Source organism: Luteimonas sp. A534 (assembly GCF_054072805.1).
This window is the reverse complement of sequence record NZ_JBSVRR010000003.1, coordinates 110,936-166,440: the sequence shown is the minus strand read 5'-3', so window position 1 is coordinate 166,440 and position 55,505 is coordinate 110,936. Positions and strand designations below refer to the sequence as shown.

Sequence of the window (55,505 nt, the reverse complement as noted above, 5' to 3'; positions counted from 1 at the left end):
GACTATGACTTCGACCACTCGGTGCTCTGACGATGCTGACACGCGGACGTCCCTCGGCCCTGATGCTCCGCTGGCTCGCCCTGGGTGCGGCCGCAGGCGCCACGCTGACCCTGGTGCTGGACGTGTTCGGGCTCGAAGGCCCTTGGCAGCATGCGGCGCTGGTGATGGTGCTGCTGGTGCTGTTTGCGGTCGTCGCCATCCACGTCAGCGTGCGCAAGCGCGACCAGGAAATGGACGAGGCCGACGAGCGCGCACGCCGCGACGAAGCGGTGATGGAGCAGCTGCAGGCGCAGATCGACCACCACACCCAGCTCGAATCCCAGCTGCGCCAGGCCAAGCTGGCGGCGGAATCGGCGGTGATGGCCAAGGGCGAGTTCCTGGCCACCATGAGCCACGAGATCCGGACCCCGCTCAACGGCATCGTGCCGATGCTCGACCTGCTGATGCACGCACAGCTGCAGGCCGACCACGCCGAGCTGGTGCGCACCGCCTATACCTCGTCGCAGCAGATGCTGCGCATCGTCGACGACATCCTCGATTACTCCAAGCTCGAAGCCGACAAGCTCGAACTCGAGACCACCGGCTTCAACCTGCGCGAACTGCTTGATGGCGTGATGCAGCTGTTGGACCGCCCGGCCCAGGGCAAGGGCCTGCGCATGAGCCTCAACATCGACCCGGCCGTGCGCCTGGCCGTGCGCGGCGACCCGGTGCGCCTGCGCCAGGTGCTGGGCAACCTGGTGTCGAACGCGGTGAAGTTCACCGAGCGCGGCTCGGTGTCGATGACGGTGCGCCGCATCGGCGAGACCGCCGCCCAGCACCAGCTGCGCTTCGAAGTGCGCGACAGCGGCATCGGCATCGCACAGGGCTCGCAGACGCGCCTGTTCCAGGCCTTCAGCCAGGCCGATGCCTCCACCACGCGCCTGTACGGCGGCACCGGCCTGGGCCTGGCGATCTCCAAGCGCATCGTCGACCTGATGGGCGGCCGCATCGGCGTCGAGTCCGAGCCCGGCCACGGCGCGATGTTCTGGTTCGAGATCCCCCTGCTGAAAGCCGCGGGCGACATGCCCAGCGCAGCCGAGGACAGCACCGCCCGCGGCCGCCTGCTGCTGCTCAGCGCGGATCCGCGCCTGCGCCTGCGCCTGTCGATGCTGCTGCCCAACTGGGGCCTGCGCGTGAGCTCGGTCGAGACCACGCAGGAAGCACTGGACCGCCTGCGCGCCGCGGCCAACCAGGGCGCGCCCTGGGCCTACTCCCTCGTGCTGGCGGACCTTGCCGGCATGCGCAGCACCGCGGTGGCCCTGCACCGCAACCTCGGCCGCCAGGCCGTGTACGGCGACCTCAAGCTGGTCTGCCTGTACGGGGACGACCCGGTCCCCGAAGAACTGCAACGCAGCGTCACGCTACTCAGCCGGCAGGCCCCCGATGCCGATCTCCGCGCCGCCCTGCTGGGCGGGAATGTCGCACAGACACCGGACTCCGCCAGGGAACCCATCGCGATGGCCACCGCCACGACACCACCGCTATCCACCGCACCCGTGCGCGCCGCGCGCGTGCTGCTGGTCGAAGACAACCCCGTGAACCTGATGGTGGGCCAGCGCCTGCTGTCGGTGCTCGGCATCACCTGCGACACCGCCAGCAACGGCGAGGCCGCCATCCTGCGCATGGAAGCCTCGCGCTACGACATCGTGCTGATGGACTGCCAGATGCCGGTCATGGACGGCTACACCGCCACCCGCCGCTGGCGCGAGATGGAAGCCGCCGCCGGCGACGGCCGCCACGTGCCGATCATCGCCATGACCGCGAACGCGATGGCCGGTGACCGCCAGAAGTGCCTGGATGCCGGGATGGACGACTACCTCGCCAAGCCCGTGACCCGCAGCGAGCTCGAGCGGACGCTGGCGCGCTGGTGGAATGCCGAGACGGCCGCGCTGGCCGCGCAGCGCGAGTCGTACGAAGTGGACCCGGACACCGGCGACATGATCGACCATGGCGATGGCGCGGAGGCCTTCGTGGAGGTCGTGGACGAGATCCCGCCCGTGCTTGAACCCGATGCGCCCGACGTGCCGCCGCTGCCGGAGCTGTACGCGGTCGCGCCGCCGATGGCGTTCCAGGCGACCGTGCAGCCGACCGTGGCAAGCCCGGCACCGGTGCCGGTCCCGTCGACGCCGCCGATGGCCGTCGCCCCGCCCGCGCCCGCGGCCTCACCGAGCACCGCATCCGTGCCACCGGTGCTGCCGCCGGTGCTCGACCACGAGATCCTCGAAGAACTGCGCACCATGCTTGGCGGCGACCTCGACCACCTGATCGACGTCTTCCTGGCCGACACGCCGCGCCTGATCGGCACCATGGAACAGGCTGCCACCGGTCCAGATTACGAGGCCCTGCGCGACGCCGCGCACTCGCTCAAGTCCTCGAGTGCCAACCTGGGTGCGATGTCGCTTTCGGCCGCGGCCAAGCGCGTTGAGCTCGGCGCCCGCGAGCGCCTGCTCGAGCGCCCCGCCGTGGCGGTGGCGCTGGTGGCCAACGAATTCACCCGGGCGCGCGCGGCACTGAAGGCGGCGAGCCCGGCGCAGGCCTGAGCAGCGTCAGCTGCCCATCTTCGACTGCAGGTAGTTCTGCTCGCCCACGCGGTTGATGAGGTCGAGCTGGGTTTCGATCCAGTCCACGTGCTCTTCCTCGGAATCGAGGATGTCCTTGAACAGGCGGCCGCTGGTGTAGTCCTTGATGCTGTCGCAGTACTCGATGGCTTCGCGCAGCACCGGCAGGCCGTCGAGCTCCAGCGACAGGTCGCACTCCAGGATCTCGCGCGGCGACTCGCCCACGCGCAGCTTGCCCAGCGCCTGGAAGTTCGGCAGCCCCTCGAGGAACAGGATGCGGTCCGCCAACTGGTCGGCGTGCTTCATCTCGTCGATCGATTCCTCGTACTCGTGCTTGGCGAGGTCTTCGAGGCCCCAGTTCTTCAGCATCTTGGCGTGCAGGAAGTACTGGTTGATCGCGGTGAGTTCGTTGAACAGCGCCTGGTTGAGGTACTTGATGACCTGGGGATCGCCCTTCATGGCATGTCTCCGGCTTGCGTGGGGAAGATGCCGGGACTGTAGCGCCATCACGCGGGGCGTGGCGGAACGCGAATCGTGATCATCCCCAGCCGCATCCGGCCGGGGCGGGGCCTCAGGCCGCGTTGGCGAGCGGCAGGACCTGCAGGACCTTGCGGGCCGCGGTTTCTTCTTCCAGGAGCCCGACCGCCGTGCCGACGCAGCTTCCGCAGCTGGCGCCGCAGCCCGTGCGCATGGTGAGCTCGGTCATGCTGCCGCAGCCGGCGGCAGCCGCCTGGCGGATTTCATGATCGGTAACCCCGTTGCAGACACAGACGTACACGGCAGGCTCGCAGGAATGGGACGCCGCGATTGTCATCGAGAATGAGAATGATTGTCAATCCTGCGCGATCGGACGCCGCCCCTGCGCCGGCCCCTGACCCGCCAGCCGCGACGAACGGCCCCGGGAACGCTGCGCCTCGAGACTGATCGTCGGCACGGCCCTGGCCCCCGCCACCTCCCGCGCGAACGGCGCCAGATGCTGCAGGGCACGGGTGTAGACGCCACGCTTGAAGTTCACCACGTGCTCCAGCGGGTACCAGAAGTCCACCCAGCGCCAGTGGTCGAACTCGGGCTTGTCGGTCAGGTCCAGGCGCAGGTCGGCGTCGGCGCCAGTGAAACGCAGCAGGAACCAGACCTGCTTCTGGCCGATGCAGACCAGGCGGTCGTTGCGGCGGATGGCCCGCGGTGGCAGCCGGTAGCGCAGCCAGCCGGGCGTGACCCCGAGCACGTCGACGTGGCCGGCCAGCAGCCCGGTTTCCTCCTCGAGCTCCCGGTACATGGCCTCGGCCGGCGTCTCGTCGGAGTTCATCCCGCCCTGCGGGAACTGCCAGCCGTCGCGGCGCACGCGGCGCGCCCAGAACACCCGGCCGTCCGGGTGCATCAACACAATGCCCACGTTGGGGCGATAGCCGTCCGGATCGATCACGATGCGGACTCCTGAGGTCTTACGACGCCTCCGGCGTCACTGCGACCGACTCTGCCACGGGCCGCGGGGGGCGACAAGCCGCGGCCGCCCAATTTGACGCCGGACCCGACCCAGTGGACAATTACGGGCTCGCCGCGAGCAGCGCGCGAGCCATGGCTATGTAGCTCAGACGGTTAGAGCGCGAGACTCATAATCCCGAGGTCGGTGGTTCGATTCCACCCATAGCCACCATTCCGAAGCCCCGCTACCGCGGGGCTTTTTGCTGGGTCAGGGCATTCCAGCGGGGCACCGTCAGTCCGCCGCGCGGGTCTGGAAGCTGCCTTCGACAGTGATCGCTGCCGCACCGCCGCGCTCCTGCGCCGAGAACATGTACCGACCCGCCAGCGCGTCGCCCGATGCAGCAGTGATCACCAGCTCGCCGTCGTCGATGGCGTAGTCGGCCGGGCCAGGGTGGACTTCGATATTGCCGTCGAAATCACCGTCTTCTCCAAGCGTGTAAGTGCCAGGCCCGGGAGACGCGGTGTCGCCACGCGCCAGCGAGATGATGACCGCACCGGCATCGCCCCCGGGCTGCCCGGAAAAGCTGAGGTGGTAACGGCCATACCTGGTTCCGGCAATGGCGCCCTCGCCCGCGACCGTCATCTCCAGGTCGCCGGACACCGCGGCCTGGAACGAAGCTCCAGCGGATTTTTCAGATGCCTGGACTCCGGTCGTGGCCGGGCTGCCGGAGGTACCGGGCGCGGCGGTGTCACCGGGCGCCCCGCCGCATGCGGCGACCAGGCAGCAAAGCCCCGTCAGGGCCAGCATGCGTCGGGCGCGACCGACTGCAGTCGGCCACCTGGGGTGAAAACGCTGATTCATTCCTGTCTCCTCGGTCTGGTCTGGGTACCGGCGGGCTGTGCGCATCGACGTCAAGGGCTGCTCGCCGGTGTCACGTTGATCGTCTTTCGTGCGAGCACGATACTTCCCTGATTCTGGACATAGCGCACCTCATATATCCCTGCTTCCGCAGGCATCTGCAGCTGCAACGGATTTCCGCGTCCGGTGTACGTGTATCGCTCGTACTTGTTGCCCGCCGCATCGGGCTTGGCCACCGAGATGTAGTCGCTCTCATAATCAGGGCCGGTCCAGGACACGGTGAGCGTCGAGCCGGCCCCGGCGCTTGCTGGAGCGTCCACGCTCGCGGTGACGGCCGTGATGGTGATGGCCTCCCGCGCCAGTGCCGTCTGGGTTTTGTGGCTGATGTAACGGACTTCGTAATCCCCGGCATCCTTGGGAAGCAGCAGCTGCAGCGGGTTTCCCTTCGTCGTGTAGGTGTAGTTCTCGTACCTGTTGTCCGCCGCATCGGGCTTGGCCACCGAGATGTAGTCGGAGGGCTCGTCCGGACCGGACCAGACCACCCGCGCATTCGAGCCGGCCGCCCCGGTCTCGGGCGTTTTCACGCTGGCGTCCAGTTCCACGACGATTGGCAGCGTCACCCTGGTGCCGGTGACCTCACCCTCCGCGCTCGCACCGTCGGAGATGCGCTGCACGCTCACGTCATGCACGCCACGCGGCAGATCCACTTTGATGGACCCGGCATCGGCTGATTCGTGGAGCATCTCGCCGGTCGCACCATGGCGCACCGTCCACGTCAGGCCTTGCTCGATGGCGGGTCCCTTGACCTGATCGGTCGCAACCAGGGTGACCTCCACGGTGGCGACAACTTTCGGTTCGGGCGCTGGCTTCGGCTCAGCAGCAGGCGCTGGCGCGGCCTGCACGGCGCTGATCTGGTCAAGCGCGTCGCGCAGTTCGTCGGCATCGTCGGCGACGAAGAAGCGACCGCCCGTGGCTTCGGCAATGCAGCTGAGTTCACCCTTCGCTCCCGCCTCTTCCGCACCGAGCCCGAAGCCCACCGTATGCACGGTCAGGCCGATGCCCAGCTTCGCCAGGTTCGCGGCGGCCTGGCACGGGTCCAGGTGGCAGGTTTCCTGGCCGTCGGACACGAGGATGACCGTCGCTTCGTTTTCGGTGAACTTCAGCGCTTCCGCCGCATGCTCCACGGCCCTGGTCATCGGCGTCATGCCCACCGGGTTGACGCGCGCAATGGCCTGGCCGATCGCGCTGCGATCGGTCCCCACTGGAACCAGCGTCTGGATGTCGCTGCAGTCGCCCTTCCGGTTATGTCCATAAGCCACCAGACCGAGCCGGCGCTCGGGCGGCAGGTCCTTCAGCAGTCCCTGCACGACATCACGGGCGATGCTGATCTTGGCGACGCCGTCGATCTGCCCCCACATCGAGCCGGAGCCATCGAACACCAGGATGGTGTCGTGGGCCTTGGCCTGCTGGGCCTGGGCACCGACGGCCGGGCTGGCAAGGCCGACGGCAAGCGCCAGCGTGAGATGTCGAAACATGATGTGTCCCCTGCCTTTCGTTGTTTGATTGGATCGTTGCCGCTCGTTGCTGGCCCGGCCCGCTTCACCAGCCTCCGTATGCCGGTGCGAACCTGTGCATCACATCGTCCAGGTCCCGCTCCGCGATCTGCCGGCGACGCTGGGCGCGCGAGAGTTCGCCTTCGGCGCGCTGCATGTCATCGCGGAGCCGGCGAAGTTCGCTGCGCAGGGCGTCGCGGTCCTTTTCCGCGATGTCCTGCTTGCCGATGCGGTCGCGGGTCTTGTCGATGTCCTTGCGAAGCGTGCGGATCCGGTGCTCGGTGGAGCTGACATCGGACCGGGCCTGGTTCACCAGCTGCCTGGCGTCGTGCACGTAACGCCCATCCGTGTAGCCGGCGAGGAAGCCACGCTCCAGCTCGTAGGGACAGACGCCTGCGTAGTTGTGGCCGTTGCTGCCCACGGTGAAGCCCCTGTGCGGGGTGCAATAGACATCCAGGCCGCGCTCTCGCGCGTCCATGTAGGCCCTCGCATCCACGCCCACGCCATGCGCGACGCAGGCCCGCTCGTGATCCCCCAGGCGCGACGGTGGATACCCCGCGGCGCCGTCTTCGTAGCCCACCCGTGCCCAGTTGCCGGCCAGGCATTCACTCTGGGTCATCGTGGCGCAGCCCGAATGCAGCATTGAAAACAGAACGACAACGACAAGCCCGACCACGCGCATGAACCACTCCTTGTGCCGGACGCCGCCTCCCGGGAGGCGCCCTGCAACATTCCGTGAACCCTGTACACGACCCATGGGGCGGGAAGCGGACAAGCCTCAGCAAACCGACGCACACGGCGTGAACACCAGCACCACGCTCGGGTCCCCGCCAGGCCCGCGCGAGAAATCCACCGCAAAGCGGTACGGCCACCCGGCGACCATCCCCGTGCCCGTCAGCGCGATTTCGGTGTTGGGAGCGAGCCGCCCCGGCGCGACGCGGTAGCCGGCGGCTTCCAGCACGTGGCGGTACGCGATCGCTTGGGAGGCCGCATCGCCATCATGGATCCAGGTGCTGGAAAGCACGCGTCGCGGTGGGCCTTCCGCTTGCGTGGTGCTGTGTTCGATCCACCCCGGCATGACCGGAAACGGGAAGTCCTGCCGTATTGCATGCACTCCGACCTGCACGCGCGTGGGCTCATCCGCCCGGGAAGCAGTGTATGGCGCACCGTTTCCGTAGCCGACGATCACGGTCACCGCGTACAGCAGTGCCGACAGCCTCCAGTCCATTTCCAGCCCCCCGGCGCGGAGCCTGGCCGCGGCGATTCGCGGGATGCGGCTCCATCTGTATCTGTGGACTACGCCACCTTGACCCCGGCAGAGGACATTCCCGGGATTTACGCACCCCCGGCAGGCTATGGTTGTGCATGATCACGAGCGCCAGGAACGGTATGGACACCCCCGACGTCACGGAAGAAATCTGCGTCAGCGCAGCCGAGCTCGCGCCCTTGCTGTACCCGGACCTGCGGCGCGCGGCGCGCGGCATCCGCGCACGGATGTCCCGCGGCGGCACGCTGCAGACCACTGAACTGATCCATGAGACCTACCTGAAAGTGGTGCGCGGCGGTCCGTGGGCCAGCCGTCGCCACTTCCTGGCCGCCGCCGCCGTGGCGATGCGGCACGTGCTGGTGGACCAGGCGCGCGCCCGGTCGCGACTGCGCCGCGGCGAGGGCGTCGCCCCGCTCTCGCTGGACGAGGCGGTGCATGCCGTGGAGGCACAGTCATCCCTGTCGTCATCCCCTGACGAAGACGACCTCAACATGGCCATCGGCGAGGCGCTGGAGACCCTGGCACAGATCGAGCCCCGGCTGGCGCGCGTGGTGGAGTGCCGCTACTTCGCCGGCTACACCGAGGTCGAAACCGCCGACATCCTCAACGTCACCTCACGCACCGTGCGACGCGACTGGATCAAGGCGCGCGCATGGCTGCAGACGCAGCTTGTCGACTATTCCGACGCGCTGGGCTGATCGCTCCAGCCCTGCTGCAGCGCCTCCAGCTGCTGAAGTGCGTTCGCGCCCGCCGGTCCAAGCGCCACCAGCCCGGATCGCGCCTGCACCAATGCCGCCTGTGCCGCTGCGACCGCACCGCCTGCGTGGTGTGCGCGCGCCCTCGAGATGTCGAGCATCGCCGAAAGGACATGCGGCGTGCCGTATGTCTCCAGTATGCCGGGGCCGACCTCGTCGATGAGCTCCCATGCCCCCTGTGGATGCCCGCTGCCCGACAGGGCGTCGGCCAGTCCCAGGCTGGCGGCCACGGCGATGGCTCCGGTCTCGCCACCGGCATGGATGCGGCCCATGTCGATCGCATCGCGCAGCAGCGGGACGGCCTCTTCGTGCCGTCCGAGCTGGCTCAGCGTCTTGCCCATGTTGTTCATCAGCGCCGCCATCGCGGCCGACGGGCCATACAGCTCGCGGCGCAGCGCCAGCGCGTCCTCCATGATCCCGATCGCAACCTCTGGCCGGCTGAGGCGGGCTTCCACGGAGGCCCAGTTGTTGAGCGTGTTGAGCGCGTCTGCGCTGCGGTCCTGTCCCAGTTCCTGCCAGAGGCCGTGCGCCTGTTGGAACCGGCTTGCCGCATCCTCCAGGCGTCCGGCCTGGAAATAGGCGATGCCCAGGTTGTTCACCAGCACTACGGTTTCGCGGTGCGTCGGACCGGAAAGCTCGATGCGCTGCGGCAGCGCGTCCTCCAGCGTGCGAACCGCGAGGTCGATGTCGCCCCGGGTGCGTTCGAGCTGCGACTGCAGTAGCCGGCTGTCGAGCAGCTCGGACCGGTAGCGGCGCGGATCACCGGCCCAGAATGCCTGCGCCTGCTGCAGCAGGCCGGCGGCATCGTCGGGGCGGGTCTCGCGGAAGCTGATCTGGGCGAGGTCGTGCCTGGCCATGGCCTGGACGTCGTCATCCACGGCGCCATCGGCCACCAGGCGCTCCAGCAGTGGCCGTGCACCGGTGTAGTCGTTGATCTGGAAAAACAGCTCCGACAGCGCCAGCGAGATGTCCGCGTAGGCCGCCCGATCGCTGCCGAACTCGTCGGCGACCTGGGCGGCGGCGCGGGTCAGCACGTCGCGCGCGGTCACGTCGCCATCGGCCTGCAGCTCGCCGGCGCTGCGGAACATCAGCGTCATGTACTGGCGCACGGCGTTGTTCCGCACGATTTCCCGCCGCGCATGGTCGCGCTCGATCGCCGCCTCGCGCCCCTGCAGCACCACGCCGGTCACGCCCGCGACCACGCTGGCCACGGCGATCGCCGCCGCCGCGAAGCCGACGCGATGGCGGCGCAGCGCACGCAGGCACACGTAGGCGATGGTGGGCTTGCGCGCCTTCACCGGGCGCTGGTCCAGGTGCGCGCGGATGTCTTCGGCAAGCTCGTCGGTGGTGCGGTAGCGCTGCCCGGGGTTCGGCTGCAGCGCCTTGCGGATGATGTTGTCGATGTCACCGCGCAGCGCCCGCGCGGACGCGCCGCTGAGCCGGTTGCTGGCGCGCGGCGGTTCCTGCAGCGCCAGTCGTTCCAGTGCGCGCATGAGCGGCATGCCGCCCAGCTGCCAGGGGCGCTCCCCGGTGACCAGCTCGAACAGGATCACGCCAAGCGCGTAGACATCGGTGGCGGTGGAGATCGCCCCGCCGTTCAGCTGCTCGGGCGCGCAGTAATCCGGCGACGCGCGGATCACCCGGGTGGCATCCTGCGGCAGGCCGTCATCCGCCGACAGGTGCTTGGCGATGCCGAAATCGAGCAGCTTGAGCTGGCCGTCCGCGGTCACCAGGATGTTTCCCGGCTTGAGGTCGCGGTGCACCACCAGGTGGCGGTGCGCGTGGCCCACCGCATCGCAGGCCTGCAGCACCAGCTGCAGGCGCTCGTGCAGCGGGAGGTCGCGGGCGTACTCGTTGAGCGGCAGGCCGTCGACGTACTCCATCACCGCGTAGGGCGTGCCCTGGTACTCGCTGCCGTCGAGCAGGTGGGCGATGGCCGGATGCTCCAGCCGCGCCAGGATCCGGCGCTCGGCGGCGAACCGCGCGCGGTCTTCGTCCGACTGCATCCGCAGCATCAGCTTGAGCGCGGCGCGCTGCTCGAAATCGGCGCCGGTGCGAGTGACCAGGTACACCTCGCCCATGCCGCCGCGGCCCAGCAGCGCGTCCACCCGCCAGTGGCCGACGAGGGCGCCAGGCGCAAGCATCGGAGTCGATCCCGGGCCGGGCCCCGGACCGGCGGTGGCGGCGTCATCGGCGGCAAGCAGCGCCAGCACTTCCTCGCGGACCAGTGCATCGGGCTCAAGCGCGGCCAGCAACGCCTCGCGACCTTCCGATGGCGTCTCCGCCACCCTGTCGAACAGCTCCCACACACGCTTCCAGCGCGTTGCATCATCCATCGACCGCTCCCCGGCCGGGCGGGCATGGCACGCGCCCCATGACCGCGGCTGCCCCCCGTTCAGGCAAGTATAGCCAAGGCCCCGGCTACCGCCCGCCCGGAGCGACGGGCAGGATTCCGCCCGCCCGCGTGACGCGTACGGATCGTGTCCGTGCACGGCCGGTCGACATCACCGGCGCTCGTCGGAAACCACCTGTCCATCCACCAGCGTGATCGTGCGGTCGCAGGTCTCCGACAGCCGCGGATCATGCGTCACCACCAGCACCGCACAACCGTATTCCGAGTTGAAGCGCCGCAGCAGCTCGAAGACTTCGGCGGCAGTCTTCGTGTCCAGGTTCCCGGTCGGCTCATCGGCCAGCAGCAGCGACGGTCGCGTCACCAGGGCGCGGGCGATCGCCACGCGCTGCTGTTGGCCGCCCGACAGCTGGTCGGGATGGCGGTCGGCGAACTTCTCGAGCCCCACGTCCGCCAGCAGTCCGCGCGCGGTGTCGACGGTCTCGCGGTCCGGTCGCCCGCGCGCGACCATCGTGGGCATCAGCACGTTCTCGAGCGCGGTGAACGCGCCGATCAGGTGGTGGAACTGGAACACGAACCCGATGTGCTCGCCCCGCAGTGCGGTGCGTCCCTCGTCGTCCATGTCACGCGTGGGCTTGCCGCGCAGGTAGAGCTCGCCATCGGTGGGCGAGTCGAGCAGGCCGATCAGGTTCAGCAGCGTGCTCTTGCCCGAGCCGGACGGGCCCACGAGCGCCGCGAAGTCCGCACTGTCCAGGTGGAGGTCGATGCCGTGCAGCACCTCCACTTCGTTCGGCTGACCGATGTTGTAGGACTTGCGCAGCCCTTCAAGCCGCAGCACCTCGCCAGCGTCAGCCATAGCGGATGGCCTCCACCGGATCCAGTCGCGAGGCGCGCGATGCCGGCACCAGGGCCGCGCCCACGCCGGCCAGGGTGGCCAGCGCCATCGCCGCCGGCACCAGCGCCACCGGCATCGGGATGAAGAACAGGCCGGGACCGAAGTTGTTGAAGGCCGCGATCAATCCCCAACCCGCCAGCCCGCCCACCGCCGAGCCCACCAGGCCCAGCACCGCGCCCTGCACCAGGAAGACCTGCAGCATCTGCCGCCGCCGCGTGCCCATCGCGCGCAGGATGCCGATCTCGCGCGTGCGCTGCGCCACGCTCACCGCGAGCACGCTGGCGATGCCGAACGCGACCGACACCGCGACGAAGAAACTGATCATCCGCGTGGACATGCTCTGCGAGGTCAGCGCGTTCATCAGCTGCGCATTGGTCTCCATCCAGCTCTGGGCCTGCAGGCCGGTCAGGCCGCGCACGCGCGCGGCGATGCGGTCGGCGCCGAAGAGGTCCTCGACGGTGAGGTCGATGACGGTGACGCCCCCGGGCAGCGCGAGCAGTGACTGCGCCTGCTTCAGGTCGAGGTAGACATAGCGCGCGTCGAGCTCGCGCACGCCGAGCTCGAAGATGCCGGCGATATTGACGATGGCTTCGCGGCCGTCGCCGGCATCGAGCCTGAGCTTGCCGCCAAGGCGCAGGCCGAGGTCTTCGGCCAGCTGCCTGCCCACCACCGCATCGCCGGAACCGACTTCAAGCCGCCCCTCGACCATGCTGTCGCCGAGGGGAATCACCCGCAGGTAGCGCGGCAGGTCCACGCCGACCAGCGCGACCGACTCGACGGCCTCGCCGCGGCGTCCGAAGGCAGGCCCGGAGACCACGGGCGATACCGCCGTGATACCGGCAAGCCCGTCGAGCACGTCACGCACCTGGAGCCAGTTGTCGATCGGCCGCAGCGCCTGCGCGCGGCGGTCCTCTAGCACCAGCTGCAGCGTGCCGGGCGCTGCGGGCGCGATGCGGTTCATCTCGCGCGGCGCCTCCACCCTGACGTGCGCCTGGGTCCCGAGCGTGCGGTCGATCAGGTTGTCCTGCAGCCCGGCGATCAGCGCGGTCACGAACACGATCACCGCCACGCCCACCGCGATGCCGAACAGGATCAGCAGGGTCTGCGCCCGGCCGTGGCGCAGGAAGCGCATCGCGATGGTGGATTCGATCCACATCGATCAGTCGAACTTGACCGGCAGCTCGCCGCGCGTGTCGCCGCCGACGTCCGGCGGCGCCTGGCCTTCGATGCGGACGCGTCCGCCATCATCGGGCAGGTCGCCGGATTGGAGCGCACCCGCGGCCAGCACGCGATCGCCGGCATCCAGGCCTTCAAGCACTTCGCTCATCGCCAGGCCACGCAGGCCCAGCCGGACCGGCGTGCGTTCCACCCGGCTGTTGCGCACACGCAGGACGGTGGCACGGTCGGAACCTTCGCTTGCCTCGAGCAGCGCGTCGTTGGGCACGGCCAGCGCGTTGTCGCGGCTGCCGGTGAGGATGGTGGCGGTCACGGTCATGTCCTGGCGCACGAAGTCCGTGCCCGGGTCGATGCGCAGGCGGACGTCGACGGTTCCGCGCGCGGGATCGATGCCCGGTGCGACGTGGTACACGGTCGCGGAAAAAGGACGGTCCGGGAACGCGTCGGCGATGCAGGTGACGGACTGGCCAAGCGCAAGACGGGCGAGGTTCTTCTCGTCCAGCGGCAGCAGGACCTCGCCGGGGGCGTCGCGCGCGATCTCCAGCAGCACGTCGCCGGGATTGACCGTGTCGCCCGGCTCGACGTTGCGCACGAGGACGGTGCCGGCCACCGTGGACCGGATCACCGCGCGCGCGAGGTCGGCCTCGGCGGCGACCACGCGCTCGCGCGCCTGGGCCTCGCGGGCGCCGCCGTTGAGCGCTGCCGCGGCCACGCGTGCCTGGTCAGTGGCGGCACGCGCCGCGACCACGGCCTGCGCGGCCTGCTCCACGCTTTCCCTGGCCACGAGCTGGCGCTCGCCAAGCTCCCGGCGGCGGACCAGTTCACGCTCCGCCTGCGCCAGTTCGGCATTCGCCTCGCGCAGGCGCGCCTCGGCATCGGGGCGCTCGGCCTCGCGCAGCGCGGCGAGCGCGGCAAGCGCTTCGTCGCGACGGGCCTCCAGGTCGCGCGCGCGCAGCGTGACGAGCACATCGCCCGGGGCCACCCGGTCGCCCTCCATCACGCGCCGCTCGAGCACCAGCCCCGCGATCTCGGCGCCGACCTGCACGCGCGACAGCGCGGCCACGCGGCCGGTGGCGACGACGTTCTGCACCATCGGTCCAGCGACCACGTCGTACCCGGGCAGGACGGGGCCGCGCCATCTGCCCACGCCCCAGGCAAGGACCAGCACCGCGACGACGGCCGCGGCTGCAAGCATCCATTTGCGCCGCCCTGACATTCCGGCCATGGCTTCACCTGACGGGAAAACCGCATGTTGACCTGCTGGAGTGATGGCGGCAATGACGGCCCGGCGCGCTCCCAACCACCCCGATGTCAGCTGCGCGCGATGCCAGCGCGTGCAGCCTCGCGCCTGCATGGCGGCCCATCGCTCTCTTCCGCGATTTCAGGCCTGCGCATGGAGACACCCACCGCGCCCAATCGCAAAAAAGGATTCCAATGAAGACCATTACCTCCAGGCGCCGAGCGCCAGGCAAGCCACTCCTCAGCTCGGGCCTGGCCCTTGCCTTGACGCTGCCTTGCCTCGCCAGCGCTGCACCAATCTGGCAGCCCATTCCCGTCCCCGTGCCGTCACCGATCGACAACCGGACGCTGCTGATCGAGATTCTCCAGGAACTCCAGGACGTGCAGGACCGGCTGCAGCCGGAACGCGTGACTCTCTCATCCGGCGTTTTCTCGCTTCCTGCGAATGCGCGCTCGGTGGACTGGGTGCTGATCAACAATGACGCCGCGCCGCAGACGGTCACTGTCACGGTTTACAGATGGCGCATCGGCATGGGCAAAGTGGAAGTTGCACCCGGCCCCATCACTGTGACCATTGCGCCAGGCCATGCGACGCACAATGCCAACAGCGTCGGAACCACTTTCAGCTGGGGCGGAAGCTTCGAAGTGGTCGTGAGTGGCGGCAGTCAGAAAGTGCTGCCAACGGCAATGGTCTGGGAAGACCTGGGGAATACCGTGATTCCCGGTACCCACATCGGTCCAGGAGATTGGGTGCGGATCGATTGAGTTCATCGACTGGCTCAAGCCGGTGCCGTGCAACTGCGCGGCACCGGTGCAAGCCCCTAGATCTTGTCGTGCTTGCTCCCACCCAGGCAGCGCGGGGAGTCCGGCGCCGCACCCTGGTCGGCCCATTCACCCGGCGTGTAGGTATGCAGCGCCAGCGCGTGGATCTCGGCCATCAGCCCGCCCACTGCGGCATACACGGCCTGGTGGCGGCGCACGGGGGACTTGCCGTCGAACGTGTCGCTCACAACCACCGCCTTGTAATGCGTCTCTAGCCCACGGCTGTGCATGTGGCTTTCGTCCAGCACGTCCAGGTGCGTGGGCGACAGGGCGCCGAGGGCGGCGCGGATGCGGTCTGCTTTCGTGCTCATGCGGCCATTATCGCGGAAAGCGCCTGACTGGCCGCGATCCACTCCTCGTTCGTGGGTTCCACGCCCACCAGTACCCGGCTGTCCTGCGCGGAAATCACCGGTGAATGCGCATCGTTCGCCGTCGCGTCCAGGCGCAGGCCCAGGAACTCCAGGTCTCTGCACACGCGCTCGCGGATGAAGGCGTTGTGCTCGCCCACGCCGGCGGTGAACACCAGCAGGTCGAGGCCGCCCAGCACCGCCACCAGCGCACCGATCTCGCGCACGATCCGTCGCACGTAGAGTTCAAGCGCAATCCGTGCACGCTCGCCGCTGTCGCCTTCGTCGTCCTCGTGCGTCACGATCACGCGCGGTTCCGCCGAGATCCCCGAAACGCCGAGCAGCCCGGAGCGGTGGTACAGCAGCTGGCCGACCTCTTCCAGGCCCAGCTTCTCGATCTCCATCAGGTACAGCACCGCGCCGGGATCCAGCGCGCCGGTGCGCGTGCCCATCATCAGTCCGTCGAGCGCGGAGAAGCCCATGGTGGTCGCAACGCTCTGCAGCTCACGCATCGCGCACAGGCTGGCACCACTGCCCAGGTGTGCGACCACGGTGCGGCCGCGCGCGACGTCGCCGTGGCGCTCGGGCAGCGCGGTCGCCATGTAGGCATATGACAATCCGTGGAAACCGTAGCGACGCAGGCCGCGCTCCCAGGCGTCATAGGGCAGCGGCAGGATCTGTTCGACCTTGGGCAGGGTGTGGTGGAAGCCGGTGTCGAAGCAGGCCACCTGGGGAAGCCGCGGATACTCGCGCAGCAGGATGGCGACGGCTTCCAGCGCGAAAGGCTGGTGCAGCGGCGCCAGCGGGATGTAGCCGCGCAGGTCGTCGAGCACGCCGGCGTCCACGCGCACGGGCTCGAAGTACCTGCTGCCGCCGTGCACCACGCGATGGGCGACCACGCCCACGCGGCGGCCGGCCAGCCTTTCGAGGATGCGGTCGCGGATCAGCGCCAGCGCGCTGCGATAGGGCTTGCCGGCGTCGAGCTCGACCGCGAACGGCTCGACGCCGCTCTCGCCGAAGTCGGGCGTGGGACCACCGATGCCCTGCACCTTGCCGTTCCACAGCGGCTTGCGCGGCAGCGGGTCGACGCCGCTGTCGTACACGGCGAACTTGATGCTCGACGAGCCGCAGTTGAGCACCACCACCAGGTCGGCGCCCGAGGACTCGACCGCGGGCGCCGCGGGCGCCGCGGGCTGTGCGCTCACGGCGGGCTCCGGCGGTTGTGATGGGCCAGCATCAGCGCGATCGCGCAGGAGGCGATGCGCGCCTCGCGCGGGTCGGCGCGGCTGGTCAGCACCACCGGCACCTTCGCGCCCAGCACGATGCCCGCGCTGGTGGCCTGGCCCATGTACAGCAGCTGCTTGGCCAGCATGTTGCCGCTTTCCAGATCAGGCACGACCAGGATGTCCGCCTGCCCGGCCACCGGCGATTCGATGCCCTTGGTCTGCGCGGCCGCCATCGACACCGCATTGTCGAAGGCCAGCGGACCGTCGAGTACGCCACCGGTGATCTGGCCGCGATCGGACATCTTGCACAGAGCGGCGGCGTCGAGCGTGGCCGGCATCGTCGGGTTGACGGTCTCGACCGCGGCCAGGATCGCCACCTTCGGTCGCGCCACGCCGATCACGTGCGCAAGGAAGATCGCGTTCTGCACGATATCGGCCTTCTGCAGCAGGTCGGGCGCGAGGTTGACCGCGGCATCGGTGACGATGAACGGCCGCGGGTAATGCGGCGTCTGCATCACGAAGCAGTGGCTCACGCGGCGCTTGGTGCGCAGGCCGGATGCGGATGACACCACCGCCGACATCAGCTCGTCGGTGTGCAGGCTGCCCTTGATCAGCATTTCCACGTCGCCGCTGCGGGCCAGCTCGGCCGCGCGCAGGGCGGCGGCGTGGCTGTGGGCGACGTCCTCGATGGCGATGCCGGAGATGTCGAGGCCGGCCTCTTCCGCCACGGCCTCGAGCCGCGCGCGCGGGGCCACCAGCACCGGTTCCACCAGACCCGCGTCGCGCACGTCCAGCGCCGCGGCAAGGCTCAGCGCATCGCAGGGATGGACGATCGCGGCGCGCACGGGCTCGAGCGTGGCGACGTGCGCCAGCAGGCGCGCGAGGCCGTCGTTGCCGTTGGCGTCGCTGGCGTGGATGTCCGGAAGCGCGACGCGCTCGCGCTCGATGCGCTCGTCGCGCGCCAGCACTTCCACCTCGCCCTCGATCACGGCCTCGCCGTCCTGGTTCCGGCCGAGGCAGGCCAGCACCACGGCGCGGTTGGCGTCGTGCTTTGACGTCACCGTGATGCGAAGCGTCAGCGTGTCACCTGACGCCAACGGGCCTTTGAAGCGCAGCTCCTGCCGCCGGTACACGGTGCCCGGACCCGGCAGGCGCGAACCGAGCAGCGCCGCCAGCCAGGCGCCGGCCCACATGCCCATGGCGACGGTGTCCTGCGCGGCGGGCGTCGCGGCGCCCTTGCCCTCGGGATCATCGATGGCCTTGCCGGCCAGCAGCGCGAACATGCGGAGGTCTTCCCGCGTCAGCGTGCGCGCGAGGCTGGCGCTGTCGCCGACGGAGATCTCGTCGAAGGTGCGGTTCTGGATAGTGTCGAGCGACGGGCTGTCTGCGGTCATCGGGGTCCCTTGCGGTGGGCGGATCGGCGGCGTCGCGCAACAAGCGCCACGCGGCCAGTTTCGCGGCAGCGGGCGTGCGAGACAATGACGATGGTCAATCCACGCGGTGCGGCGGGCGCGACAATGGCGTGCATGTCGCGGGCGCCTGTGCCGCGATGAGGACGGAACCATGCCCCAAGCCATCGTCGACGGCGTCCTGTCCTTCGACGCCTTCGTCAGCATCACGCTGGCGATCCTGCTGCTGTTCGCCGGCAAGGGCCTCGCCGCGCGGATCGGCACGCTAGGCCGCTACGGCATCCCGGAGCCGGTGTTGGGCGGCGTGCTGTGCGCGGCCGTGGTCTGCGCGCTGTATTACGGCGCGGGGCTGATGGTGGGCTCGATCTCGCTGACCGGCGGGGTCGGCACCACGCTGGCCTGGGCGCCCACTTCACCGACGAGCTCGGCATCGCAGAAGCCGCCGAGCTCGGCCTGGCATCGAACATGGTGGGACTGATCGCGGCCGCCGGCACCCGGTGATGCCCTCCGCCGACGCCACGCTCGAGGTCGGCCGCCTGTACGGCGGCGACTCGCGCGACACGCTCGACTACGAAGCCGTGCTGCTGGCGGTGTTCTGGCTCAACGTTGCGCTGATGCTGGGACACGCCTGGGACTGCAGCTGTGGGTGCTGCAGCCGATGCTGGGCTTCATCGCGGTGGCGATGACGCTGCAGATCGCGATGGTGGTGGGCTTCACCACGTTCGTCGTGTTCCGCGCCATGGGCCGCGACTACGAGGCCGCGGTGATCTGCTCAGGCTTTGGCGGCATCACCCTGGGATCGACCGCCACGGCGGTGGCGAACATGACGGCCGTGGCGCGCGAGTATGGCGCGGCACCCAAGGCCTTCCTCGTGGTGCCGCTGGTGTGCGGGTTCGTGATCGACCTGGTGAACGCGCTGGTCATCGGCCTGCTGGCCGCCTGACCCCGCGGATTACTCGCTGGCGGCTTCGAGTCGCTTGGCGGCTTCGCGCTTGCCCATGCCGCGCAGCTCCGAGAGCCCCTGCACCTGCGCCTGGCGCGGCACGGTCTTGCCGGCTTCCCAGTTGTAGATCGACTGCGCACTGACCTCGGCCAGCTGGCCGTACTCGGCGGCCGACAGGCCCAGCTTCTCGCGGTGGGTCTTCAGTCCCTTGGCCGAAAAACGCAGCTTGCGGCCTTCGTCGCCTTCGGCCTGCACCTTCTTCGCAGGGCGCCCGGCGGACTTCAGCTGCCGCGACAGCGCCGCCACCTCGCGCTTGAGCGCGGCAATATCGCGCCGATAGCCGGCATTGGCCTTGCGGAGGGGGTCGAGTTGGGTCTTGGTTTCCTTGCGGGCAAGACGGGCGATTTCGGCTTTCAGAACGGTTGCGAGATTGGCCACCGGGTATTACTCCATGTTTCATCGGGGGATAAACGACGCAGTTTAGGTTCGAATGCCGGCCGCGTCGAATCCGGAATTTGCGAATGTTATCAATCGGCCCCCGGGGATTATCCGGATTGTCTTCACGCGCCTGCGGCAGACTGGAAGCGATCCAGATATTCAGGGCAATCCACCGGAGCGGACGTGCTTTCAATCATTATTCCCGCGCACGATGAAGCGCCGGTCATCGGCGCCACCCTCGACGCGGTGGCCATCGCCACCGTCGCATCCAGCCGCGTTGTCGAGTTGATCGTGGTGGATGACGCCTCGACCGATGCGACGGCAGCGATCGCCTGCGGCCGCGGGGCACGCGTGGTGCAGGTCGACCTTCGCCATATCGCGGGTGCCCGGAACGCGGGGGCGAAGGCTGCCGCCGGCGACCGGCTGTTGTTCATCGATGCGGATACCCTGGTCACCCGGCAGGCAGTGGACGCGGCCATGCAGGCGCTGGATTCCGGCGCGCCGGGCGGTGGCACGGCCGTCCGCTTCATGCGGCCGTTGCCGCTGCACATACGGATCTTCGAATCGGCGTCGATCGCCCTGTTCCGGCTGTTCCGCGTGACGCCGGGCTGCTTCATCTTCTGCACGCGCGATGCGTTCGACGCCGCGGGCGGATTCGACGAAGCCCTGTACGTGGCCGAGGACGTGGCGTTCGGGCGGGCGTTGGCCCGGCTGGGGCGCGTGGCGATCCTGCGCGCACCCGTCGTCACTTCGGCGCGGAAGATGCACACCTATTCGCTGGGCGAGAAGCTGCGCTTCACCCTGCGGTTCCTGGCTTCGCCCAGGCGCGTGGCGCGCACCCGGGACAAACTGCCGCTCTGGTACGGCCCGCGGCGCCACGACGCCGCGGGCCGGTCGGCCGGGCATGAGGACGGACAGGATGAATGAGTCGCTGATGCCTCCCCGGCGATCAGGAGACTTTTTCGAGAATGATCCAGATCGCGGCGGCAAACGTCATCAGGGCGAACAGCACGCCGCCCCAGCCACTGATTGCCGAAGGCTCCTTGCGCAGTCCGAAGCGCAGGAATCCCACGACCAGGGACGGCACCAGCAGCAGTATGGAAGCGAGTATCCAGCTGTATTCCGGCATAACGCCCTCCTCGCACCGGGCCAGGCTTGGCCCGTGTATCCATACTGGCCTGACGAGCCGTTCCTGGAATTGATCCAGGGCAAGGCGCGCCGCGGCGATACAATGGGCGTTCCCCACCCGCGCACCTGCAACTCATGATGAACAGCAAGCATCGCAAGCCCCTTCCCGGAACCTCGCTCGACTGGTTCGATCCCCGCGAGGCGGTGGAGGCACTGCGGCCCGGCGCTTGGGACGCCCTGTCCTACACGGCCCGCGTGCACGCCGAGAACATCGTCCGCCGCGCCGATCCCGCGCGTATCGATGATTACCTGCTGCAGCTCGTCGAGCGCCGCCGCGACCTGGATTTCCCCTGGTTCCCCGCGCGCGTCGTCTGCCACGACATCCTCGGCCAAACCGCGCTGGTGGACCTGGCCGGCCTGCGCGATGCCATCGCCAACGCCGGCGGTGACCCGGCGCAGGTGAATCCCGTGGTGCCGGTGCAGCTGATCGTCGACCATTCGCTGGCGGTGGAATGCGGCGGTTTCGACCCGGACGCGTTCACCCGCAACCGCGAGATCGAAGACCGTCGCAACGCCGACCGCTTCCACTTCATCGACTGGACGAAGAAGGCCTTCCGCAATGTCGATGTCATCCCGCCGGGCAACGGGATCATGCATCAGATCAACCTGGAGAAGATGTCGCCGGTGATCTATACGCAGGACGGCGTGGCTTTCCCCGATACCTGCGTCGGCACCGACAGCCACACGCCGCACGTGGACGCCCTGGGCGTGATCGCGATCGGCGTCGGTGGGCTTGAGGCCGAGAACGTGATGCTTGGCCGCGCCTCGTGGATGCGCACGCCCGAGATCGTCGCCGTCGAACTCGCGGGCAGGCCGCAGCCGGGCATCACCGCCACCGACGTGGTGCTGGCGCTGACCGAGTTCCTGCGCCAGCAGAAGGTGGTCGGCGCCTATCTCGAATTCCGCGGCCCGGGCGCCGCTGCGCTGACCATCGGCGACCGCGCCACCATTTCCAACATGGCGCCGGAATACGGGGCCACCGCGGCGATGTTCTTCATCGACGACAACACGCTCGACTACCTGCGCCTCACCGGCCGCACCGACGAGCAGGTGGCGCTGGTCGAGACCTATGCGAAGACCGCCGGGCTGTGGGCCACGGACCTTGCCAACGCGCGGTACGAGCGCACGCTGCATTTCGACCTGTCATCGGTCGTGCGCAACATGGCCGGCCCGTCCAACCCGCACCGCCGCCTTCCGGTCAGCGACCTGGCCGAGCGCGGAATCTCCGGCAACCTCGCCGGCGCCCGCGCGCAGGAAGCCGAAGGCCTGCTGCCCGATGGCGCGGTGATCATCGCGGCCATCACCAGCTGCACCAACACCTCCAACCCGCGCAACGTGATTGCCGCCGCGCTGCTGGCGCGCAACGCCAACGCGCGCGGACTCACGCGCAAGCCGTGGGTGAAGACCTCGCTGGCGCCGGGCTCGCGCGCGGTGCAGCTATACCTTGAAGAAGCGAACCTGTTGCCGGAACTGGAACAGCTCGGCTTCGGCATCGTCGGCTTCGCCTGCACCACCTGCAACGGTATGTCGGGTGCGCTGGACCCGGCGATCCAGCAGGAAGTGATCGACCGTGACCTCTATTCGGTGGCCGTGCTGTCGGGCAACCGCAACTTCGACGGCCGCATCCATCCCCATGCCAAGCAGGCCTTCCTGGCCTCGCCGCCGCTGGTGATCGCCTATGCCATCGCCGGCACCATCCGCTTCGACATCGAGAAGGACGTGCTGGGCATCGACACGGACGGCCAGCCGGTCACGCTCAAGGACCTCTGGCCCAGCGACGAAGAGATCGACGCCGTGGTCAAGGCCAGCGTCAAGCCCGAACAGTTCCGCCGCGTCTACGAGCCCATGTTCCGCCTGGCGGTGGATGACGGCACGCGCGTGGAACCGCTGTACGACTGGCGCCCGATGTCGACCTACATCCGCCGCCCGCCCTATTGGGAAGGTGCGCTGGCCGGCGATCGTTCGATGACCGGCATGCGTCCGCTGGCCGTGCTCGGCGACAACATCACCACCGACCACCTGTCGCCCTCGAACGCGATCATGGCCTCGAGCGCCGCCGGCGAGTACCTCGCAAAAATGGGCGTGCCGGAAGAGGACTTCAATTCCTACGCCACCCATCGCGGCGACCACCTCACCGCGCAGCGCGCGACCTTCGCCAACCCGAAGCTGCTCAACGAGATGGTGCGCGATGCCGACGGCAACATCCGCCAGGGCTCGCTGGCGCGCATCGAGCCCGAAGGCCAGGTCACCCGCATGTGGGAAGCGATCGAAACCTACATGGCGCGCAAGCAGCCGCTGGTCATCATCGCCGGCGCCGACTACGGCCAGGGTTCGAGCCGCGACTGGGCCGCCAAGGGCGTGCGCCTTGCGGGCGTGGAAGTGATCGTCGCCGAAGGCTTCGAACGCATCCACCGCACCAACCTCGTCGGCATGGGCGTGCTGCCGCTGGAGTTGCAGCCGGGCACCACGCGACTCACGCTCGGCATCGACGGCACCGAAACCTTCGACGTCGTCGGCACGCCCGCGCCGGGCGCCACGTTGACGCTGGTGATCCGCCGCACGGACGGCAGCAGCGCCGAAGTGCCGGTGACCTGCCGCCTCGATTCAGACGAGGACGTCTCGGTGTACGAGGCCGGCGGCGTGCTGCAGCGCTTCGCCCAGGATTTCCTGGCGGCCACGACAGCGGCGTAACGCCAGGGGGCGTATCAGGCGGGTTCACTCCTGGGGAGGAACCCGCATGCCCGGAACCGTCACCCTGCACCGCGTGCTGCGCGCGCCTCCCGAGCGCGTCTACCGCGCCTTCGTCGACACCGACGCCCTGACCAAGTGGCTGCCGCCACACGGCTTCGTCGGCAAGGTCCACGAGATGGACGCGCGGGTGGGCGGCGGCTATCGCATGTCATTCACCAACCTCGGCACCGGCAAGGTCGAATCCTTCAGCGCCCGCTACACCGAGCTTGTCGAGAACCGGAAGATCGTCCACGCCGACCGGTTCGACGACCCTGCCCTTGCCGGCGAAATGTCGGTCACCGTGGAACTGGAGGCGAGCGTGGCCGGGACGGTGCTGCGCGTCGTCCAGCAGGGCATCCCGGACGTCATCCCCGTGGACTTCTGCTACCTGGGCTGGCAGGACTCGCTGGCCCAGCTTGCGCAGCTGGTCGAACCTGAAATCCCCGACGGCTGAGCCGGGCGGCCCGCAGCCGCGGCCCCGGAATGCCATGGGACAATGACGCGAGGCACCATCCGAGCGCATTCCATGACCGACGGCCCCCAGCACCCCGCGCCTCAACTGAGGATTCCCGCCACCTACATGCGCGGCGGCACGTCGAAGGGCGTGTTCTTCCGCCTCGAAGACCTGCCGGCGTCCGCGCAGGCGCCGGGCCCCGACCGCGATGCGCTGCTGATGCGCGTGATCGGCTCGCCCGACCCTTACGCCAAGCACACCGACGGCATGGGCGGCGCGACCTCGTCCACCAGCAAGTGCGTGATCATCGGTCCGGCCACGCAGCCGGGACACGACGTCGACTACCTCTACGGCCAAGTGTCAATCGACAGCGCCTTCGTCGACTGGTCGGGCAACTGCGGCAACCTGAGCACGGCCGTGGGGCCGTTCGCGATCGCCAACGGCTTCATCGACCGCGCGCGGCTGCCTGACAACGGCACGTTCGCCGTCCGCGTCTGGCAGGCCAACATCGGCAAGACCATCGTGGTGCACGTGCCGATCGCCAACGGCGAAGTGCAGGAGACCGGCGACTTCGAGCTCGACGGCGTCACCTTCCCGGCGGCCGAGGTCGTGCTCGAGTTCATGGATCCGTCCGATGACGGCGACGACGGCGGCACGATGTTTCCCACCGGCAACCTCGTCGACGACCTGGAGGTGCCGGGCGTCGGCACCCTCAAGGCGACGATGATCAGCGCCGGCATTCCCACCGTCTTCGTCAACGCCGCCGACATCGGCTACGCCGGCACCGAGCTGCAGGACGCTATCAACGGTGATTCCAAGGCCTTGGCCATGTTCGAGACCATCCGCGCGCACGCCGCCGTGCGCATGGGCCTGATCGACGACATCGCCGGCGCGGCCACGCGCCAGCACACGCCCAAGGTCGCCTTCGTGGCGCCACCGGCGGACTACGTGTCATCCAGCGGCAAGGCCATCGCCGCGGATGACAGCGACCTCAACGTGCGCGCGCTGTCGATGGGCAAGCTGCACCACGCGATGATGGGCACCTGCGCGGTGGCCATCGGCACCGCGGCGGCGATCCCCGGCACCCTGGTGAACCTGGCCGCCGGCGGCGGCACGCGCGAGGCGGTGCGCTTCGGCCATCCCTCCGGCACGCTGCGGGTGGGCGCCGAGGCGCGCGAAGCCGATGGCCGCTGGACGGTGACCAAGGCGATCATGAGCCGCAGCGCGCGGGTGCTGATGGAAGGCACGGTTCGGGTGCCCGGGTAGAATCGCGCCATGGATATCTTCAAGGTTTTCACCCTCGAGGCCGCGCACCTGCTGCCCAACGTGCCGGCGGGCCACAAGTGCGCGCGCCTGCACGGCCACTCGTTCCGGATCGAGTTGCACGTCTCCGGCGAGCCGGGCGCGGAGTCGGGCTGGGTGATGGACTTCGCCGACATCAAGGCCGCGTTCGCGCCGCTGTATGAGCAGCTGGACCACCACTACCTGAACGACGTTCCGGGGCTGGAGAATCCGACCAGCGAGCGCCTGGCGATGTGGATCTGGGACCGGCTGAAGCCGGCACTCCCGCTGCTGTCGGAAGTGGTGGTGCATGAGACCTGCACCTCCGGGTGCCGCTACCGGGGTTGAGACCATAGCGCGCTGCCATCAGGGAACCTGAACGTCCCGACGAGCGGTTGTTGCACCGCAACATAAGGCCGGCTATGCTGCATCGCACAAACCGGCAATCCCTGCCGGACACCAGCAGGAACCCGCCATGTACCAGAACATCAACGAGCAGTTTGGCAGCGCCACGCGCCAGTTCGCCGACACCGCCGCCGAGGTCAACCGCCTGGCGCTGGCCAGTGCCGAGAAGGCCTTCGGCCTGCAGCTGTCGACCATCGAAGCGAACACCAATGCCGCCTTCGCCTTCTGGGGCGAGCTGGCCCAGGTGCGTGACGTCGACGGCCTGAAGGCCGTGTGGCCGAAGGGCGCGCAGCTGGCCCGCGAGAGCGTCGAGCGCTCGGTCAGCGCCGGCCAGGAAGTCTTCGGCCAGGCCGTGGCCACCAACGAAGCCATCACCCAGATCGCCAAGGGCCAGGTCGAGCAGGCCGCCGCCAAGGCGCAGGACGCCGTCCAGGGCGCCGCCAAGGCCGCTGCCGGCAAGAGCCGCAAGTAAGAGGCGTCGACGGTCCCGGCAACGGGACCGGGGCATCGCGCGACCTCTCTCCCCGCTCGATGCCCGCATCACAGGACCCGGCAGCTCGCGCTGCCGGGTTTTTTCATGCCTCCGCGCGCCGGTGCACGGCGCGTGCGGTGCGCGCGAACCTGGCGCCGCGGTTGAGTCCGATGCGCAGCGCCAGCGGCACCGACTCCCAGGGCAGCCGTTCGAGCGTGTTGCGCGCGGTCAGGCCCAGCTCGACGTCGCCGGTCAGCACCAGGCGACGCTGGAAGAACAGGGTATCGGCGTCCTCGAGCCGGCTCGCCAGCAGCAGCAGGTCGGCGGCGGTGCCGCGAACGCTCGCTTCGGCATCGCCATCGCCGGCTTGCAGCCGGCCGCCGCGCAGCTCCACCACCCAACGCAGGCCGAGGTCGGTCACTTCGATCCCCAGGCGACGGTCGGCCATGAAGTCGAGGCTGCCGTCGGCGACCGGCGCCGCCAGCACCGCGGCCATGGCGCGTTCGAGCAGCCGCTGCTGCAGGCCGGCAGGAATCGCCCGCAGCAGTGGCGCCCAGCGCGTGGGCGGCGGCAGCAGCCGCAGCAGGGTGGTGGGGACGTGGAGGGATGCGGAGGCGCGATGCATGGCCGGGACGATTCCAGTGGGCGGGACGTGGACGGAAGAGGGGGAATCCGCGGCGATGCCCTGCACACGGCGGGCATCGGCGATGGCCAGCGTGGCCAGGCCGCTTGCGGTCGCAGGCGGCAGCCCGACGCGTCGTGCGATGGCTTCGGCACGCCGGTGGACGCGGGCTTCACGCTCCACGTCCACCAGCGGCAGGCCGGCGCGCGCCTTGCAATGCCCAGCGTGGGCAGCCACTCGTGCACGCAAGCCGAGCAGCAGCACCAGCGCGCGGTCGATGCCTCCGATCGCAAGGCGCGCGCGCGCCAGCGAGCTGTCAACCATCACGCCCATGCCATCGCCTGCGGTCCTCTGGATCCCGACTGCCAGCAGACCACTCCACGGCCCAGGCTGGCACTGACCTGGATCAACCGCGGTCGATCCTTGCCGGCCAGCGTCGATGCACGGCGCGCTTGACCGGGGTCAGGGCGCCGAGAGGCGACGGGGCGCGACCCTGTCGCCCTCGACACGATCCCGGGGCACCCGCGTGGCTTTCCACGACCTGCGTTCATTCCTGTCGCGGCTGGAGCGCGACGACCAGCTGCGACGCGTCACGGCTCCGGTCGATCCCGAGCTGGAGTCGACCGCGCTGTGCCTGCGCGCGCTGCGCGAAGGCGGCCCGGCGCTGCTGATGGAGCGGCCCGCCGGCTCGCAGCACGCACTGCTGGGCAACCTGTTCGGCCACCGCGATCGCATCGAGGCCGCGCTGGCCGGGCGGCCGCTGGCATCGCTGCGCGAGCTGGGCGAACTGCTGGCGTCGATCAAGGAACCGCGCTGGCCGTCGAGCCTGAAGCAGGCGCTGTCGACCTGGCCGGAACTCGCGCAGCTGGCGCTGGTGGCGCCACAGGCCGTGCGCGAGGCGGCATTCAATGACGAGGTGCTGGAAGGCGGCGACATCGACCTGGCGCGACTGCCGGTGCAGCGCTGCTGGCCGGGCGACGCGGGCCGGCTGATCACCCTCGGCCTGGTGGTCACCCGCGGCACGCGGAAGCCTCGGCAGAACATCGGCATCTACCGCATGCAGGTGATCGGTCCCGACAAAGTGATCATGCGCTGGCTGCCGCACCGGGGCGGCGCGCTGGACTTCGCCGACTGGACGGCCGACCGCCCCGGCGAACCCTTCCCGGTGCTGGTCGCGATCGGCGCCGATCCCGCCACCACGCTGGCGGCGGTGGCGCCCGTGCCCGACACGCTGTCGGAGTACGAATTCGCCGGCCTGCTGCGCGGCCAGCGCACGCGCATCTGGCACAGCGAGCGCAGCGGCCTGGACGCGCCGGCCGGGGCCGAGATCCTGATCGAGGGCGTGATCCATCCGGGAGAAACCGCGCTGGAAGGCCCCTTCGGCGACCACACCGGCTACTACAACGCGCAGGACCACTTCCCGGTGCTGACCATCGAACGCATGCGCCTGCGCCGCAACGCGATCTACCAGGGCAGCTACATGGGCCGCGCGCCCTTCGACGAGCCTTCGGTGCTGGCGTTGGCGCTCAACGACATCTTCGTGCCGATCCTGCGCAAGGTGTTTCCGGAGATCGTCGACTTCCACCTGCCGCCGGAGGCGTGTTCGTACCGCATCGCGGTGGTCTCGATCCGCAAGCAGTACCCCGGCCACGCGCGCCGCATCATGATGGGCATCTGGTCCTACCTGCGGCAGTTCACCTACACCAAGTTCGTGATCGTCACCGACGACGACATCGACGTGCGCGACTGGTCGCAGGTGCTGTGGGCGGTGTCGACGCGGGTGGATCCGGCGCGCGACACGATGCTGGTCGAGAACACGCCGATCGATTACCTCGACTTCGCGAGCCCGGTGGCCGGCGTCGGCTCGAAGCTGGGGATCGACGCCACCAACAAGCTGCCCGGCGAAACCAGCCGCGCATGGAGCCAGCCGATCCGGCTCGATCCCGACGTGGAACGGCGGGTGGATGCGCTGTGGTCCGCGATCACACCGGGCGGGCCGTCGATGCCATCCACCTGATCCAGGTCAACGACGCCGATGGACCGCGGCGGCGAGGATGCGCATCCATCCGCGCCCGGGAATCCCCGCATGCAACTCGTGTGTCCTGCCGGCAACCTGCCGGCCCTGCAGGCGGCGGTCGACGCCGGCGCGAACGCGGTCTATGCCGGGCTGCGCGACCAGACCAACGCCCGCGCGTTTCCCGGCCTGAACTTCAGCGACGACGAACTGGGCACAGGCATCCGGTATGCACATGCCAGGGGCGCGAAGGTCTACCTCGCGCTCAACACCTATCCCGACAGCGCGCGCGTGGCGCAGTGGCATGCGGCGGTCGACAAGGCCGCGGAACTGGGCTGCGACGCGATCATCGCCGCCGAGATGTCGGTGCTCGACTACGCCGCACGCACGCATCCCGGCCTGCCCCGGCACCTGTCCGTGCAGGGCTCGGCCACCACCGAGCCGGCGCTGCGCTACGCCTTCGAGCGCTTCGGCATCAGTCGCGCGGTGCTGCCGCGCGTGCTCTCGATCCAGCAGGTGGAGCGCCTGTGCGAACGCGCACCGGTGGCGATCGAGGTCTTCGCCTTCGGCAGCCTGTGCATCATGGTCGAGGGCCGCTGCCAGCTGTCGAGCTACGTCACCGGCGCCTCGCCGAACCGCCACGGCGTGTGCTCGCCGGCGAAGTTCGTGCGCTGGGACGAGTTCGACGACGGCACCCGCACCGCGCGCCTGAACAACGTGCTGATCGACCGCTTCCAGCCCCAGGAACCGGCGGGCTACCCGACGGTGTGCAAGGGGCGCTTCGAGGTCGGCGGGGAGGTCTTCCACGCGCTTGAGGAGCCGACCAGCCTCAATACGCTGGAGCTGCTGCCGAGGCTTGCGCGCGCCGGCGTGGTGGCGCTGAAGATCGAGGGCCGGCAGCGCGGCGCGGCCTACGTCGCCTCGGTCACGCGCACCTGGCGCGCGGCGATCGACCGCTACCGCGCCGACCCCGCCGCATGGACGCTGCAGGAGCGCTGGCAGACCGAGCTGTCGGCGCACGCCGAGGGCCACCAGACCACGCTCGGCCCCTACCACCGCGCCTGGCACTGACCCGCGCGGCAACGAAAGGACCATCCACATGAAGCTGAGTCTCGGGCCGCTGCAGTACTTCTGGCCGCGCGAACGCACCCTCGCCTTTTACCGCGAGGTCGCCGGCTGGCCGGTCGACGTCGTCTATCTGGGCGAAACCGTGTGCAGCAAGCGCCGCGAGCTGCGCACCGTCGACTGGCTGGCGCTGGCCGAGGAACTGGCCGCCGCCGGCAAGGAGGTCGTGCTGTCGAGCCTGGCCCTGATCGAGGCCGAGTCCGAACTCGGCGTGCTGCAGCGCCAGGTCGACCACGGCGGCTTCCGGCTCGAGGCCAACGACCTGTCGGCGGTGCAGCTGTGCCGGCGCGCCGGACTCGAATTCGTGGGCGGGCCGACGCTGAGCGTCTACAACCACCAGGCGCTGGCGATGCTGGTTGAAGACGGCCTGCGCCGCTGGGTGCCGGGCGTCGAGCAGGGCCGCCAGCTCGTGGCCGAGCTGCGCGACGCGATGCTTGCCGACGGCCACGCCATGCCCCAACTGGAGGTGATCGCCTGGGGCCGGCTGCCGCTGGCGCTGTCGGCGCGCTGCTTCACCGCGCGCGCGCTGGACATCGCCAAGGACCAGTGCGGCTTCCGCTGCATCGACCATCCCGACGGCATGCCGCTGGCCACGCGCGAGGGGCGGCCCTTCCTGCGCATCAACGGCATCCAGGTGCAGGGCGAAGAAACCACCGACCTCGGGCCGGAGCTGCCCGCGCTGGCGGACCTCGGCGTCGACCTGCTGCGGATCTATCCGCAGGCAGAGGGCACCCGCGACATCGTGGAACGCTTCGACGCCGCGCGCGACGCCGCTGCTCCGCTGCCGGCGCTCGGTGCCCGCAACGGCTACTGGCACGGTGAGGCCGGCATGGTCCGCGACGGCCACGGCGCATGCGCGGCCGCCTCATCGATCTCGACCACGAAGCGGCTATAGCCGCGATTCGGCGGGCCGTCGCGGCTATAGCCGCTCCCACAAAAGAAGATGGCTCCCACGAAGGGCCGCCGCCATCGAGGGACCGGCCGTTGCTCAACACATGCGTTCCGGCCCGAGCGGGGGCACGCCATCGTCCTGCCGGGACACCTCTGCGGTTGCCTCGATAGCCTGATGGCTCCCCGCGCCGGCCTGCTCCAGCGCCTTCAGCCGCTCGCGTCCGGACTGCAACCACGCCGTTGCCTCGGGACCCGCGCACAGCTCCCGCGCGACCCTGCGCACGGCATCGGCATCACCGGCCATGGTCGCGTCGAAAAAGCGCGCGAATGGCCCGTCATCAGGTCCGTCGAACAGGGATCGCACCGCACGCTGCTGCTGTTCCAGGGACGCTTGCGCGAGCAGCGGGCGGCACTGCGTAACACCGGCGAGCGCTTTCGGATCCTGCACGTCATGGTGGCCCCAGATCGGCAATGGCTGTCGGTCACCACGCTCCTGCCGTCGCACGGCTTCTTCGAAAACCGCGACGATGCGGTCCGTGCCATGACGATCCGGCGCATCGATGCCGTGATGGCTGCCGTGCGCGGCGTGGCCGATCGTCGATGCCAGCCGCGCTCCCCCCATGGTCTTCAGGGCTTGCCGGAGCAGCGGCGTCTCGTTGATCGCGCCTCCCACGACACCTGCGGCATAGCGCGTATGCGACGCGAGCCCCTCGCGGCCGGTGAAGCTGGAAATCGACTGCGACTCCCCAAGGTGCGGCCCCGACTTCTTGGACACCACGCTGTTGTTGACCTCGTAGTTCAGGAAGCCGGTACCGTCCGCGGCGAAGAACGATGGACGGAACCGGGGCACGAGGGAAGGGGTTGCGCCGTTGTCCTCCAGCCATTGCCGATAGCCCTGCGACTGCACGATATTGGCCGCCCCGGGCGCATCGAACGAGCGCCCATCCCAGCCGAAGGTATGGCTCAGAACCTGCGCGTGGGCGCCGCCGAGGGAATGACCCACCACCTCGATCCGATAGCCCTGTGCCCCGTAGGTGTCCTGCACCTTGAGCGCGAAGTCCAGCGCCTCGCGAAACTGCGGGTCCCACGCATCCCCGGGTAGAAGCTTCTCCTGGATCGAGGCCATTTGTGCCCGCGTCCTGTCAGTACCCGGAGACGGCAGGCCGAGCAGGTCGAGCAGCTCGCCATCGCGCGCGAGCGCCAGGTTCGGGCCGCTCCAGTCAGCGGCGTTGTCGCTTCCTCGGATGGCGATGACGACGCGCTTCTGGCTCTCGTTGGCGAACGCGTAGGCGACGAAGCCACTCGCATCACTCAGATTTTCGTATTTTTCTTGGAGCCAACGCTCCAAACCAAGGCTCTCAGCAAACAGTACCTGTGGTCCGGATTCAAGCCACGAAGGAAAACGTCAGCTTGGTCCAGATAACTAACGCGACTGAATCGCGCCAGTTCCAGCTCGTTCCGATAGTCGATGCGGCGCGACCACTCAGGGGGCGGGCCAGGACTTTGCACTCGATCACTCATGACTGACCTCCTTGTCGTCACAGGTTCAAAAATTACGGCACTTCCTCATGATCGAGGTCGTAAAGATCGATCCTGATCTTTTGCGTATGCGCTTTCAGGCCATGCGTGATCTTGTGCTCGGGAAACCGGTCGCAAATAATTACCCTCTCCCCTGGGCCTCGAACTTTCCCTCCATCACGCGTGCACCTGACCTGCACGGGAATGGCATCATCGGTATTGGCGAGCAATCGGCTTCGCTCTTCCGTACACCGCGGATTACGTGGCTCGCAGCGCGGCGCGTTCTCATCCAGCGCCCTGGCGTCCGCGACTACGAGTCTCATGACAGGGCCGGCCGAGTCGCCTTCGCGGACTTCGAGCGGCGTCACCATGAGCATGGCGTTCCCCTTGATGTTCCACCCGCAGCGTCCGGGCAGATAACGATCAACCACCCAGTCCGCTACCCACTCGTCGCCATTGCGCACCGGATGCAGCTCGTACTCCCACCCCTTCGCGCCCCCGCCCTCCCAGAATCCGAGGTGCTTGTAGCAGTCGCCTTCCTGGTTCGTGGTCATGAAGCCGATGCTGAACAGAAAGTCCAACGTCGCCGGCGCGCGACCATGGAGCCGCACGACATGCCTGGGATCGGGATTCACTGGCGGATCCCAGGGGTTGACCTGGTTCGGCAGGATGATCCGGCCGAGCGGCTCCGTCGACTGGCAGGCTGGCAGCAGCAACAAGGCAAGCAGGACGACCAGCACCGCATGGCACCGCCCTCGCCCCGGCGCGGCACCCGGTCCCTCCACGGCGGCCCTTGCCACGCGGCCCGCCAGTCCGCTGATGCACACCATCGCCGACCTCCCTGTCAGGATATTTCTACCGCTGGCCACCCCTTCCCCTTGCGGCCGCGCCGTGGCCGGTCTCCCGGCAGCTGCGCCACCGTTCTACCAGATGCGCGCACGGAGCGAAGCCGGCCCGTGCACGCGTCACGGATCGAGCCGCGTCAGCGCAGCGCCGCAAGTCCTCGCAGCAGAAAAGAAGCGGGCCGGATCACTCCGGCCCGCAGGCGTGCATCAAATCAACCCGCTGCAGGGGGCGGCAGCGTCCCGTTACTCCGCCGCGTAGCGGGCGCCGGATCGTCCAGCCGCTCGCCCAGCACCCGGCGCACGCTGACGAAGAACACCGGGATCAGCAGCAGGCCGAGGAAGGTCGCGAACAGCATGCCGCCGATCACGCCCGTGCCCAGCGCATGGCGCGCGTTGGCGCCGGCACCCGTGGACAGCGCCAGCGGCAGCACGCCCATGATGAAGGCGAAGGACGTCATCAGGATCGGGCGGAAGCGCATGCGCGCGGCTTCGATCACCGCCTCGCGCAGCGGCTTGCCCTGGGCGCGCTCGAGCACCGCGAACTCGATGATCAGGATTGCGTTCTTCGCCGCCAGGCCGATCACCGTGACCATGCCGATCTTGAAGAAGATGTCGTTTGTCAGCCCCGGGCGCAGCATGGTGAACACCACCGCGCCAAGGATGCCCAGCGGCACGATCAGCAGCACCGACACCGGGATCGACCAGCTCTCGTACAGCGCGGCAAGGCACAGGAACACCACCACCACCGACAGCACCAGCAGCAGGGTCGCGGTGTTGCCGGCGATGATCTCCTGGTAGGACATGCCTGCCCAGTCGTAGCCGAAGCCGGCGGGCAGCTCGTCGGTCACGATGCGCTCCATCGCGCCCATGGCCTCGCCCGAGCTGTGGCCGGGCGCCTGCGAGCCGACGATGTTCACCGCCGAGTACCCGTTGTAGCGGGTCAGCGAAGGCGTGTTCATCACCCACTCCGAGTCCACCACGCTGGTCAGCGGGATCATGTTCGGCGTGCCGTCGGCCGAGGGCGCGGCCGGCGTGTAGAAGCGCGACAGCGAACCCGGGTCGGTGCGATAGGGCGCATCGGCGCGCATGTTGACGCGTTTCACGCGGCCGTCTGCGAAGTAGTCGTTGACGTACACCGGTGCCAGCATCAGCTGGATCGCGCTGTAGATGTCGTTGACCGACAGGCCCATGGCCTGGGCCTGCACGCGGTCGACGGTGAGCTTGAGCTGCGGTGCGTCCTCGAGCGTGTTCGGACGCACGGCGGTGAGCGCCGGATCCTGCGACGCCGAGCCGAGCAGCTGGTTGCGGGCCTGCGTGAGCGCCTCGCGACCGAGGCCGGCGCGGTCCTGCAGGTACATGTCGAAGCCGCCGAACTGTCCCAGGCCCTGCACCGTGGGCAGGTTGACCACGAAGATCTGCGCATCACGGATGCCATGGAGCGCCCCGTTCGCGGCCTGCAGGAAGTCCTGCACCGTGCCGTCGCGATCGCCCCAGTCGGTCAGCTTGATGAAGGCCATGCCAACGTTCTCGCCCTGGCCCACGAAGCTGAAGCCGGCCACCTGCATCATGCCCTCGAAGCCGGGCACGTCTTCCAGCGTGGTGCGCACGTCCTCGAACACCGCCTGCGTGCGCTGCAGGGTCGAGCCCGGCGGCAGCTGCACGATGGCCATGGCGTAGCCCTGGTCCTCCTCGGGCAGGAAGCTGCCGGGCAGGCGCACGTACAGCAGGCCGGCGATGACGGTCAGCGCGGCGAACACCAGCATCCAGCGCGGGGCGTGGCTCACGGCGCTGCCGATGTGCCGCACGTACACCGCCGCGATGCGGTCGTAGTACTTGTTGAAGGTGCGGAACACCACGTTCTTGCGCTTGCCGGCACCTTCAGGCGCAGCAGGGTCATGCGGTTCGTGCTGCTTGAGGAAGGTCGCGCACAGCGCCGGCGTGAAGCCCAGCGCCAGGAAGGCCGAGAAGCCCATCGCCACCGCGATCGTGATCGCGAACTGCTTGTAGATCTCGCCCGAGGCGCCGCCCTGCAGCGCGCTGGGGATGAACACCGCCGCCAGCACCACGGTGATCGCCACCACCGCGCCGGTGATCTGGTCCATGGCCTTGATCGTGGCCTCGCGCGGCGGCAGGTGTTCCTCGGACATGATGCGTTCGACGTTCTCGATCACCACGATCGCGTCGTCGACCACGATGCCGATCGCCAGCACCATCGCGAACAGCGTCAGCTGGTTGATCGTGAAGCCGATCATGCTGAGCCCCAGGAAAGTCCCCAGCAGCGCCACCGGGATCACCAGCGTCGGGATGATGGTCGCGCGCAGGTTCTGCAGGAAGATCAGCATCACCAGGAACACCAGCACCATCGCCTCCATGAGGCTCTTCACCACTTCCTTGATGGAAATGGTGACGAAGGTGGTGCTGTCGAAGGGCGAGAACCATTCCACGCCCTGCGGGAAGCTGCCCTGCAGCTCGTCCATGCGCGAGCTGACGCCCTCTGCCACGGTCAGCGCGTTCGCGCCCGGCAGCAGCTGCACGGCGAAGGCGCCGGTCGGCTGGCCGTTGAATTTGGTGTCGAAGCCGTAGCCCTGGGCGCCGATCTCGATCCGCGCCACGTCCTTCAGCCGCACCGTGCCGCCGTCGGAATCGGCGCGCAGGATGATGTCGCCGAACTGCTCCGGATTGGCGAAGCGGCCCTCGGCCGACACCGTGGCGGTGAAGCCCTGGCCCACGGGCGCCGGGTCGGCGCCTATCGAACCGGCGGCGAACTGCACGTTCTGACCGCGCACCGCTCCCAGCACCTGGCTGGCCGACAGCCCAAGGCCCTGCATCCTCTCCGGGTTGAGCCAGATGTTCATGGCGTACTCGGAGCCGAACTGCTGGGTGCTGCCGACGCCGGGCACGCGCGCGATCTGCTCGAGCACGCTGGCTCCGATCAGGTTGTTGAGCGCGTTGCGGTCGAACGACGGATTCGACGAGCGCAGCGCCACCACCATCAGGAAGCCGGCGTTGGCCTTGGCCACCACCACGCCCTGCTGGGTGACTTCGGTCGGCAGGCGCGGGGTGGCCAGCGAGACCTTGTTCTGCACCTGCACCTGCGCGATGTCGGGATCGGTGCCGGTCTGGAAGGTCAGGGTGATGCTGGCGCGGCCCGACGAGCTCGAGGTCGAGCTGAAGTACAGCAGGTTGTCGATGCCCGTGAGCTGCTGTTCGATCACCTGGGTGACCGCGCGTTCCGTCGTCGCGGCATCGGCGCCGGGATAGCTCGCGCCCACGGTGACCTGCGGTGGCGCGACGTTCGGATAGGACTCCACGCCCATGTTGAGCACGGCGATCACGCCCGAGAGCGCGATCAGGATCGAGATGACCCAGGCGAAGACCGGATGGTCGATGAAGAAACGGGGCATCGGCGTCAGCCTTGCGTGGAGGCGTCGTCGCCGGCCGCTGCGTCATCCGCTGCCGGTTCCGCTGCATCGGGGTGGGCGCCGGACGGCGCTGCAGGTGTGGGCGCGGGGGGCGACGCGGGCGCTGCGCCGGGCGTGGCGGGTGCCGCCGACGGCTGCCACGGCGTGGCGGTCGCGGCTTGCCCCACCTGCGCACGCTGGAGGCCCGAGACGACCACCCGATCACCGGGGACAAGGCCCGCGGTGACGATCCAGCTGCCGGCCTCGGCGCGGGCGGTGGTGATGTCCTTGCGTGCGACGGTGTCGTCGGCGCCGACCACCATCACATACGGGCCGGTGGCGTCGCGCTGCACCGCCGCCTGCGGCACCGTGAACACGCCATGCTGCACGCCCAGTGTTGCCACCAGGGTCACAAAGGTGCCGGGCAGCAGGCGGCGGTCCGGGTTCGGCAGGGTGGCGCGCAGCGACACCGCGCCGGTCTCCGGGTCGACGCTGTCCCCGGAGAAGTCCATCTCGCCGGCGTGCGGGTAGACGCTGCCGTCGGGCAGCAGCACCTGCACCGCGACGGGACCTTCGCGATCGAGCTGCATCGCGTGCACCTGGTCGAGTTCGCCGGCGCCCATGCTGAAGTTCACGAACAGCGGATCGATCTGGTCGACCGTGGTCAGCAGCGTCGCCGTGCCCTGCCCCACCAGCGCGCCCTCGGTGACCTGCTGCTTGCCGGCGCGGCCGGAGATGGGCGCGCGCACGGTGGCGTAGCCGAGGTTGATGTTGGCGCTCTCCACCGCCGACTGCGCCGCCTGCACGGCGGCGTTGGCGCTGCGCTCGGCGGCCAGGGCGTTGTCGAGGTCGGACTGGGAAATGAACTTCTGCGGCGCCAGGCCGCGCGCGCGGCTGGCGGAGGCGGCGGCATTTGCCTGGTTGGCGCGCGCCTGCGCAAGCGCGGCCTGGGCTTCGCCGGCGGCCGCGCGCAGCGGTGCCGGGTCGATTTCGAACAGCACCTGGCCTTCGGTGACGTCGCTGCCCTCCTGGTAGGCGCGGCGCTGCACCACGCCCGGCACGCGGGCGCGCACATCGGCGCTGCGGTAGGCGGCCAGGCGGCCGACGAGATCACGACGCAGGGGCGCGTCCACCGGCTGCACGGTCACGACCCCGAGTTCGGGCGGCGGCGGCGCTTGCTGCTGCTCCTCCCCTCCGCAGGCCACGAGGGCCACGAGCAGGATCGGGATCAGGACGATGCGGCGCATAGGGAGGTCCTTGGGGGGAGGTAATTCCGAACTCGCAAGTATGGCATCGCCCTGCTTCGGCAAACGTGCAGGAAGTCAGGGGCGCAGCGGAAATCGCCCGCTGACGTTGGCGACCGCCGCCGCGGCCATGCCGAGATGCGGCACCAGCGTGGCCGGATCCGCTGTCGGAGCCGCGTGCGGCACCACGCCCAGGTACGGCAGGGCCAGCGCCGCACGCAGCAGGTCGAGATAGTCGTCGCGGCGGTCGAACGCGGGATCCACCGCGCAGCCGACCCAGCCGAGCAGGCGGCAGCCGTCGGCGGCAATCGCGCGCGCGCTCAGCCTGGCGTGGCTCAGGCAGCCCAGGCGCAGGCCCACCACCAGCACCACCGGCAGCTCGAGCGCATGCGCCAGATCGGCGTGCTCGATGCCATCGGCCAGCGGCGACAGCCAGCCGCCCGCGCCTTCCACCACGACCACGTCGGCGTTGGTGGCCAGGCGGGCGTAAGCCGCGAGTATCGGCGGCATCGATACCTGGACCCCGGCGCTGCGCGCGGCCAGCTGGGGCGCGGTCGGCTCCGGAAGGGCCCAGGGGTTCACGTCTTCGTAGGCGGGCCGTGGATCGCCGGCGGCGGCCTGCAGCGCGAGCGCGTCGTCGTTGCGCAGTCCCTGCGGCGTGGCCTCGCAACCGGCCGCGACCGGCTTCATGCCCACCGCACGCAGGCCGCGTGCACGCAGCGCGTGCAGCAGCGCAACGCTGGTCATGCTCTTGCCCACGCCGGTGTCGGTGCCGGTCACCAACACGCCCCGCGCTACACTCGTGCTCATGTTCACGACGCAGATTCTAAGCGGCGACAAGCCGCAGCAGTACGCCCAGCTCGTCGCCCAGGCGCGCGCACTCCTGGCCGGCGAGCACGACCGCATCGCCAACGCCGCCAACCTCTCGGCGCTGGTCTACCACGCGCTGCCGGAGCTCAACTGGGTCGGCTTCTACTTCTTCGACGGCACCGAACTGGTGGTCGGACCGTTCCAGGGGCAGCCAGCCTGCGTGCGCATCCCGCTCGACCGCGGCGTGTGCGGCGCGGCTGCCCGCAGTGGGGAAACCCAGCGCGTCGAGGACGTCAACGCCGTCCCCGACCACATCGCCTGCGATGCCGCATCGCGCTCGGAGCTGGTGGTTCCGCTGTTCCACGAAGGTGCGCTGCTGGGGGTGTTCGACCTCGACAGTCCGGTTCCCGGTCGCTTCCACGTTGAAGACCAGAAGGGGCTCGAGGAGATCGCACAGGTGTACGTCGAATCACTGGGTTCATGAGCGCGCAGCCGCTCAAGATGCGCAACATCGGGCCGAAGTCGGCCGCGTGGCTGCGCCAGGTCGGGTTGAAAACACCCGAGGACCTCATCGAGGCCGGGCCCCTGGAGGCCTTCATGCGCATCAAGCGCGCGGGCTTCAAGCCGAGCCTCAACCTGCTGTATTCGCTTGAAGGCGCGCTGCGCGACTGCCACTGGCAGGACGTCCCCGACGCCCGCCGGGTGGAACTGGTGGCTGCGGCGGAGGCCGCGATCGCGGAACTGCCGCCCCCGCGCAACCGCCCGCCCGCCGGGCCGGTGACCACCACGGTGATGCAGGAAGACGACGACGCGATGCCTTCGCCGGACTACTTCGACCGGCCCGACGGCGACTGAACCCCGCTGCGCGCTAGAAGGCCTGCCACCACGCGCCCGGCGACCAGCCGGCGGCAAGCACCAGCGCCAGCAGCAGCAGGCTTTCCACCACCTCCACGCTGGCACCCAGGCAGTCGCCGGAAATCCCGCCCAGGCGGCGGCGCCAGTACGCCGCGACCAGCGGCGCCAGCGGCAGCGCGACCAGCAGCGGCGGCGCCAGCACGCTGGCCGCAGCCAGCGCGATCGCCCACAGCCAGACCACGTGCAGGTCCAGCTTCCACGAGAAGCGTTCGGCCATGCCGGCCTGTTGGATCGGCGGCAGCAGGCGGCTCCACCACAGCGTGCCCCAGCGCGCCCAGGCGGGCACCAGCACGATCCCGAACCACCACGGCGATCCCGCGAGTTCGGCCAGCAGCACCAGCTTCACCAGCAGTTGCATCACCACCGAGACCACGCCGAACACGCCCATGTGCGGGTCCTTGAGCACGGCCAGGAAACGCTGCGGATCGCGATGCGCGGCGCCGAAGGCATCGGCCACGTCGCCGAGGCCGTCCAGGTGCAGCGCACCGGTCACCCATACCCACATGAGCAGGGCGAGTACCGCCGCCAGCCACGGGCGCTGGTCGAATCCCCACAGCGGCACGGCCAGCAGCAGCCCGATCAGCACGCCGACCAGCGGGTAGTACACCGCGGAGTGCGACAGGTCGTCGTCGCGGAAGTCGCGCACCTGCGGCGTCGGCAGGCGGGTCAGGAACTGCACCGCCAGGATCAGCCGGCGCAGGCTCATGGCTGCGCCAGCTCGAGCACTTCGCCCCAGGGGCGGCCGTCGTCGCCGGCCTCGAGCCGCAGCCGCAGGCGCGTGCCGTAGTCGATGCGCAGCGCCCAGGCGGAGGCGAGCGGCAGGCCGCAGGCGAGCGTCAGCGCCATGCGCAGCGCGCCGCCGTGGCTGACAACCAGCTGCGGCCCGGGATCCGCGGACGCGAGCAGTGCTTGGAGTCCCCTGCCGATGCGCGCTTCGAACGCATCCCAGGCTTCGCCGTTGGGCGGCGGATTGGCGCGTGGATCGTGGTGGAACGCGGCCAGCGCGGCAGCCGGCAGGTCCATGCCCGCGCGGCCGTCCCAGTCGCCGAAGTCGAATTCCGCCCAACCAGCATCGCGCTGCACCGCCAGGCCCGCCGGCGCCGCGAGCGCCAGTGCGGTGTCGTGCGCGCGGCGCAGCGGCGAACTGGTCACGCGTGTCCAGGCGATGCCGGCATGGCGCCGGCACGGGGCGAGGATGGCACCGTCGCGCAGCGGCGGATCATGGCGCCCGTCCAGGTGCCCGCGGCGGCCGGTATCGGCGTGGCGCACCAGGTCGACGATCATGCCGGCGGCCTGTCGGCGACCGCGGCCTCGGCGAAGGTCGCCATGTCGTTGTGCAGCGCGCAGGCCAGGCGCAGCAGCGGCAGCGCCAGCGCCGCACCCGAGCCTTCGCCAAGGCGCAGGTCGAGCTGCAGCAGCGCCGACGCGTCCAAGGTGTCGAGTACGCGCTGGTGGCCGCGTTCGGCGGAGCGGTGCGAGAACAGCAGCCAGGCGCGCACGCCCGGATTGAGCCGCACCGCGGCCAGCGCAGCGACCGAGACGATGAAGCCGTCGACCAGCACCGGGATACCGCGCTGCGCCGCCGCCACCATCGCGCCGGCCAGCGCGCCAATCTCGAGGCCGCCGACGCGACGCAGCGCTTCCAGCGCCGGCAGCGGCGCCGCCGCGATCGCCGCGCCGTGCAGCGCCAGCGCGCGCTCCACCACCGCCTGCTTGTGGGCCATGCGCGCGGCGTCGAGGCCGGTGCCTGCGCCGACCAGGTCGGCGACCGGCAGCGCGGCGAGCGCGCAGGCCAGCGCGCTCGCCGGCGTGGTGTTGCCGATCCCCATCTCGCCGGGCAACAGCAGGTCGGCGCCATCGGCCAGCGCCTCGTCGACCGCGCGGCGCCCGGCGTCGAGCGCATGCGCAAGCTCGCCGGCCGCCATCGCCGGCTCCACGCTCAGGTCGCGCGTGCCGCGGCAGGGCTTGTCGACGACGGCGCCGGGCAAGGGCGCTTCGGCCAGCGTGCCGACGTCGCGCAGGTGCAACGGCAGGCCGAGCTCGCGCGCCAGCACCGCGATCGCGGCGCCACCAGCCGCGAAATTGGCGAGCATCTGCACCGTGACTTCGGCCAGATACGCGGAGACACCCTGCGCCACCACGCCGTGGTCGGCGGCGAACAGCAGCACCGGGGCACGCGACGCCGCGGGGCGGTCGCTGGCCTGCAGCGCCGCCAGTTCGATCGCCAGCGTTTCCAGCCGGCCGAGCGCGCCGGCAGGCTTGGTGAGCTGCTGCTGGCGCGCGCGCGCGCGGGCGCGGTGCGCCTCCGAAGGCAGCGCGCAGCGCTGCGTGAACCATGACTCCGTCATTTCGCCCCGATGTGCGTATTGCAGCCGCGCATTCTATCCGCCCGCCGCGGCCCGTCCTGCCCGCCCCGCACGCCGGATGCCTTTGGCGCGCCGTGGAGCGATGCCGTAGACTGCGCGCTCTTTCTGGTGACCGGCGGGGTTCTCCCCAACGGTTGAAACGGGAAGCCGGTGACCTTCCGCCCGCCGTCACGGCGTACGAAGCATTCCGGCGCTGCCCCCGCAACGGTAAGCGTGGAACACCCCGGCAAACCGCCACTGTGCACAGGCATGGGAAGGCGCCGGGGCTGGAGCAGCGACATCGCTCCGCCCGCGAGTCCGGAGACCGGCCTGGAAGACACACTGGTTGTGACGCGGAGGGCGTCGCGGCGGTAGCGCGCCGTGTCGTCCACGTCACCCTCCCGTCCCCGCTCCCTGCCCGCAACCCCACGACACAGTCGCGCGGGCGTGCGCGACGCATGGAGAACCCGATGAAGCCGCAGCACCAGTTCCTTTCCCTCGCAGTGGCGCTCGCCCTGTCCCCGGCCGCGATGGCCAGCGGTGCAATGCAGGCCACCGACCTCGACGAGGTCATCGTCACCGGCACCCGCACCGAAATACTGCTCGCCGACAGCCTGGTGCCGGCGCAGGTCATCGATCGTGACGAGATCGATCGCAGCCAGGCGCGCGACCTGATCGAACTGCTGCGCGGGCGCGCCGGCGTGGACATCGGCAACCAGGGCGGCCGCGGCAAGCTCAGCAGCGTGTTCCTGCGCGGCGCCGAGTCCGACCACGTGCTGGTGCTGATCGACGGCGTCAAGGTGGGCGCCGCCAGCTCCGGCATGGCGGCGTTCCAGGACTTTCCGGTCGCGCAGATCGAACGCATCGAGATCGTGCGTGGCCCGCGCTCGAGCCTGTATGGCTCGGAGGCGATCGGCGGCGTGATCCAGATCTTCACCCGCGGCGGCAGGGCCAGCGGCTTCACGCCGCAACTGTCGGTGGGCGGTGGCAGCAACAACAGCCGCGCCTTCAGCGGCGGCTTCGGCTACGGCGGCGAGCGCGGCTGGGTTGCGGCACACGGCGGCTACCAGGAGACCGACGGCATCGACGCCTGCCGCGGCTCGGGCACGCTGTTCACCGGCTGCTTCACCGACGAGCCCGACGACGATGGCTACCGCAGCGCCTCGGTGACCATGCGCGGCGGCCTGCACGTCACCGATGCCCTGGCGGTGGAAGGCAGCTTCCTCGATGCCAGCGGCGAGAACGAGTACGACGGCTCCTGGACCAACCGCTCGAAGACGCAGCAGCAGGTGACCGGCGCGCAGTTGCGTTACGCCCCCGAGGGTGGCCGCCTTGGCGTGACCGCGGCAGTGGGCCGCAGCAAGGACACGTCCGACGACTACCAGGGCGACACCTTCGTGAGCACCTTCGATACCCGCCGCGATACCGCCTCGGTGCAGGCCGACGTACAGCTGGCGCCGGCGCACCTGCTCAGCATGGGCGTCGACTACAGCAACGATCGCGTCGATGGCACCACCGGCTTCATCGTGGACGAGCGCGACAACACCGGCGTGTTCCTCGCCTACGACGGCGGCACCGGCCGCCAGCGCTGGCAGGCCAGCGTGCGCCACGACGACAACGAGCAGTTCGGCGACCACGTGACCGGTGGCCTCGGCTGGGGCCTGGCGTTCGACAACGGCCTGCGTTTCAGCGCGACGCTCGGCACCGGCTTCAAGGCGCCGACCTTCAACGACCTGTACTACCCGGGTTCGGAAAGCCCCCTGCTGCAGCCCGAGGAGTCCACCAGCCTGAACCTTGGCGTGTCGCAGGCCACCGAACGCTTCAACTGGTCGTTCAACATCTACGAGAGCCGGATCGACGAGCTGATCGTGTTCACCTATGCGCCGCCGACCTGGCAAGGCGTGGGCGAGAACATCGACGAAGCCCGCATCCGCGGCGCCGAACTGACGTTTGGCACCTCGTTCGCCGGCTTCGACCTGTCGACCCAGCTCAGCCACGCCGATCCGCGCGACCGCAGCGGCGGCATCAACGACGACAACCTGCTCGCGCGCCGCGCGCGCACCACCGGCCGCATCGACCTTGACCGCGGCTTCGGCCCGCTGCGCGCCGGCATCACCGTGCAGGGCGCCGGCAGCCGCTATGACGATGCCGCCAACACCGTGCGCCTGGGCGGCTACGCCACCACCGACCTGCGCCTGGAGTACGCCTTCCACCGCGACTGGAGCCTGCTGGCGCGCGCCAGCAACGTCTTCGACCGCGACTACGAGACGGTGGGCTGGTACAACCAGCCGGGGCGGGAGTACGGGCTGACGTTGAGGTATCAGCCGGTGCGGTGAGGGGTTGCCCCCTACCCCCGAAGCGCCAACAACCCAGGCAAGTCGTCGAGCACCGCCACCGCTCCCGCGCGTTCAAGATCGAAGTCACGCGGATACCCGTGCCTCACCAGTACAAGGTCCATGCCGGCAGCGTGCGCGCCGCCGGCATCGGCCTCCGAATCGCCGACCATCAGGCACTCGTCCACGCGGCGGCCGTGGTGCGCGGCCAGGTGCAGCAGCGGCATCGCGTGCGGCTTGCGTTCGGGCAGCGTGTCGCCGCCGACGATGCCGTCGAAGCGGTCGCCGATGCCCATCGCTTCGAGCAGCGGGCGCACGTAGCGTTCGGGCTTGTTGGTGCAGATCGCCATCGCCACGCCGTCGGCGTGCAGCGCGTCCAGCGTCTCCACGGTGCCGGGGTACAGGCGCGCCTGCAGCAGCAGGCAATCGCCGTAATGGCGCATCAGCCGTGGCAACACCTCATCCACCGGCGTGCGGCTGCCGACGTGCTGCAGCGCGCTGTCCATCAGCACGCGCGTGCCGAGGCCGATCCAGCTGCGCACCAGCACTTCGGGCTGGCGCGGGTGGCCGAGCTCATCGAGCGTGCGGTTGACCGCTTCGGCGATGTCGGCGGCGCTGTCGACCAGCGTGCCATCGAGGTCGAACAGCACCAGGGGCCAGGCGAATGCCATGTTGCGTACCTTCGCCGGTCGGGGAGCCGACGCCACCATGGCAGGCTACACCGCGGCGCGCGCGATCATGTGTCGGTGCATGCGCTGGCCCGCATCGACGCATCGGCACGGCGCTCAACCGGCGGTCGACACGACATCCGACTCCGGGAACAACGTCGCCTGCTCCGGCAGCTCCGCGGGCTCGCGGAATCCGCCCAGGCCTACGCCGACCAGCCGGTAGCGTGTCGACCCGGGCAGGTCGACGCGTTCGCGCAGCGCGAGCGCGAATGCGGTGAATTCGGCTTCGGTGGCCGGGGGCGATTCGGGCGTGTAGCTGCGCGTCAGGATGCGGAACTGCGCGGTCTTGAGCTTCAGCACCACCGTGCGGCCGACGCGCTCGGTCTTGCGGCTGGCCGCCCAGGCCTTGGCCGCCAACGCGCGGATCGCGGGCTCGATCTCCTCCAGCGGCAGGTCGATGGCGAAGGTGTCTTCCGCGGAGATCGACTGCACCGGCTGGTTCGGCTCCACTGGCCGCTCGTCGATGCCGTGCGCGCGACGGTGCAGGCAGGCGCCGAAGCTGCCGAAGCGCTGCTGCAGCTCCTCGATCGCAAAGCCGCGCAGGTCACCCATCGTGGCCACGCCGATCGCTGCAAGCTTCGCTTCCATCACCTTGCCGACGCCGGGAATGCGGCCGACAGGCAGCGGTGCCAGGAAGGCGTCGACCTGCGACGGCCGGATCACGAACTGGCCGTCCGGCTTGTTCCAGTCCGATGCGATCTTGGCCAGGAACTTGTTGGGCGCCACGCCGGCCGACGCAGTGAGCGCGGTTTCGTCACGGATCGCCGCGCGGATCATGCGCGCCGATTCGGTGGCGCTGGGCGAAGCGATCTTCGGCGCGGTGACGTCCAGGTAGGCCTCGTCCAGCGACAGCGGCTGCACGAGGTCGGTATGGCGCAGGAAGATCTCGCGCACCTGCCTTGATACCGCCTTGTAGCGCGCGAAATCCGGCGGCACGAATACCGCGTCCGGGCACAGACGCTCGGCGCGCACCGCCGGCATCGCCGAGCGCACGCCGAACACGCGCGCCTCGTACGACGCCGCACACACCACCGAGCGCGCGCCGCGCCAGGCCACGACCACCGGCCGGCCGCGCAGCGCGGGATCGTCGCGCTGCTCCACCGACGCGTAGAAGGCGTCCATGTCGATGTGCAGGATCTTGCGCATATGCGCATTATCCCGCAGCGACGGCCACCGGCAGCTCCACCAGCATCAGCGTGGCGTCCTCTGGATCCGGCACGACCTTGAAGCCGAGCCGCCGGCACATGGCGAGCATGGTGCTGTTCTCGCGCAGCACCTGGCCTTCGATGGCTTCCAGCCCCATCCAGCGCGCGACTTCGATCATTTCCTGCATCAGCCGCCAGCCCAGGCCCGCACCCTTGAGGTCGGAGCGCACCATGATCCCGTACTCGCCGCGCCGGAAGTCGGAGTCGGCGAGCAGGCGCACGGCGCCGAGCATCTCGCCCGACTCCACATCGATCGCCACCAGCGCCATCGAGCGCGCGTAGTCCAGCTGCACCAGGCGGGCGATGAAGTCGTGGCTGAAGTCGCGCACCGCGCGGAAGAAGCGCAGGCGCAGGTCCTCGGCGCTGACGCGTTCGAAGAAGCGGCGGAACATCGCGTCGTCTTCCGGGCGCACCGGGCGCACGACGGCCGTGCGGTCGTTGGACAGGGCCAGCGTGCGCTCGAGCTCGGTCGGATACGGGAACACCGCGAAGCGCGGGTGGCCGCGGCCGCGATGCAGGCGCGTCGAAGGCGCCACCGCGATGCGGGCGTCAAGCGCGATCGCGCCCGACGCGTCGGCCAGCAGGGGGTTGATGTCGACCTCGCGCACCTCGGGGATGTCGGCGGCCAGCTGCGCCAGCTTCACCAGCACCAGGGCGAGTGCGCGTTCATCGGCGGCGGGCACGTCGCGGTAGGCGCGCAGGATGCGCGAGACACGCGTGCGACCGATCAGCTCGTGCGCCAGGCGCAGGTCCAGCGGCGGCAGCGCCAACGCCTTGTCGTCGATCACCTCGACCGCCGTGCCACCGCGGCCGAACACCACCACCGGCCCGAATACCGGGTCGTCGGCGATGCCGGCGATCACTTCGCGCGCCTTTGGGCGCAGCACCATGGGATGCACGCTGACGCCATCGATGCGGGCGTCCGGCCGCAGCCGGCGCGCACGCTCGAGGATGTCGGCGGCGGCCTCGTGTACCGCGGCGGCGCTGGCCAGGTGCAGGCGCACGCCGTCGACGTCGGACTTGTGGCCGATGTCGGGCGAGAGCACCTTGACCGCCACGGTGCGACCGGCATCGAGCAGCGGCTGCGCGGCGCGCACCGCAGCATCGGCATCGGTGGCGAGCACGGGCGTGGCGATGGCGATACCGTAGGCGCCCAGCAGCCGCGCGGTGTCGCAGGGGTCCAGCCATTCACGGCCTTCGGCAAGTGCCGCGTCCACCAGCGCCTGCGCACCCGCGCGGTCGACGCCGAAGCCCTCGGGCAGGCTTGGCGGCGTCTCCATCAGCGCCGCCTGAGCCTCGCGGTGGCGCACCAGGTACATGAAGCCGCGGACGGCCTCGGCTTCGTTGGCATACGTCGGCACGCCGGCGGCACCCAGCAGGTCGGCGGCGCCGTGGCCATCGCCCAGCCACAGCGCCAGCACCGGCTTGCGCGGCGCGCCACGCGGCCGCTCCTTGAGCACGCGCACCGTGGCCTCGGCGGTGTCGCGCGGATCGGACAGCACGGTCGGAACATTGACCACGAGCACGGCGTCGTTGCCGGGGTCGTCGAGCAGTGCTTCCAGGCCGGCGGCATAGCGCGGGCCGTCGGCATCGCCCAGCAGGTCGACAGGATTGGCGCGCGACCAGCCGCGCACGAGTCCGGCGTCCAGGCGTTCGATGGTGGCCGGCGCCAGCTTCGCCGGCGTGCCGCCAAGATCCTGCAGGCGATCGAGCGCCAGCAGCCCCGTGCCGGCGCCGTTGGTGAGCACCGCCAGGCGCTTGCCGGGCACGCTGCCCAGATGCGACAGCGTTTCGGCGGCCGCGAACAGCTCGTCGAGTGCGTTGACGCGCAGCAGGCCCGCGCGCCGGAACGCCGCGTCGTACACAGCGTCGGGCGTGGCGAGCGCGGCGGCGTGGCTGGTCATCGGCCCCATTGCATGCGCGTGGCGGCCCGGGCGCACCACCACCACCGGCTTGCCGCGGGCGGCCGCACGCGCGGCGGACAGGAATTTGCGCGCGTCGCGCACCCGCTCCAGGTACAGCAGGATTGCGCGGGTGTGGCGGTCGGTGGCGAACCAGTCGAGCAGGTCGGCGAAATCGACATCGACCGCGTCACCCAGCGACGCCACCGCGGAGAACCCGACTCCGCGCGTGCCGGCCCATTCGATCATCGCCGCGGCCACGGCGCCGGACTGCGAGATGAGCGCGAGGTCACCCGGCGGCGGCCGGTGCGCGGCGAAGCTGGCATGCAGTTTTGAATGCGGCGCGATCACGCCCAGGCAGTTCGGTCCGACCACGCGCAGGCCGCGCGCGCGTGCGATCGCACCGAGCGCGGCGTTATGCGAGTCGGGGCCGTCACCCATGCCACGCGTCAACACGATCACCGCGCGCGCCCCGGCATCGGCGGCCGACGACGCGGCGCGCGCCACCGCCTCCGGCGGCGTGGCGATGATCACCAGCTCCGGCGCGAATCCCAGCTCCGCCAGCCGCGGCGCGGTGACCACGCCCTCGATCTCGGGATAGTTGCGGTTGACCACGCCGATGCGGCCCGGGAAGCCACCGTCGATGACCTGGCGCAGCACCAGCCGCCCGAGCGAACGCTCGCGCGGGCTCGCGCCCACCAGGGCCAGCGATGCCGGGGCGAACACGGATTCGAGTGCGTAGGTACCCACCGTCCTCAAGCCTGGAAGCTCAGGGCCGGACGTCGGCGATGATCCCGAACGAACGCTGGCGCAGCGCCGGGTCGAAGATGTCGGACACCACCATCAGCTCGTCCGCCCCGGTGCGTTCGACGAACGCGCGCATGCCCGCTCGCACCGTCTCCGGGCCGCCGATGATGCTGCAGGCGAGCATCTGCGAAGCCTGCATCTTTTCCTGCGGCGACCAGTAGCTGTCGATGTCCGCGATCGGCGGCTGGGTCAGGTTGCGCACGCCGCGGAACATGTCGGCGAAGGACATCTGCTGCGAGGTGGCGAGGAAGCGCGCCTCCTCGTCGGTGGGGGCGGCGATGATGTTCACGCCGACCAGCGCATAGGGCTTGTCCAGCTGCGCGGAAGGCTTGAAGCGCTCGCGGTACACCTGCAGCGCCTGGTCCAGCGCCTGCGGCGCGAAGTGCGATGCGAAGCCGTAGGGCAGGCCCAGCTCCGCTCCCAGCTGCGCACCGAACAGGCTGGAGCCCAGGATCCACAGCGGCACCTCGGTGCCCGAGCCCGGCACCGCCTCGATCCGCTGGCCTTCGCGCACCGGTGCCAGCCAGGCCTGCAGCTCCTGCACGTCCTGCGGGAAATGCTCGCTGCTGGCCGGATCGCGGCGCAGCGCGCGCAGCGTCATCTGGTCGGTGCCGGGCGCGCGGCCGAGGCCGAGATCGATGCGGTCCGGGAACAGCGTCGCCAGCGTGCCGAACTGCTCGGCGATGATGTACGGCGCGTGGTTGGGCAGCATGATGCCGCCGGCACCCACGCGGATGGTGCTGGTGCCGGCCGCGACATGCGCGATGACCAGCGAGGTGGCGGCGGTCGTGACCGCCGGCATGTTGTGGTGCTCGGCGATCCAGAACCGCGTGTAGCCGAGGCCTTCGGCATGGCGCGCCAGGTCGCGCGCACCATCCAGCGCCGCACGCCGGTCGGAGCCCTGGCCCACGCGGCCGAGTTCGAGGATGGAAAGTGCGACGTCGCGGGGGGCAGTGTGCATCCGGGGCTCCTTGCGCAAGGCGGCCAGCGGCCCGTTTGCCGCGGCGCCCGCGCGCCCGCCGATCATACAAGCGCCTGCGCGATGTACCCGGGCACGGCTGGCACGCCGTGTCCGCCGTCTCCGGGCGCCCGGGTTCAGGTGACGTAGAGATCGACGTAATCGTGGACCGGCATGGCCTCCAGTGCCGCCTGGTCCAGGCTCGCAGCGAGGATCGCCTCCCGCCGCGGCTCCGGGAAGCGCCGCCCCAGGTTGCGGCGGAACTTGGCTTCCAGCAGCGGTATGCCCTCCTCGCGCCGCCGTCGGTGTCCAACCGGATATTCCACCTCGACTTCGTCCAGCGCCGTGCCGTCGTTCAATTCCACCGCCAGTGCATTCGCGATGCTGCGCTTGTCCGGATCGTGGTAGTCGGCGGTGTACTGCGGGTCCTCGACGCAGGTGATCTTCGCGCGCAGCGCGTCGATGCGGGGATCGGCAGCAACATCGTCTTCGTAGTCGGCGGCGGTCAATCGACCGAACACCAGCGCCACCGCGACCATGTACTGGATGCAGTGGTCGCGGTCGGCCGGATTGTCCAGCGGACCCCGCTTGTCGATGATGCGGATGCAGGCGGCCTGCGTGCGGATGGTGATCGCGGCGATGTCCTCGGCGCTCCCGCCGGCCTGCTGCATCCGTTCGTGCAGCAACAGCGCCGCCTCGACCGCGGTCTGGCCGTGGAACTCGGCGGGGAAGCTGATCTTGAACAGCACGTTCTCCATCACGTAGCTGCCGTAGGGCCGCTGGAAGCGGAAGGGCCGGCCCTTGAACGACACGTCGTAGAACCCCCAGGTCGGCGCGGTCAGCGCGCCCGGATAGCCCATTTCACCCGTGGCGGCGATCAGCGCCAGGCGCACCGCGCGGCTGGTGGCGTCGCCCGCGGCCCAGGACTTGCGGCTGCCGGTGTTGGGCGCGTGGCGGTAGGTGCGCAGGCTCTGCCCGTCCACCCAGGCGAGCGACACCGCGTTGAGGATCTGCCCGCGCGACAGGCCCAGCAGCCAGGCCACCACCGCGGTCGACGCCACCTTGACCAGCACCACGTGGTCCAGACCGACCTTGTTGAAGCTGTTCTCGAGCGCCAGGCAGCCCTGGATCTCGTGCGCCTTGATCATCGCGGCCAGCACGTCCTTCATCAGCAGCGGCGACTTGCCGGCGGCGACGGCGCGGCGGCTCAACCAGTCGGCCACGGCCAGGATGCCGCCAAGGTTGTCCGACGGATGCCCCCATTCGGCCGCAAGCCAGGTGTCGTTGAAGTCCAGCCAGCGGATCATCGTCCCGATGTCGAAGGCCGCCTTCACCGGATCGAGCTGGAAACGGGTACCGGGCACCCGGGCGCCATGCGGCACCACCGTATCCGGCACGACCGGCCCCAGCAGTCGCGTGCAGGCGGGGTAGTCCAGCGCCTCCAGGCCGCAGCCCAGGGTGTCGATCAGGCAGTTGCGCGCGATCGTCCAGGCCAGCGGCGAGTCGATCGCGTAGCCGATGACGTAGTCGATGATGTCGACCATCGCCTGGTCGGGGTCGGGGCGGACGTTGCTTGTCGGCGTGGTCATGATGGCCCTCGCATGCGGCAGTGCCCCGAACCTACGCCCCTGCCCCCGGCTTTCCCATTGCATGCGCTTCACAACGGTCCCGCACGCAGGCGTGTATCGCGCTTGACGCCATGGCCGGCGCATTCCAACCTTCCTTGATGAATACAACGCTGGTCCGCAACGCGGACGTGTACGCGCCCGAGGCGCTGGGACGCCGGGACCTCCTGCTGGGTGGCGGCAAGGTGCTGTGGATCGGGACCGATGCGCCCGACCTGCCCGCGGCGTTTGGCGCGCAGACACTCGACCTGGGTGGCCGCCGCCTGCTGCCCGGCCTGGTCGACAGCCACGTGCACGTCACCGGCGGCGGCGGCGAAGCCGGGTTCGCCAGCCGCGTGCCGGCGCCGATGCTGTCGCGCTACACCCGCAGCGGCGTGACCACGGTGGTGGGCCTGCTGGGCACGGACGACGTCGCGCGCGGCACCCGTGAGCTCGTGGCGCAGATCCACGCGCTGCGCGAAGAGGGCCTGTCCGCCTACGGACTTGCCGGCGGCTACCACCTGCCCCCGGCGACGCTGACCGGCAGCGTACGCGCCGACCTGGCCTTCATCGAATGCCTCATCGGCGTGGGCGAACTGGCGATCAGCGACCACCGCTCGAGCCAGCCGACGCTTGAGGAACTGCTGCGCATCGCGTCGGAAGCGCACGTGGCGGGACTCATGACCGGCAAGGCCGGCATCGTCCACCTGCACCTGGGCGACGGCCCGCGCGGGCTCGACCTCGTGCGCCGCGCGCTCGACGAAAGCGAACTGCCGCCGCGCGTGTTCAACCCCACCCACGTCAACCGCCGCAAGGCGCTGTTCGAGGAGGCGATCGCGCTTGCGCGACGCGGCTGCAGCATCGACATCACCGCCTTCCCGGTGGCGAAAGGCGAGGACGCCTGGAGCGCCGCCGACGCGCTCGTGCGCTACCTCGACAGCGGCGCGCCGCGCGGGCGGGTCACCATCAGCTCCGATGCCGGCGGCTGCCTGCCCTGCTTCGACGCCGAAGGGCGCGTATGCAGCATGGACGTCGGCCACTCCGGTGCACTGCTTGAAACGCTGGCCGAACTGCTCGCCCGCGGCATCGCCCTGGAAGACGCGCTGCCGGCGTTCACCAGCAACGTCGCCGACCTGCTGCGCCTGCCCTCGAAGGGGCGGATCGCGGCCGGTGCCGACGCCGACCTGGTGGTGCTCGACGACGACGGCGCGGTGGCGCATGTGTTCGCCGGCGGCCATCTCCACGTGCGGGACGGCGCGGTTTTGCGGCATGGTACGTTCGAAAAAATGGATCCCCAGGACAACAGGAGCAGTTGATGCCGAGCAAGCCCCCCGACGGGGAACACCGCGGCTGGATCATTCCGATCGGCGGTGCCGAGGACAAGGACACGAACCCGCGCATCCTCGAGCGCTTCATCGATCTGAGCGGCGGCAGCGAAGCGGACATCGTGGTCATTCCGACCGCCAGCCGCCTCAATGAAACCGGCCTGCGCTACGAGACACTGTTCGGCGACATGGGCGCGGCCCGCGTCACCGTGCTCGACTTCGACACCCGGCGCGACTGCCAGGAACCCGGCCGGTTGGCCCGGCTGGCCGAGGCCAGCGGCATCTTCTTCACCGGCGGCAACCAGCTGCGCCTGTCGACCATCCTCGGTGGCACCGACGTGGCGCGCACGGTGCGACAGCGCAACGCCCAGGGCGTGACCGTGGCCGGCACCAGCGCCGGCGCCGGCTTCCTGAGCGAGCACATGATCGCGTTCGGCAAGGAAGGATCATCCCCGCGTGCGAGCAGCGTGCGCCTCGCACCAGGGCTCGGACTGACCAACCGCTTCGTGATCGACCAGCACTTCCGCCAGCGCGACCGCCTCGGCCGCCTGACCGCCGCGCTCGCCTACAACCCGTTCGCGATCGGCATCGGCCTGGACGAGGACACCGCGGCCTTCATTTCGCCCGACGACATCCTCGAGGTCGAGGGCAGCGGCGCGGTCACGGTGGTCGACGCCCATGACCTGCAGTTCTCCTCGATGGCCCACGCCGACGAGGACGACCCCGTGTGCATGCTCGGCCTTGGCGTGCATATATTGATCGCCGGGGCCACGTTCAACCTGCATACGCGGCGGGCTTCCGCCGGACGCCTCGCCACCCGCAAGACCTGACCCAGGGGACTCCTTCCATGCGCATTCTTGAACGCTCCATCTATGTTGGCCCGTCCCTGCATGCGCATTTCCCGGTCATCCGGCTGCTGCTGGACCTCGGCGAACTCGAACAGTGGCCCACCGCACGCCTGGGCCCCGGCTTCATCGACGGCCTGCTCGCCGCCCTGCCCGGCCTGGCCGAGCACGGCTGCTCCTACCGCGAGCCCGGCGGCTTCCTGCGCCGCATGCGGGAAGACGAAGGCACCTGGCTCGGGCACGTGTTCGAGCACGTGGCGATCGAGCTGCAGAACATCGCCGGCGAGGACGTCACCTTCGGCAAGACCCGCAGCGTCGACGACCGCCCGGGCGTCTACACGGTGGTCTACGAGTACGCCCAGCGCGAGGAAGGCATCGCCGCCGGCGAGCTCGCGATGCGCCTGGTCTGCTCGCTGCTGCCCGACGCGATCCGTCCCGAAGGCAGCGTGCCCGGGGACTGGCAGTGGGAAGACGCACGCGACGACTTCATCCGCTACGCCCAGCGGCGCGCGCTGGGTCCGTCCACCGCCTCGCTGGTGCGCGCGGCCAAGGAGCGTGGCATCCCGTGGCTGCGCCTCAACGAACAGTCACTAATCCAGTTCGGCCACGGCCGCTACCAGCAGCGCATCCAGGCCACCGTGACCGGATTGACGCCGCACATCGCCGTGGAGCTGGCCAGCGACAAGGAGGAGACCAACAAGATCCTCGGCTCGCTCGGCCTGCCCGTGCCGCGGCAGGTGCTGGTCACCAGCCAGACCGATGCGCTCAAGGCCGCGCGCAAGCTCGGCGGCCCGGTCGTGCTCAAGCCCTACAACGGCAACCATGGCCGCGGCATCACCATCAACATCACCGATGACGACGAGATCCGCGCCGCATTCGCCGCCGCGCAGGAGCACTCGCGCTCGGTGATCGTGGAAACCTTCCAGCCCGGCGACGACCACCGCCTGCTGGTGATCAACGGCGAGCTGATCGCCGCCACCCGGCGCACCCCCGGCCACGTGCTCGGCGACGGCCGCAGCACGATCGCCGAGCTGGTCGATCGCGTGAACCAGGATCCGCGCCGCGGCATCGGCCACGAGAAGGTGCTGACCCGGCTCGAGCTCGACCGCGAGGCGGGCCTGATGATGGAGCGCGTCGGCCACACCGCGGACTCGGTGCCTGCGGTCGACGAGGTCGTGTTCCTGCGCTCCACGGCGAACTTGTCCACCGGCGGCACCGCCACCGACGTCACCGATGTCATCCATCCCGACAACCGCGAGATGGCGGTGCGCGCGGTGCGCGCGATCGGCCTGGACGTGGGCGGCGTGGATTTCATCAGCCCCGACATCACCGAAAGCCACCGCCGCATCGGCGGCGCGATCTGCGAGGTCAACGCCGCGCCCGGCTTCCGCATGCACGTGGCGCCAAGCGAAGGCACCCCGCGCGACGCCGCCGGACCGGTGATCGACATGCTGTTCCCGCCGGGTTCGCCCACGCGCGTGCCGATCGCCGCGGTGACCGGCACCAACGGCAAGACCACGACCGCGCGCATGCTCGCGCACATCGCCAAGATGTCCGGGCACACGCCGGGCCTCACCACCACCGACGGCGTCTACATCGACGGCCAGCGCACGGTCGAGGGCGACATGACCGGACCGGTGTCCGCGCGCATGGTGCTGCGCGACCCGACCATCGACCTGGCGGTGCTGGAAACCGCGCGCGGCGGCCTGCTGCGCGCCGGCATGGGCGTGACCGCGGTCGACGTCGGCGCGGTGATCAACGTACAGGCCGACCACCTCGGCATGAAGGGCATCGACACCCTGGAACAGCTGGCCGAGATCAAGCGCATCGTGGTGGAAGTGGCCACGGAATGCGCGGTGCTCAATGCCGACGATCCCAATGTGCTGCGCATGTCCGGCTACACCAAGGCACGCACCATCTGCTACGTGACCATGAATCCCGGCCACGGCCTGGTGCGCGAGCACGTGCGCGCCGGCGGCCGCGCCTGCGCGCTGGAGGAAGGCGTCAACGGCCACATGATCACGCTCTACGACAAGGGCAGCCACATCCCGCTGCTGTGGACGCACCTGATCCCGGCGACGCTGGAAGGCCGCGCACTGCACAACGTGCAGAACGCGATGTTCGCGGCCTCCATGGCCTTCGCGATGGGGCTCAAGCTCGACGACATCCGCCACGGGCTGCGCACCTTCGACACCACCTTCTTCCAGGCGCCCGGCCGGATGAACGTGTTCAACGAACATC

52 protein-coding genes, 1 tRNA gene and 1 riboswitch (2 of these 54 running past the window's edge) are annotated in these 55,505 nt (G+C 69.7%); of the genes, 23 read left to right on the top strand and 30 right to left on the bottom strand.

What is annotated here, in order from left to right:
* Both ACW5F0_RS08965 and ACW5F0_RS08960 read left to right on the top strand, forming a co-directional pair.
* Positions 1–30, top strand: partial view of an EAL domain-containing protein gene (locus ACW5F0_RS08965; protein WP_456963605.1) — the final stretch only. 1,833 nt of this gene lie to the left of the window's left edge; the window shows 30 of its 1,863 coding nt (coding positions 1,834–1,863); its start codon lies off the left edge, out of view; it ends in the stop codon at positions 28–30.
* 32 nt (positions 31–62) lie between these two features.
* A complete protein-coding gene (locus ACW5F0_RS08960; protein WP_456999578.1) occupies positions 63–2,579 on the top strand; it encodes an ATP-binding protein in 2,517 nt (838 codons plus the stop codon).
* A gap of 6 nt (positions 2,580–2,585) precedes the next feature.
* Here the strand turns inward: ACW5F0_RS08960 and bfr are convergent, their stop codons facing one another.
* The 3 genes from bfr to ACW5F0_RS08945 form a co-directional block, all read right to left on the bottom strand.
* A complete protein-coding gene (gene bfr, locus ACW5F0_RS08955) occupies positions 2,586–3,056 on the bottom strand; it encodes a bacterioferritin (RefSeq protein ID WP_456963603.1) in 471 nt (156 codons plus the stop codon).
* A gap of 112 nt (positions 3,057–3,168) precedes the next feature.
* The gene (locus ACW5F0_RS08950; protein ID WP_456963602.1) at positions 3,169–3,375 is read right to left on the bottom strand and encodes a (2Fe-2S)-binding protein; all 207 of its coding nucleotides are present in this window, start codon (positions 3,373–3,375) and stop codon (positions 3,169–3,171) included.
* A gap of 54 nt (positions 3,376–3,429) precedes the next feature.
* Positions 3,430–4,020, bottom strand: a complete 591-nt coding sequence (locus tag ACW5F0_RS08945) for an RNA pyrophosphohydrolase (protein WP_456963601.1) — start codon at positions 4,018–4,020, stop codon at positions 3,430–3,432.
* A 154-nt stretch (positions 4,021–4,174) separates the two neighbouring features.
* Between ACW5F0_RS08945 and ACW5F0_RS08940 the strand changes: the two genes are divergently transcribed.
* Positions 4,175–4,251 (top strand) — tRNA-Met (locus ACW5F0_RS08940).
* 60 nt (positions 4,252–4,311) lie between these two features.
* Here ACW5F0_RS08940 and ACW5F0_RS08935 read toward each other — a convergent pair.
* The 4 genes from ACW5F0_RS08935 to ACW5F0_RS08920 form a co-directional block, all read right to left on the bottom strand.
* On the bottom strand, positions 4,312–4,827 hold the full coding sequence (locus ACW5F0_RS08935) for a hypothetical protein (protein ID WP_456999576.1): 516 nt from the start codon (positions 4,825–4,827) through the stop codon (positions 4,312–4,314).
* 104 nt (positions 4,828–4,931) lie between these two features.
* The gene (locus ACW5F0_RS08930) at positions 4,932–6,413 is read right to left on the bottom strand and encodes a vWA domain-containing protein (protein WP_456999574.1); all 1,482 of its coding nucleotides are present in this window, start codon (positions 6,411–6,413) and stop codon (positions 4,932–4,934) included.
* Between the two features lie 64 nt (positions 6,414–6,477).
* A complete protein-coding gene (locus ACW5F0_RS08925) occupies positions 6,478–7,050 on the bottom strand; it encodes a DUF2799 domain-containing protein (RefSeq protein WP_456963598.1) in 573 nt (190 codons plus the stop codon).
* A gap of 159 nt (positions 7,051–7,209) precedes the next feature.
* A complete protein-coding gene (locus ACW5F0_RS08920) occupies positions 7,210–7,659 on the bottom strand; it encodes a hypothetical protein (RefSeq protein ID WP_456963597.1) in 450 nt (149 codons plus the stop codon).
* Positions 7,660–7,820: 161 nt separating this feature from the next.
* Here ACW5F0_RS08920 and ACW5F0_RS08915 point away from each other — a divergent pair, with 161 nt between their 5' ends.
* Entirely contained in the window at positions 7,821–8,396 is a 576-nt protein-coding gene (locus tag ACW5F0_RS08915) for an ECF-type sigma factor (RefSeq protein ID WP_456963596.1), read from the top strand.
* On the opposite strand, the gene ACW5F0_RS08910 is transcribed toward ACW5F0_RS08915, so the two are convergent.
* From ACW5F0_RS08910 to ACW5F0_RS08895, 4 genes are all read right to left on the bottom strand, one after another.
* Positions 8,375–10,789 (bottom strand): protein kinase domain-containing protein, encoded by a 2,415-nt coding sequence (locus tag ACW5F0_RS08910; RefSeq protein WP_456963595.1) that lies wholly within the window; start codon positions 10,787–10,789, stop codon positions 8,375–8,377. The two genes, ACW5F0_RS08915 and ACW5F0_RS08910, sit on opposite strands and share 22 nt — an antisense overlap.
* Positions 10,790–10,957: 168 nt before the next feature.
* Complete coding sequence (locus ACW5F0_RS08905) at positions 10,958–11,659, bottom strand: ABC transporter ATP-binding protein (protein ID WP_456963594.1); 702 nt, start codon at positions 11,657–11,659, stop codon at positions 10,958–10,960.
* A complete protein-coding gene (locus ACW5F0_RS08900) occupies positions 11,652–12,854 on the bottom strand; it encodes an ABC transporter permease (protein WP_456963593.1) in 1,203 nt (400 codons plus the stop codon). The genes ACW5F0_RS08905 and ACW5F0_RS08900 overlap by 8 nt, the downstream gene beginning before the upstream one ends.
* Positions 12,855–12,857: 3 nt before the next feature.
* Positions 12,858–14,099 (bottom strand): efflux RND transporter periplasmic adaptor subunit, encoded by a 1,242-nt coding sequence (locus ACW5F0_RS08895; RefSeq protein ID WP_456999572.1) that lies wholly within the window; start codon positions 14,097–14,099, stop codon positions 12,858–12,860.
* Positions 14,100–14,308: 209 nt separating this feature from the next.
* Between ACW5F0_RS08895 and ACW5F0_RS08890 the strand changes: the two genes are divergently transcribed.
* Positions 14,309–14,878, top strand: coding sequence for a hypothetical protein (locus ACW5F0_RS08890; RefSeq protein ID WP_456963591.1), 570 nt, complete (start codon positions 14,309–14,311; stop codon positions 14,876–14,878).
* A 56-nt stretch (positions 14,879–14,934) separates the two neighbouring features.
* Here the strand turns inward: ACW5F0_RS08890 and ACW5F0_RS08885 are convergent, their stop codons facing one another.
* From ACW5F0_RS08885 to ACW5F0_RS08875, 3 genes are read right to left on the bottom strand one after another with little or no spacing between them, the layout of a single operon-like run.
* Entirely contained in the window at positions 14,935–15,246 is a 312-nt protein-coding gene (locus ACW5F0_RS08885) for a BolA family protein (protein WP_456963590.1), read from the bottom strand.
* Positions 15,243–16,487 (bottom strand): acetate/propionate family kinase, encoded by a 1,245-nt coding sequence (locus ACW5F0_RS08880; RefSeq protein ID WP_456999570.1) that lies wholly within the window; start codon positions 16,485–16,487, stop codon positions 15,243–15,245. The genes ACW5F0_RS08885 and ACW5F0_RS08880 overlap by 4 nt, the downstream gene beginning before the upstream one ends.
* Entirely contained in the window at positions 16,484–17,902 is a 1,419-nt protein-coding gene (locus ACW5F0_RS08875) for a bifunctional enoyl-CoA hydratase/phosphate acetyltransferase (protein ID WP_456963588.1), read from the bottom strand. Before ACW5F0_RS08875 ends, ACW5F0_RS08880 begins: the two co-directional genes overlap by 4 nt.
* Positions 17,903–18,071: 169 nt before the next feature.
* On the opposite strand from ACW5F0_RS08875, the gene ACW5F0_RS08870 reads away from it, so the two are divergent.
* The 3 genes from ACW5F0_RS08870 to ACW5F0_RS08860 are packed head-to-tail and all read left to right on the top strand — an operon-like array spanning position 18,072 to position 18,860.
* A complete protein-coding gene (locus ACW5F0_RS08870) occupies positions 18,072–18,395 on the top strand; it encodes a sodium/glutamate symporter (protein ID WP_456999569.1) in 324 nt (107 codons plus the stop codon).
* Between the two features lie 22 nt (positions 18,396–18,417).
* On the top strand, positions 18,418–18,603 hold the full coding sequence (locus tag ACW5F0_RS08865; RefSeq protein ID WP_456963586.1) for a hypothetical protein: 186 nt from the start codon (positions 18,418–18,420) through the stop codon (positions 18,601–18,603).
* Complete coding sequence (locus ACW5F0_RS08860; protein ID WP_456999568.1) at positions 18,576–18,860, top strand: sodium/glutamate symporter; 285 nt, start codon at positions 18,576–18,578, stop codon at positions 18,858–18,860. Before ACW5F0_RS08865 ends, ACW5F0_RS08860 begins: the two co-directional genes overlap by 28 nt.
* Before the next feature lie 9 nt (positions 18,861–18,869).
* On the opposite strand, the gene ACW5F0_RS08855 is transcribed toward ACW5F0_RS08860, so the two are convergent.
* Entirely contained in the window at positions 18,870–19,298 is a 429-nt protein-coding gene (locus ACW5F0_RS08855; RefSeq protein WP_456963584.1) for a helix-turn-helix domain-containing protein, read from the bottom strand.
* Positions 19,299–19,481: 183 nt separating this feature from the next.
* Between ACW5F0_RS08855 and ACW5F0_RS08850 the strand changes: the two genes are divergently transcribed.
* Positions 19,482–20,225, top strand: coding sequence for a glycosyltransferase (locus ACW5F0_RS08850; RefSeq protein ID WP_456999567.1), 744 nt, complete (start codon positions 19,482–19,484; stop codon positions 20,223–20,225).
* A 22-nt stretch (positions 20,226–20,247) separates the two neighbouring features.
* Here the strand turns inward: ACW5F0_RS08850 and ACW5F0_RS08845 are convergent, their stop codons facing one another.
* Positions 20,248–20,427 (bottom strand): hypothetical protein, encoded by a 180-nt coding sequence (locus ACW5F0_RS08845; protein ID WP_456963582.1) that lies wholly within the window; start codon positions 20,425–20,427, stop codon positions 20,248–20,250.
* Between the two features lie 137 nt (positions 20,428–20,564).
* Here ACW5F0_RS08845 and acnD point away from each other — a divergent pair, with 137 nt between their 5' ends.
* From acnD to ACW5F0_RS08820, 5 genes are all read left to right on the top strand, one after another.
* Complete coding sequence (gene acnD / locus ACW5F0_RS08840; RefSeq protein WP_456999565.1) at positions 20,565–23,177, top strand: Fe/S-dependent 2-methylisocitrate dehydratase AcnD; 2,613 nt, start codon at positions 20,565–20,567, stop codon at positions 23,175–23,177.
* 46 nt (positions 23,178–23,223) lie between these two features.
* Complete coding sequence (locus ACW5F0_RS08835; protein WP_456963580.1) at positions 23,224–23,670, top strand: SRPBCC family protein; 447 nt, start codon at positions 23,224–23,226, stop codon at positions 23,668–23,670.
* Positions 23,671–23,742: 72 nt separating this feature from the next.
* On the top strand, positions 23,743–24,936 hold the full coding sequence (gene prpF / locus ACW5F0_RS08830; protein WP_456999564.1) for a 2-methylaconitate cis-trans isomerase PrpF: 1,194 nt from the start codon (positions 23,743–23,745) through the stop codon (positions 24,934–24,936).
* Positions 24,937–24,945: 9 nt separating this feature from the next.
* Positions 24,946–25,299 (top strand): 6-carboxytetrahydropterin synthase QueD, encoded by a 354-nt coding sequence (gene queD, locus ACW5F0_RS08825; RefSeq protein ID WP_456999562.1) that lies wholly within the window; start codon positions 24,946–24,948, stop codon positions 25,297–25,299.
* 127 nt (positions 25,300–25,426) lie between these two features.
* Complete coding sequence (locus ACW5F0_RS08820; RefSeq protein WP_456963577.1) at positions 25,427–25,828, top strand: phasin family protein; 402 nt, start codon at positions 25,427–25,429, stop codon at positions 25,826–25,828.
* Between the two features lie 103 nt (positions 25,829–25,931).
* Here ACW5F0_RS08820 and ubiT read toward each other — a convergent pair whose 3' ends face one another.
* On the bottom strand, positions 25,932–26,774 hold the full coding sequence (gene ubiT, locus ACW5F0_RS08815; protein ID WP_456999560.1) for a ubiquinone anaerobic biosynthesis accessory factor UbiT: 843 nt from the start codon (positions 26,772–26,774) through the stop codon (positions 25,932–25,934).
* 202 nt (positions 26,775–26,976) lie between these two features.
* On the opposite strand from ubiT, the gene ACW5F0_RS08810 reads away from it, so the two are divergent.
* The 3 genes from ACW5F0_RS08810 to ACW5F0_RS08800 all read left to right on the top strand — a co-directional run bounded on the left by ACW5F0_RS08810 (position 26,977) and on the right by ACW5F0_RS08800 (position 30,484).
* On the top strand, positions 26,977–28,467 hold the full coding sequence (locus ACW5F0_RS08810; RefSeq protein ID WP_456963575.1) for a UbiD family decarboxylase: 1,491 nt from the start codon (positions 26,977–26,979) through the stop codon (positions 28,465–28,467).
* Between the two features lie 69 nt (positions 28,468–28,536).
* The gene (gene ubiU, locus ACW5F0_RS08805) at positions 28,537–29,535 is read left to right on the top strand and encodes a ubiquinone anaerobic biosynthesis protein UbiU (RefSeq protein WP_456963574.1); all 999 of its coding nucleotides are present in this window, start codon (positions 28,537–28,539) and stop codon (positions 29,533–29,535) included.
* A gap of 28 nt (positions 29,536–29,563) precedes the next feature.
* On the top strand, positions 29,564–30,484 hold the full coding sequence (locus ACW5F0_RS08800; protein ID WP_456999558.1) for a U32 family peptidase: 921 nt from the start codon (positions 29,564–29,566) through the stop codon (positions 30,482–30,484).
* Positions 30,485–30,577: 93 nt separating this feature from the next.
* Here ACW5F0_RS08800 and ACW5F0_RS08795 read toward each other — a convergent pair whose 3' ends face one another.
* The 5 genes from ACW5F0_RS08795 to bioD form a co-directional block, all read right to left on the bottom strand.
* Positions 30,578–31,828: a hypothetical protein gene (locus tag ACW5F0_RS08795; RefSeq protein WP_456999556.1), complete on the bottom strand. Its 1,251-nt coding sequence runs from the start codon at positions 31,826–31,828 to the stop codon at positions 30,578–30,580.
* A gap of 205 nt (positions 31,829–32,033) precedes the next feature.
* Positions 32,034–32,828 (bottom strand): hypothetical protein, encoded by a 795-nt coding sequence (locus ACW5F0_RS08790; protein ID WP_456963571.1) that lies wholly within the window; start codon positions 32,826–32,828, stop codon positions 32,034–32,036.
* A 227-nt stretch (positions 32,829–33,055) separates the two neighbouring features.
* The gene (locus ACW5F0_RS08785; protein ID WP_456963570.1) at positions 33,056–36,247 is read right to left on the bottom strand and encodes a multidrug efflux RND transporter permease subunit; all 3,192 of its coding nucleotides are present in this window, start codon (positions 36,245–36,247) and stop codon (positions 33,056–33,058) included.
* 5 nt (positions 36,248–36,252) lie between these two features.
* Positions 36,253–37,491 (bottom strand): efflux RND transporter periplasmic adaptor subunit, encoded by a 1,239-nt coding sequence (locus tag ACW5F0_RS08780; RefSeq protein ID WP_456963569.1) that lies wholly within the window; start codon positions 37,489–37,491, stop codon positions 36,253–36,255.
* Positions 37,492–37,566: 75 nt separating this feature from the next.
* Positions 37,567–38,298 (bottom strand): dethiobiotin synthase, encoded by a 732-nt coding sequence (gene bioD / locus ACW5F0_RS08775; protein WP_456963568.1) that lies wholly within the window; start codon positions 38,296–38,298, stop codon positions 37,567–37,569.
* On the opposite strand from bioD, the gene ACW5F0_RS08770 reads away from it, so the two are divergent.
* Both ACW5F0_RS08770 and ACW5F0_RS08765 read left to right on the top strand, forming a co-directional pair.
* Positions 38,297–38,782, top strand: a complete 486-nt coding sequence (locus ACW5F0_RS08770; protein WP_456963567.1) for a GAF domain-containing protein — start codon at positions 38,297–38,299, stop codon at positions 38,780–38,782. The genes bioD and ACW5F0_RS08770 overlap by 2 nt on opposite strands.
* The gene (locus tag ACW5F0_RS08765) at positions 38,779–39,153 is read left to right on the top strand and encodes a TfoX/Sxy family protein (RefSeq protein WP_456963566.1); all 375 of its coding nucleotides are present in this window, start codon (positions 38,779–38,781) and stop codon (positions 39,151–39,153) included. The genes ACW5F0_RS08770 and ACW5F0_RS08765 overlap by 4 nt, the downstream gene beginning before the upstream one ends.
* A gap of 13 nt (positions 39,154–39,166) precedes the next feature.
* Here ACW5F0_RS08765 and cobS read toward each other — a convergent pair whose 3' ends face one another.
* From cobS to cobT, 3 genes are read right to left on the bottom strand one after another with little or no spacing between them, the layout of a single operon-like run.
* Positions 39,167–39,919 carry an adenosylcobinamide-GDP ribazoletransferase gene (gene cobS, locus ACW5F0_RS08760; protein ID WP_456963565.1) on the bottom strand — a complete coding sequence of 251 codons (753 nt, stop codon included), beginning with the start codon at positions 39,917–39,919 and terminating at the stop codon, positions 39,167–39,169.
* The gene (locus ACW5F0_RS08755; RefSeq protein ID WP_456999554.1) at positions 39,916–40,497 is read right to left on the bottom strand and encodes a histidine phosphatase family protein; all 582 of its coding nucleotides are present in this window, start codon (positions 40,495–40,497) and stop codon (positions 39,916–39,918) included. The genes cobS and ACW5F0_RS08755 overlap by 4 nt, the downstream gene beginning before the upstream one ends.
* Positions 40,494–41,561 (bottom strand): nicotinate-nucleotide--dimethylbenzimidazole phosphoribosyltransferase, encoded by a 1,068-nt coding sequence (gene cobT / locus ACW5F0_RS08750; protein WP_456999553.1) that lies wholly within the window; start codon positions 41,559–41,561, stop codon positions 40,494–40,496. The genes ACW5F0_RS08755 and cobT overlap by 4 nt, the downstream gene beginning before the upstream one ends.
* Positions 41,562–41,668: 107 nt before the next feature.
* Positions 41,669–41,906, top strand: a riboswitch (cobalamin riboswitch).
* 122 nt (positions 41,907–42,028) lie between these two features.
* On the opposite strand from cobT, the gene ACW5F0_RS08745 reads away from it, so the two are divergent.
* On the top strand, positions 42,029–43,894 hold the full coding sequence (locus ACW5F0_RS08745) for a TonB-dependent receptor domain-containing protein (RefSeq protein WP_456999551.1): 1,866 nt from the start codon (positions 42,029–42,031) through the stop codon (positions 43,892–43,894).
* An 11-nt stretch (positions 43,895–43,905) separates the two neighbouring features.
* Here the strand turns inward: ACW5F0_RS08745 and gph are convergent, their stop codons facing one another.
* The 5 genes from gph to ACW5F0_RS08720 all read right to left on the bottom strand — a co-directional run bounded on the left by gph (position 43,906) and on the right by ACW5F0_RS08720 (position 51,079).
* Positions 43,906–44,562 (bottom strand): phosphoglycolate phosphatase, encoded by a 657-nt coding sequence (gph, locus tag ACW5F0_RS08740; protein WP_456999549.1) that lies wholly within the window; start codon positions 44,560–44,562, stop codon positions 43,906–43,908.
* Positions 44,563–44,676: 114 nt separating this feature from the next.
* Positions 44,677–45,765, bottom strand: a complete 1,089-nt coding sequence (dinB, locus tag ACW5F0_RS08735; RefSeq protein ID WP_456999547.1) for a DNA polymerase IV — start codon at positions 45,763–45,765, stop codon at positions 44,677–44,679.
* Positions 45,766–45,772: 7 nt separating this feature from the next.
* Positions 45,773–48,475: a bifunctional acetate--CoA ligase family protein/GNAT family N-acetyltransferase gene (locus ACW5F0_RS08730; RefSeq protein ID WP_456963559.1), complete on the bottom strand. Its 2,703-nt coding sequence runs from the start codon at positions 48,473–48,475 to the stop codon at positions 45,773–45,775.
* 19 nt (positions 48,476–48,494) lie between these two features.
* Complete coding sequence (locus ACW5F0_RS08725) at positions 48,495–49,493, bottom strand: LLM class flavin-dependent oxidoreductase (protein ID WP_456963558.1); 999 nt, start codon at positions 49,491–49,493, stop codon at positions 48,495–48,497.
* A gap of 134 nt (positions 49,494–49,627) precedes the next feature.
* Positions 49,628–51,079, bottom strand: coding sequence for a bifunctional 2-methylcitrate dehydratase/aconitate hydratase (locus ACW5F0_RS08720; protein ID WP_456963557.1), 1,452 nt, complete (start codon positions 51,077–51,079; stop codon positions 49,628–49,630).
* A gap of 137 nt (positions 51,080–51,216) precedes the next feature.
* Here ACW5F0_RS08720 and iadA point away from each other — a divergent pair, with 137 nt between their 5' ends.
* The 3 genes in view from iadA to cphA are tightly spaced (at most 17 nt apart) and all read left to right on the top strand, a layout consistent with a single transcriptional unit that may run on beyond the window.
* Positions 51,217–52,410 carry a beta-aspartyl-peptidase gene (iadA, locus tag ACW5F0_RS08715; RefSeq protein WP_456999546.1) on the top strand — a complete coding sequence of 398 codons (1,194 nt, stop codon included), beginning with the start codon at positions 51,217–51,219 and terminating at the stop codon, positions 52,408–52,410.
* Positions 52,410–53,249 carry a cyanophycinase gene (locus ACW5F0_RS08710; RefSeq protein WP_456963555.1) on the top strand — a complete coding sequence of 280 codons (840 nt, stop codon included), beginning with the start codon at positions 52,410–52,412 and terminating at the stop codon, positions 53,247–53,249. Before iadA ends, ACW5F0_RS08710 begins: the two co-directional genes overlap by 1 nt.
* 17 nt (positions 53,250–53,266) lie before the next feature.
* Positions 53,267–55,505, top strand: partial view of a cyanophycin synthetase gene (cphA, locus tag ACW5F0_RS08705; RefSeq protein ID WP_456963554.1) — the 5' portion only. It continues 548 nt past the right edge of the window; 2,239 of the gene's 2,787 nt are visible here — the first part of the coding sequence; its start codon is at positions 53,267–53,269; its stop codon lies off the right edge, out of view.

What these genes read in the sequence shown, in the direction of transcription:
- ACW5F0_RS08905 (WP_456963594.1), bottom strand. Translation starts at nt 11,659, where the DNA reads ATGGCTGACGCTGGCGAGGTGCTGCGGCTTGAAGGGCTGCGCAAGTCC.
- ACW5F0_RS08920 (WP_456963597.1), bottom strand. Translation starts at nt 7,659, where the DNA reads ATGGACTGGAGGCTGTCGGCACTGCTGTACGCGGTGACCGTGATCGTC.
- ACW5F0_RS08790 (WP_456963571.1), bottom strand. Translation starts at nt 32,828, where the DNA reads ATGGTGTGCATCAGCGGACTGGCGGGCCGCGTGGCAAGGGCCGCCGTG.
- prpF (WP_456999564.1), top strand. Translation starts at nt 23,743, where the DNA reads ATGACCGACGGCCCCCAGCACCCCGCGCCTCAACTGAGGATTCCCGCC.
- gph (WP_456999549.1), bottom strand. Translation starts at nt 44,562, where the DNA reads ATGGCATTCGCCTGGCCCCTGGTGCTGTTCGACCTCGATGGCACGCTG.
- ACW5F0_RS08725 (WP_456963558.1), bottom strand. Translation starts at nt 49,493, where the DNA reads ATGCACACTGCCCCCCGCGACGTCGCACTTTCCATCCTCGAACTCGGC.
- ACW5F0_RS08835 (WP_456963580.1), top strand. Translation starts at nt 23,224, where the DNA reads ATGCCCGGAACCGTCACCCTGCACCGCGTGCTGCGCGCGCCTCCCGAG.
- ACW5F0_RS08780 (WP_456963569.1), bottom strand. Translation starts at nt 37,491, where the DNA reads ATGCGCCGCATCGTCCTGATCCCGATCCTGCTCGTGGCCCTCGTGGCC.
- ACW5F0_RS08710 (WP_456963555.1), top strand. Translation starts at nt 52,410, where the DNA reads ATGCCGAGCAAGCCCCCCGACGGGGAACACCGCGGCTGGATCATTCCG.
- queD (WP_456999562.1), top strand. Translation starts at nt 24,946, where the DNA reads ATGGATATCTTCAAGGTTTTCACCCTCGAGGCCGCGCACCTGCTGCCC.
- ACW5F0_RS08925 (WP_456963598.1), bottom strand. Translation starts at nt 7,050, where the DNA reads ATGACCCAGAGTGAATGCCTGGCCGGCAACTGGGCACGGGTGGGCTAC.
- ACW5F0_RS08765 (WP_456963566.1), top strand. Translation starts at nt 38,779, where the DNA reads ATGAGCGCGCAGCCGCTCAAGATGCGCAACATCGGGCCGAAGTCGGCC.
- ubiU (WP_456963574.1), top strand. Translation starts at nt 28,537, where the DNA reads ATGCAACTCGTGTGTCCTGCCGGCAACCTGCCGGCCCTGCAGGCGGCG.
- ACW5F0_RS08930 (WP_456999574.1), bottom strand. Translation starts at nt 6,413, where the DNA reads ATGTTTCGACATCTCACGCTGGCGCTTGCCGTCGGCCTTGCCAGCCCG.
- ACW5F0_RS08960 (WP_456999578.1), top strand. Translation starts at nt 63, where the DNA reads ATGCTCCGCTGGCTCGCCCTGGGTGCGGCCGCAGGCGCCACGCTGACC.
- dinB (WP_456999547.1), bottom strand. Translation starts at nt 45,765, where the DNA reads ATGCGCAAGATCCTGCACATCGACATGGACGCCTTCTACGCGTCGGTG.
- cobT (WP_456999553.1), bottom strand. Translation starts at nt 41,561, where the DNA reads ATGACGGAGTCATGGTTCACGCAGCGCTGCGCGCTGCCTTCGGAGGCG.
- ACW5F0_RS08870 (WP_456999569.1), top strand. Translation starts at nt 18,072, where the DNA reads ATGCCCCAAGCCATCGTCGACGGCGTCCTGTCCTTCGACGCCTTCGTC.
- ACW5F0_RS08890 (WP_456963591.1), top strand. Translation starts at nt 14,309, where the DNA reads ATGAAGACCATTACCTCCAGGCGCCGAGCGCCAGGCAAGCCACTCCTC.
- ubiT (WP_456999560.1), bottom strand. Translation starts at nt 26,774, where the DNA reads ATGGTTGACAGCTCGCTGGCGCGCGCGCGCCTTGCGATCGGAGGCATC.
- ACW5F0_RS08865 (WP_456963586.1), top strand. Translation starts at nt 18,418, where the DNA reads ATGCCCTCCGCCGACGCCACGCTCGAGGTCGGCCGCCTGTACGGCGGC.
- ACW5F0_RS08910 (WP_456963595.1), bottom strand. Translation starts at nt 10,789, where the DNA reads ATGGATGATGCAACGCGCTGGAAGCGTGTGTGGGAGCTGTTCGACAGG.
- ACW5F0_RS08720 (WP_456963557.1), bottom strand. Translation starts at nt 51,079, where the DNA reads ATGACCACGCCGACAAGCAACGTCCGCCCCGACCCCGACCAGGCGATG.
- ACW5F0_RS08860 (WP_456999568.1), top strand. Translation starts at nt 18,576, where the DNA reads ATGCTGGGCTTCATCGCGGTGGCGATGACGCTGCAGATCGCGATGGTG.
- bioD (WP_456963568.1), bottom strand. Translation starts at nt 38,298, where the DNA reads ATGAGCACGAGTGTAGCGCGGGGCGTGTTGGTGACCGGCACCGACACC.
- ACW5F0_RS08885 (WP_456963590.1), bottom strand. Translation starts at nt 15,246, where the DNA reads ATGAGCACGAAAGCAGACCGCATCCGCGCCGCCCTCGGCGCCCTGTCG.
- ACW5F0_RS08745 (WP_456999551.1), top strand. Translation starts at nt 42,029, where the DNA reads ATGAAGCCGCAGCACCAGTTCCTTTCCCTCGCAGTGGCGCTCGCCCTG.
- ACW5F0_RS08820 (WP_456963577.1), top strand. Translation starts at nt 25,427, where the DNA reads ATGTACCAGAACATCAACGAGCAGTTTGGCAGCGCCACGCGCCAGTTC.
- ACW5F0_RS08875 (WP_456963588.1), bottom strand. Translation starts at nt 17,902, where the DNA reads ATGACCGCAGACAGCCCGTCGCTCGACACTATCCAGAACCGCACCTTC.
- iadA (WP_456999546.1), top strand. Translation starts at nt 51,217, where the DNA reads ATGAATACAACGCTGGTCCGCAACGCGGACGTGTACGCGCCCGAGGCG.
- cobS (WP_456963565.1), bottom strand. Translation starts at nt 39,919, where the DNA reads ATGAGCCTGCGCCGGCTGATCCTGGCGGTGCAGTTCCTGACCCGCCTG.
- ACW5F0_RS08895 (WP_456999572.1), bottom strand. Translation starts at nt 14,099, where the DNA reads ATGGCCGGAATGTCAGGGCGGCGCAAATGGATGCTTGCAGCCGCGGCC.
- ACW5F0_RS08845 (WP_456963582.1), bottom strand. Translation starts at nt 20,427, where the DNA reads ATGCCGGAATACAGCTGGATACTCGCTTCCATACTGCTGCTGGTGCCG.
- ACW5F0_RS08770 (WP_456963567.1), top strand. Translation starts at nt 38,297, where the DNA reads ATGTTCACGACGCAGATTCTAAGCGGCGACAAGCCGCAGCAGTACGCC.
- ACW5F0_RS08785 (WP_456963570.1), bottom strand. Translation starts at nt 36,247, where the DNA reads ATGCCCCGTTTCTTCATCGACCATCCGGTCTTCGCCTGGGTCATCTCG.
- ACW5F0_RS08800 (WP_456999558.1), top strand. Translation starts at nt 29,564, where the DNA reads ATGAAGCTGAGTCTCGGGCCGCTGCAGTACTTCTGGCCGCGCGAACGC.
- bfr (WP_456963603.1), bottom strand. Translation starts at nt 3,056, where the DNA reads ATGAAGGGCGATCCCCAGGTCATCAAGTACCTCAACCAGGCGCTGTTC.
- ACW5F0_RS08900 (WP_456963593.1), bottom strand. Translation starts at nt 12,854, where the DNA reads ATGTGGATCGAATCCACCATCGCGATGCGCTTCCTGCGCCACGGCCGG.
- ACW5F0_RS08755 (WP_456999554.1), bottom strand. Translation starts at nt 40,497, where the DNA reads ATGATCGTCGACCTGGTGCGCCACGCCGATACCGGCCGCCGCGGGCAC.
- ACW5F0_RS08935 (WP_456999576.1), bottom strand. Translation starts at nt 4,827, where the DNA reads ATGCTGGCCCTGACGGGGCTTTGCTGCCTGGTCGCCGCATGCGGCGGG.
- acnD (WP_456999565.1), top strand. Translation starts at nt 20,565, where the DNA reads ATGAACAGCAAGCATCGCAAGCCCCTTCCCGGAACCTCGCTCGACTGG.
- ACW5F0_RS08915 (WP_456963596.1), top strand. Translation starts at nt 7,821, where the DNA reads ATGGACACCCCCGACGTCACGGAAGAAATCTGCGTCAGCGCAGCCGAG.